This window comes from Cognatundibacterium griseum (assembly GCF_014284195.1).
GTDB classification, from domain to species: domain Bacteria; phylum Pseudomonadota; class Gammaproteobacteria; order Burkholderiales; family Burkholderiaceae_D; genus Undibacterium; species Undibacterium griseum.
Window position 1 is genome coordinate 115,344 of record NZ_JACOGC010000003.1, and the last position, 57,671, is coordinate 173,014.

The 57,671-nt window shown below is 55.8% G+C and carries 49 protein-coding genes (1 of these 49 only partly in view); 27 read left to right on the plus strand and 22 right to left on the minus strand.

Annotated elements, in window-relative coordinates:
• The 4 genes from H8K27_RS08805 to dacB form a co-directional block, all read left to right on the plus strand.
• Window positions 1-703, plus strand: partial view of a type III PLP-dependent enzyme gene (locus tag H8K27_RS08805; protein ID WP_186862819.1) — the 3' portion only. Its footprint begins 524 nt before the window's first position; the window shows 703 of its 1,227 coding nt (coding positions 525-1,227); its start codon lies off the left edge, out of view; its stop codon occupies window positions 701-703.
• The gene (locus tag H8K27_RS08810) at window positions 687-1,460 is read left to right on the plus strand and encodes an HpcH/HpaI aldolase family protein (protein WP_186862820.1); all 774 of its coding nucleotides are present in this window, start codon (window positions 687-689) and stop codon (window positions 1,458-1,460) included. The genes H8K27_RS08805 and H8K27_RS08810 overlap by 17 nt, the downstream gene beginning before the upstream one ends.
• Entirely contained in the window at window positions 1,444-2,598 is a 1,155-nt protein-coding gene (locus tag H8K27_RS08815; RefSeq protein ID WP_230419101.1) for a PepSY-associated TM helix domain-containing protein, read from the plus strand. Before H8K27_RS08810 ends, H8K27_RS08815 begins: the two co-directional genes overlap by 17 nt.
• Window positions 2,599-2,863: 265 nt before the next feature.
• Window positions 2,864-4,297: a D-alanyl-D-alanine carboxypeptidase/D-alanyl-D-alanine endopeptidase gene (gene dacB, locus H8K27_RS08820; RefSeq protein ID WP_186862821.1), complete on the plus strand. Its 1,434-nt coding sequence runs from the start codon at window positions 2,864-2,866 to the stop codon at window positions 4,295-4,297.
• A gap of 65 nt (window positions 4,298-4,362) precedes the next feature.
• On the opposite strand, the gene H8K27_RS08825 is transcribed toward dacB, so the two are convergent.
• The 4 genes from H8K27_RS08825 to H8K27_RS08840 all read right to left on the minus strand — a co-directional run bounded on the left by H8K27_RS08825 (window position 4,363) and on the right by H8K27_RS08840 (window position 7,164).
• Entirely contained in the window at window positions 4,363-5,223 is an 861-nt protein-coding gene (locus H8K27_RS08825; protein ID WP_222610638.1) for an acyl-CoA thioesterase, read from the minus strand.
• A 226-nt stretch (window positions 5,224-5,449) separates the two neighbouring features.
• Window positions 5,450-5,821, minus strand: coding sequence for a hypothetical protein (locus tag H8K27_RS08830; protein ID WP_186862822.1), 372 nt, complete (start codon window positions 5,819-5,821; stop codon window positions 5,450-5,452).
• Between the two features lie 89 nt (window positions 5,822-5,910).
• A complete protein-coding gene (locus H8K27_RS08835; RefSeq protein ID WP_186862823.1) occupies window positions 5,911-6,750 on the minus strand; it encodes a phytanoyl-CoA dioxygenase family protein in 840 nt (279 codons plus the stop codon).
• A 162-nt stretch (window positions 6,751-6,912) separates the two neighbouring features.
• Window positions 6,913-7,164 (minus strand): hypothetical protein, encoded by a 252-nt coding sequence (locus tag H8K27_RS08840; RefSeq protein WP_186862824.1) that lies wholly within the window; start codon window positions 7,162-7,164, stop codon window positions 6,913-6,915.
• Here H8K27_RS08840 and H8K27_RS08845 point away from each other — a divergent pair.
• The 4 genes from H8K27_RS08845 (at window position 7,163) to pal (ending at window position 13,408) form a co-directional block, all read left to right on the plus strand.
• Window positions 7,163-8,773 carry a glycoside hydrolase family 10-like protein gene (locus tag H8K27_RS08845; protein WP_230419110.1) on the plus strand — a complete coding sequence of 537 codons (1,611 nt, stop codon included), beginning with the start codon at window positions 7,163-7,165 and terminating at the stop codon, window positions 8,771-8,773. The two genes, H8K27_RS08840 and H8K27_RS08845, sit on opposite strands and share 2 nt — an antisense overlap.
• A 350-nt stretch (window positions 8,774-9,123) precedes the next feature.
• A complete protein-coding gene (locus H8K27_RS08850) occupies window positions 9,124-11,964 on the plus strand; it encodes a TonB-dependent receptor domain-containing protein (protein ID WP_186862825.1) in 2,841 nt (946 codons plus the stop codon).
• 244 nt (window positions 11,965-12,208) lie between these two features.
• A complete protein-coding gene (locus H8K27_RS08855; RefSeq protein ID WP_186862826.1) occupies window positions 12,209-12,751 on the plus strand; it encodes a MarR family winged helix-turn-helix transcriptional regulator in 543 nt (180 codons plus the stop codon).
• Window positions 12,752-12,880: 129 nt separating this feature from the next.
• Window positions 12,881-13,408 (plus strand): peptidoglycan-associated lipoprotein Pal, encoded by a 528-nt coding sequence (gene pal, locus H8K27_RS08860; RefSeq protein WP_176802626.1) that lies wholly within the window; start codon window positions 12,881-12,883, stop codon window positions 13,406-13,408.
• 117 nt (window positions 13,409-13,525) lie between these two features.
• On the opposite strand, the gene H8K27_RS08865 is transcribed toward pal, so the two are convergent.
• Together H8K27_RS08865 and H8K27_RS08870 are read right to left on the minus strand one after the other, a co-directional pair.
• Window positions 13,526-14,041, minus strand: coding sequence for an arsenate reductase ArsC (locus H8K27_RS08865; RefSeq protein ID WP_186862827.1), 516 nt, complete (start codon window positions 14,039-14,041; stop codon window positions 13,526-13,528).
• Between the two features lie 219 nt (window positions 14,042-14,260).
• Entirely contained in the window at window positions 14,261-14,839 is a 579-nt protein-coding gene (locus H8K27_RS08870; protein WP_230419112.1) for a L,D-transpeptidase, read from the minus strand.
• A 176-nt stretch (window positions 14,840-15,015) separates the two neighbouring features.
• On the opposite strand from H8K27_RS08870, the gene murQ reads away from it, so the two are divergent.
• Entirely contained in the window at window positions 15,016-15,951 is a 936-nt protein-coding gene (gene murQ, locus H8K27_RS08875) for an N-acetylmuramic acid 6-phosphate etherase (protein ID WP_186862828.1), read from the plus strand.
• A 74-nt stretch (window positions 15,952-16,025) separates the two neighbouring features.
• Entirely contained in the window at window positions 16,026-16,934 is a 909-nt protein-coding gene (locus H8K27_RS08880; RefSeq protein WP_186862829.1) for a LysR family transcriptional regulator, read from the plus strand.
• Between the two features lie 45 nt (window positions 16,935-16,979).
• On the opposite strand, the gene H8K27_RS08885 is transcribed toward H8K27_RS08880, so the two are convergent.
• From H8K27_RS08885 to H8K27_RS08905, 5 genes are all read right to left on the minus strand, one after another.
• On the minus strand, window positions 16,980-18,299 hold the full coding sequence (locus H8K27_RS08885) for a serine hydrolase domain-containing protein (protein WP_186862830.1): 1,320 nt from the start codon (window positions 18,297-18,299) through the stop codon (window positions 16,980-16,982).
• A 44-nt stretch (window positions 18,300-18,343) separates the two neighbouring features.
• Window positions 18,344-18,943 (minus strand): M15 family metallopeptidase, encoded by a 600-nt coding sequence (locus tag H8K27_RS08890; protein WP_186862831.1) that lies wholly within the window; start codon window positions 18,941-18,943, stop codon window positions 18,344-18,346.
• Between the two features lie 180 nt (window positions 18,944-19,123).
• Window positions 19,124-20,926, minus strand: coding sequence for an ABC transporter substrate-binding protein (locus tag H8K27_RS08895; protein WP_186862832.1), 1,803 nt, complete (start codon window positions 20,924-20,926; stop codon window positions 19,124-19,126).
• Complete coding sequence (locus tag H8K27_RS08900; RefSeq protein WP_186862833.1) at window positions 20,923-21,918, minus strand: M14 family metallopeptidase; 996 nt, start codon at window positions 21,916-21,918, stop codon at window positions 20,923-20,925. Before H8K27_RS08900 ends, H8K27_RS08895 begins: the two co-directional genes overlap by 4 nt.
• Before the next feature lie 45 nt (window positions 21,919-21,963).
• Window positions 21,964-23,283: an AmpG family muropeptide MFS transporter gene (locus H8K27_RS08905; protein ID WP_186862834.1), complete on the minus strand. Its 1,320-nt coding sequence runs from the start codon at window positions 23,281-23,283 to the stop codon at window positions 21,964-21,966.
• A gap of 291 nt (window positions 23,284-23,574) precedes the next feature.
• Between H8K27_RS08905 and H8K27_RS08910 the strand changes: the two genes are divergently transcribed.
• The 3 genes from H8K27_RS08910 to H8K27_RS08920 all read left to right on the plus strand — a co-directional run bounded on the left by H8K27_RS08910 (window position 23,575) and on the right by H8K27_RS08920 (window position 25,847).
• A complete protein-coding gene (locus H8K27_RS08910) occupies window positions 23,575-24,525 on the plus strand; it encodes an N-acetylglucosamine kinase (RefSeq protein WP_230419114.1) in 951 nt (316 codons plus the stop codon).
• The gene (locus H8K27_RS08915; RefSeq protein ID WP_329604375.1) at window positions 24,522-25,325 is read left to right on the plus strand and encodes an N-acetylmuramoyl-L-alanine amidase; all 804 of its coding nucleotides are present in this window, start codon (window positions 24,522-24,524) and stop codon (window positions 25,323-25,325) included. The genes H8K27_RS08910 and H8K27_RS08915 overlap by 4 nt, the downstream gene beginning before the upstream one ends.
• Window positions 25,326-25,649: 324 nt before the next feature.
• Window positions 25,650-25,847 carry a hypothetical protein gene (locus H8K27_RS08920; RefSeq protein WP_329604376.1) on the plus strand — a complete coding sequence of 66 codons (198 nt, stop codon included), beginning with the start codon at window positions 25,650-25,652 and terminating at the stop codon, window positions 25,845-25,847.
• Between the two features lie 160 nt (window positions 25,848-26,007).
• Here H8K27_RS08920 and H8K27_RS08925 read toward each other — a convergent pair whose 3' ends face one another.
• The 3 genes from H8K27_RS08925 to H8K27_RS08935 form a co-directional block, all read right to left on the minus strand.
• Window positions 26,008-26,847 carry an HDOD domain-containing protein gene (locus H8K27_RS08925; RefSeq protein ID WP_329604377.1) on the minus strand — a complete coding sequence of 280 codons (840 nt, stop codon included), beginning with the start codon at window positions 26,845-26,847 and terminating at the stop codon, window positions 26,008-26,010.
• A 153-nt stretch (window positions 26,848-27,000) separates the two neighbouring features.
• Window positions 27,001-27,489 carry a CreA family protein gene (locus H8K27_RS08930; RefSeq protein WP_186862836.1) on the minus strand — a complete coding sequence of 163 codons (489 nt, stop codon included), beginning with the start codon at window positions 27,487-27,489 and terminating at the stop codon, window positions 27,001-27,003.
• Between the two features lie 112 nt (window positions 27,490-27,601).
• Window positions 27,602-29,065, minus strand: a complete 1,464-nt coding sequence (locus H8K27_RS08935) for an APC family permease (RefSeq protein ID WP_186862837.1) — start codon at window positions 29,063-29,065, stop codon at window positions 27,602-27,604.
• A 261-nt stretch (window positions 29,066-29,326) separates the two neighbouring features.
• Here H8K27_RS08935 and H8K27_RS08940 point away from each other — a divergent pair, with 261 nt between their 5' ends.
• The 3 genes from H8K27_RS08940 to H8K27_RS08950 all read left to right on the plus strand — a co-directional run bounded on the left by H8K27_RS08940 (window position 29,327) and on the right by H8K27_RS08950 (window position 34,459).
• The gene (locus tag H8K27_RS08940; RefSeq protein ID WP_186862838.1) at window positions 29,327-29,710 is read left to right on the plus strand and encodes a DUF2946 family protein; all 384 of its coding nucleotides are present in this window, start codon (window positions 29,327-29,329) and stop codon (window positions 29,708-29,710) included.
• A gap of 101 nt (window positions 29,711-29,811) precedes the next feature.
• Window positions 29,812-32,130 (plus strand): TonB-dependent receptor, encoded by a 2,319-nt coding sequence (locus H8K27_RS08945; protein WP_186862839.1) that lies wholly within the window; start codon window positions 29,812-29,814, stop codon window positions 32,128-32,130.
• A 115-nt stretch (window positions 32,131-32,245) separates the two neighbouring features.
• On the plus strand, window positions 32,246-34,459 hold the full coding sequence (locus H8K27_RS08950; RefSeq protein WP_186862840.1) for a TonB-dependent receptor: 2,214 nt from the start codon (window positions 32,246-32,248) through the stop codon (window positions 34,457-34,459).
• A gap of 79 nt (window positions 34,460-34,538) precedes the next feature.
• Here H8K27_RS08950 and H8K27_RS08955 read toward each other — a convergent pair whose 3' ends face one another.
• The 4 genes from H8K27_RS08955 to H8K27_RS08970 all read right to left on the minus strand — a co-directional run bounded on the left by H8K27_RS08955 (window position 34,539) and on the right by H8K27_RS08970 (window position 37,296).
• A complete protein-coding gene (locus H8K27_RS08955) occupies window positions 34,539-34,883 on the minus strand; it encodes a hypothetical protein (protein ID WP_186862841.1) in 345 nt (114 codons plus the stop codon).
• Window positions 34,884-34,904: 21 nt separating this feature from the next.
• The gene (locus H8K27_RS08960) at window positions 34,905-35,531 is read right to left on the minus strand and encodes a hypothetical protein (RefSeq protein WP_186862842.1); all 627 of its coding nucleotides are present in this window, start codon (window positions 35,529-35,531) and stop codon (window positions 34,905-34,907) included.
• Between the two features lie 19 nt (window positions 35,532-35,550).
• Entirely contained in the window at window positions 35,551-36,633 is a 1,083-nt protein-coding gene (locus H8K27_RS08965; RefSeq protein ID WP_186862843.1) for a calcium:cation antiporter, read from the minus strand.
• Window positions 36,634-36,726: 93 nt separating this feature from the next.
• Window positions 36,727-37,296 carry a GNAT family N-acetyltransferase gene (locus H8K27_RS08970; RefSeq protein WP_186862844.1) on the minus strand — a complete coding sequence of 190 codons (570 nt, stop codon included), beginning with the start codon at window positions 37,294-37,296 and terminating at the stop codon, window positions 36,727-36,729.
• A gap of 78 nt (window positions 37,297-37,374) precedes the next feature.
• Between H8K27_RS08970 and H8K27_RS08975 the strand changes: the two genes are divergently transcribed.
• Window positions 37,375-37,572, plus strand: a complete 198-nt coding sequence (locus H8K27_RS08975; RefSeq protein ID WP_186862845.1) for a hypothetical protein — start codon at window positions 37,375-37,377, stop codon at window positions 37,570-37,572.
• A 32-nt stretch (window positions 37,573-37,604) separates the two neighbouring features.
• Window positions 37,605-38,288, plus strand: a complete 684-nt coding sequence (locus tag H8K27_RS08980) for a MarC family protein (protein WP_230419115.1) — start codon at window positions 37,605-37,607, stop codon at window positions 38,286-38,288.
• On the opposite strand, the gene cadR is transcribed toward H8K27_RS08980, so the two are convergent.
• The gene (gene cadR / locus H8K27_RS08985; protein WP_186862846.1) at window positions 38,285-38,725 is read right to left on the minus strand and encodes a Cd(II)/Pb(II)-responsive transcriptional regulator; all 441 of its coding nucleotides are present in this window, start codon (window positions 38,723-38,725) and stop codon (window positions 38,285-38,287) included. The two genes, H8K27_RS08980 and cadR, sit on opposite strands and share 4 nt — an antisense overlap.
• 264 nt (window positions 38,726-38,989) lie before the next feature.
• Between cadR and H8K27_RS08990 the strand changes: the two genes are divergently transcribed.
• Window positions 38,990-41,344: a heavy metal translocating P-type ATPase gene (locus tag H8K27_RS08990; RefSeq protein ID WP_186862847.1), complete on the plus strand. Its 2,355-nt coding sequence runs from the start codon at window positions 38,990-38,992 to the stop codon at window positions 41,342-41,344.
• Here the strand turns inward: H8K27_RS08990 and H8K27_RS08995 are convergent.
• Together H8K27_RS08995 and H8K27_RS09000 are read right to left on the minus strand one after the other, a co-directional pair.
• Window positions 41,323-41,643 carry a hypothetical protein gene (locus H8K27_RS08995; RefSeq protein ID WP_186862848.1) on the minus strand — a complete coding sequence of 107 codons (321 nt, stop codon included), beginning with the start codon at window positions 41,641-41,643 and terminating at the stop codon, window positions 41,323-41,325. The genes H8K27_RS08990 and H8K27_RS08995 overlap by 22 nt on opposite strands.
• Window positions 41,644-41,749: 106 nt before the next feature.
• The gene (locus H8K27_RS09000; RefSeq protein ID WP_186862849.1) at window positions 41,750-44,032 is read right to left on the minus strand and encodes a putative bifunctional diguanylate cyclase/phosphodiesterase; all 2,283 of its coding nucleotides are present in this window, start codon (window positions 44,030-44,032) and stop codon (window positions 41,750-41,752) included.
• 202 nt (window positions 44,033-44,234) lie between these two features.
• On the opposite strand from H8K27_RS09000, the gene H8K27_RS09005 reads away from it, so the two are divergent.
• Window positions 44,235-44,858 (plus strand): TetR/AcrR family transcriptional regulator, encoded by a 624-nt coding sequence (locus tag H8K27_RS09005; RefSeq protein WP_186862850.1) that lies wholly within the window; start codon window positions 44,235-44,237, stop codon window positions 44,856-44,858.
• A 224-nt stretch (window positions 44,859-45,082) separates the two neighbouring features.
• Complete coding sequence (locus H8K27_RS09010; protein WP_186862851.1) at window positions 45,083-46,177, plus strand: alkene reductase; 1,095 nt, start codon at window positions 45,083-45,085, stop codon at window positions 46,175-46,177.
• Window positions 46,178-46,255: 78 nt separating this feature from the next.
• Here the strand turns inward: H8K27_RS09010 and H8K27_RS09015 are convergent, their stop codons facing one another.
• Entirely contained in the window at window positions 46,256-46,714 is a 459-nt protein-coding gene (locus H8K27_RS09015) for a MerR family transcriptional regulator (RefSeq protein WP_222610639.1), read from the minus strand.
• 81 nt (window positions 46,715-46,795) lie between these two features.
• On the opposite strand from H8K27_RS09015, the gene H8K27_RS09020 reads away from it, so the two are divergent.
• The 6 genes from H8K27_RS09020 (at window position 46,796) to H8K27_RS09045 (ending at window position 57,655) form a co-directional block, all read left to right on the plus strand.
• On the plus strand, window positions 46,796-49,480 hold the full coding sequence (locus H8K27_RS09020) for a heavy metal translocating P-type ATPase (RefSeq protein ID WP_186862852.1): 2,685 nt from the start codon (window positions 46,796-46,798) through the stop codon (window positions 49,478-49,480).
• Between the two features lie 320 nt (window positions 49,481-49,800).
• Window positions 49,801-51,519, plus strand: a complete 1,719-nt coding sequence (locus H8K27_RS09025; RefSeq protein WP_230419116.1) for an alkaline phosphatase family protein — start codon at window positions 49,801-49,803, stop codon at window positions 51,517-51,519.
• Window positions 51,520-51,927: 408 nt separating this feature from the next.
• On the plus strand, window positions 51,928-54,129 hold the full coding sequence (locus H8K27_RS09030) for a TonB-dependent receptor (protein ID WP_186862853.1): 2,202 nt from the start codon (window positions 51,928-51,930) through the stop codon (window positions 54,127-54,129).
• A 193-nt stretch (window positions 54,130-54,322) separates the two neighbouring features.
• Window positions 54,323-55,249 carry a metallophosphoesterase family protein gene (locus H8K27_RS09035; RefSeq protein WP_186862854.1) on the plus strand — a complete coding sequence of 309 codons (927 nt, stop codon included), beginning with the start codon at window positions 54,323-54,325 and terminating at the stop codon, window positions 55,247-55,249.
• A 209-nt stretch (window positions 55,250-55,458) separates the two neighbouring features.
• A complete protein-coding gene (locus tag H8K27_RS09040) occupies window positions 55,459-56,499 on the plus strand; it encodes a GMP reductase (RefSeq protein ID WP_186862855.1) in 1,041 nt (346 codons plus the stop codon).
• 385 nt (window positions 56,500-56,884) lie between these two features.
• A complete protein-coding gene (locus tag H8K27_RS09045; RefSeq protein WP_186862856.1) occupies window positions 56,885-57,655 on the plus strand; it encodes an energy transducer TonB in 771 nt (256 codons plus the stop codon).
• Window positions 57,656-57,671 lie beyond the last annotated feature (16 nt).

Consider the following 57,671-nt stretch of genomic DNA (forward strand, 5'->3'; position numbering starts at 1 on the left):
CATTGATCGCCTGCAATCCACACCGGGCCTGCGTTTGCGGGGCTTTCACTTCCACCTGCTGTCGCACCAGCTGGATGCCGGCGCCCACGTCGAGCTGATCGCTGCCTACCTGGACCAGGTCGCACGCTGGTGTGACACTTATGGTCTTGCCATCGACCATGTCAATGTCGGCGGCGGTATCGGCGTCAACTACCGCCAACCGCAGCAGCAATTCGACCTCGCGGCGTTCGGTGCTGCGCTGCGTCAGTTGCGCCAAAGCCGGCAAAATTTGCCGCGCCTGCGCTTCGAGTGCGGCCGCTACATCACGGCTGCCTGCGGCTACTACGCCATGCAGGTACTCGACTTGAAACATGCGTTCGGTGGCGACTATGTGGTCGCGCGCGGCGGCACCCACCATTTCCGCACGCCCTACGCACAAGGTCACAGCCACCCCTTCCACATCCTGCCGGTCGAACGCTGGCACTATCCCTGGCCCCGGCCCGAACTGCGTGACGCCACCGTCAACGTGGTCGGACAGCTGTGCACCCCCAAGGACGTGCTGGCGTTTGATGCGCAGGTATATCGGGTGCGGGTGGGAGACCTGCTGGTGTTCCCGTATGCTGGCGCCTATGCCTGGCATATCTCACACCACGACTTCCTGCGCCACCCGCATCCGCAACACAGTTACCTGCCGATGGAGTGCGCCAATGCTGCAAACGAATAAGCTCAAGGCGCGGCTGGCGGCAGGGCAGCGGGTGTACGGCCTGCTCAGTTCCATTCCCGCACCGCTGCTGGTTGAAATGATCGGCTACGCCGGCTACGACTTTGTCATCCTCGACCTGGAACACGCGAGTGTCAATCCGCAGACGCTGGAAGACATGATTCGTGCTGCCGAAGGCTGCGGGCTCACGCCGCTGGTGCGGGTGCCAAGCGCCGAACCCAAGACCATTCTGCGCGTACTCGACGCCGGCGCCCAGGGCATCGTGGTTCCCTGCGTGCAGGATGGCGAGCAGGCCCGGCAAGCGGTGCGGGCCTCCCGCTACCACCCGCTGGGGGAGCGCGGCATCAGCGGCGGGCGCACCACCGGCTTCGGCACGCTCGATCTGCCGGCCTACATGGCACTGGCCAATCGAGAGGTCATGGTGATCGCGATGATCGAGGACGCTGCCGGGGTCGAGAACATCGACGCCATCGCCAGCGTACCCGGCATTGATATGGTTCTGGAAGGGGCGATTGACCTTTCACAGTCCCTGGGTGTTCCGGGCCAGGCACAGCACCCTACCGTGCAGGCGGCAATCCGGCGTGTCGCGGCGACGTGCGCAGAACACGGTGTGCCTTTTTGCGCGATTCCACGCGCCGATGGTCAGCATGCGACGTGGTGCGAAGCGGGCGTCAGGGCTTTTCTGCTCGGTGACGACCGTGGCGTGAGCTTTCGCGCATTGAAAGCAAATCTGGGAAATTTTCATGGGAATGTTGTTTAAGGCAGTAAAACCGCGGTATTGGTGGAAACTGTTGCATCGCTGGATAGGTTTAACGCTAGGTACGATTCTGATTTTGGTAGCCATCACCGGAACCCTGCTGACGGTGCTGAGACCGCTGGATGAATGGATACATGCTGATCTTTTTAAAGTGATGCCTGAAACCGGTTTCGCCTCCCGTCCAAGTGGCGCTGGAACTAGCGCAATTGACACAGACGTCCTGGAGCAAGTACGCCAACGGCTGAGATCCGAATTCGGATCCCAAACCAGTTTGCGCCTGCGCCCGGCACAACAAGCCGACGACAGTATCCGCGCGGCGGTGCACGGCTCCTGGAACGGAGTCATTTTCTACGATCCACACACGGCAACCGAACTGGGGCGGCGCAACGACCATTGGACTCTGGTGAATTTTTTGTTTGAACTGCATAGCACCTTGTTGTTGGGAGAAGCGGGCAAAACCATTCTCGCGATTGCCTCACTCGCTTATTTATTACTTCTGATATCAGGCTTAGTGCTATGGTGGCCAATACGTTGGCATCATGCCTGGTCCGTCAAGCTGCGAGCCGGAACCACACGCGCCCTGTTTGACCTACATCGTGTTGGCGGTTCACTGTTTGGTATCCTGATCGCCATCAGTGTCGTGAGTGGCATTTACATGGCTTGGCGCCCCTTGTCTGCCACGGTAACAGCGCTCAGCGGAGCGTCGGTGATGACTGCCCCGCGTCTCTCGATTGCAGCAACGATTCAGCATGCCACAATGCATCCGGCATCCTTAGATTTGCAAGTCAGTAACGCGCATACTGCTTTACCTGCCGGACAGGTTACCCTTGTGCAGCTCCCTGCTTCGCCAAATCAGCCAATACGTGTTCGTGTCAAACTGACCGATGACCCACATCCCATCGGTCTGAGCTCGGTCTGGTTGCATCCAGTGACGGCAAAAGTGCTGGCGGTTCAGCGTTGGGATCAGCTCGATCCCGGTATCCGTGCCTTCGCTGTCATGTACCCGCTGCATATCGGAGACTTAGGGGGTGTATTGCACACTTATCTGGTCGCTATTCTGGGAATTGCGCTCGCTACCTTTGGAGGCAGCGGTATTTGGCTCTGGTGGCGCCGCAGAGTTAAATCCAAAACAGCGTCGTGACGATCATCGTGATGGAGTGAGTGTTACTGCGCTTTAACAATAACGTTTTCTTTGTCAGGTAGAACCATTCCCATTATTCCTGTTATCAAACATTTCTTGATAGCGATCACAAAACCAGCCTGAATGTCTATGATCTGAGTAGAATTAGCGTTATCCAGCGTTTTATCGGCAGATACCTCTGTGTTTCAGGCAAGTACCTGCATACCTATGCAGAAAATCGAATGGGTGCGCTGCAGGTTAGTTTTTTTTACTGAAAGATCTGTTTATGCTAAAAACTGCTCTGCATCTCCTCTGTCTGGCGGTGTCCTCTGTTGCGCTGGCACAGACTTCCGACACAAACCTGCCTGCTTCAGCTCAACGTATTTTCGAACAACTCAACATCTCACACCGTGCGATCAGCATAGTCGTGTTGCCCGTCGGTGCGGATAAAACTGTGCTGTCGCTTAATCCCGAAGCCGGCTTCAGTCCTGCCTCCACCATGAAGCTGCTGACCAGCCTGGTGGCGCTGGAAGAACTGGGGCCAGCCTTCCGCTGGAAAACGCAGCTGCTCACTGACAGCCCGGTCAGAAAAGATGTGCTGAATGGTGATCTCTATCTGCGTGGCGGCGGCGACCCTGATCTGAGCTGGGAAAAATTCGGCGTCATGCTGCGGGCATTGCGCAATCAGGGAATACGGAAAATCCGCGGCAACCTGATCCTGGACCGCAGCTATTTCCAGCCGTCCCGCCCCGACCTCGGTGCACCGGCATTCGATGAATTTCCCGATGCCTATTACAATGTGATTCCGGATCCGCTGCTGATCAACAGCAATCTCAGCAGCATCGGCATCGAATCCACCGGAGAGAAAATCGAGACCCACCTGCTGACGCCGCTCGATAAAATTTCTTTTTCCAATCATCTGCGTTTTAACGACAAGTCTTGCGCAGAATGGGAAAGCGAGTGGAAAATCCCGCAAATCAGTATGCAGCGGCGGGATCAGATTGATATCCTGCTGCGCGGCGGTTTTCCGCGTTACTGCAAAATCACCGCGCACCTGAATCTGCTTGACCGCAATCAGTATATTGCCCATCTGTTCCGCCGCCTGTGGCAGGAAATGGGCGGCAGCTGGCAAGGACAGGTGCAGGACGGTACGGCACCGGAAGATGCGATTGTCCTGCATGAGCACCCGTCTGCCACGCTGGCGGAAACCCTGCGCACCGTCAATAAGCAATCGGACAACAGCATGGCGCGTATGCTGTATCTGACACTGGGTGCGGAATCGCCTCAAAAAACAGAAGATCATCTGCAGGCTGCAAGTTTGCGGATACACCGCTGGCTGCAGCAGCATCAGATCAATGACAGCGGGCTGGTGCTGGAGAACGGGTCCGGTCTGTCCCGTACGGAAAAAATCAGCGCCAGCCAGATGGCAGCCGTGTTACAGGCTGGAATGCGCAGTAACTGGAATGCCGAATTTCTGAGCAGCCTGCCGATTGCCGCACTTGATGGCACCATGCGCAAGCGCCTGAAGGGAAGCGCCGCAGAGCAACGCGCGCGCATCAAAACCGGTTCGCTGCGCGACACCACAGCCATCGCCGGTTATGTCAGGGACAATCAGGATCAATCCTGGGTGATCGTCGCCATGATCAACAGCGAGTTTGCCTCCAAAGCCAGACCGGCGCTGGATGAAATCCTGAACTGGATTGCCGCAGGCCGCCCCTGACCGCACTTCTGCACGCCTGCGGCAATCCAACGCCAAACCCGGGTTGCCGGCAGAAGTAAAACGGATTACTGCTTGAAATAGACCACCTGCGTGGTCGTCGCCAGCAGATTGCCGGATGGTGTCCAGATTTCTGCTGACTGGTCAAAATAATTATTGTAAAACCGGCTGGCGCGGGCATACCCCAGCAATTCCTGCGCACCGTGCGCTGCCAGCATTGCGCTATCGGCATGAAAATAAATCGTCATCGATACCGTTCCGGCTGGCACCTGCTCCTGACGCCGGACAAACACGCGCGGGAAAAATGCATCGCAGATCGCCGTCAATGCGCAAAAATCCAGCGCACGGCGCGGTTCATCCCGTATCCATTGCATACTGACCGAATCGCCGGACGGCGGTTGTTCGGGCGCCATGAATCCCGGCATGCCGCGTATCACCTGAATGTCGTAACGCTGTACCCACGCCGGTAGCCGGTGCACCGGCATGGCTGCGGTCTGGTTCGCTGGCTGGTCTGGCAGCAGAGGAAAACTGGCATCCGTGGCAGACCATGTTTCACGCCGGGTAGCAAATAGGGCTGTCGCCAGCGTCACGGTCTCGCCCTGCTGTTTCATTTCTATCGACCAGTGCTGCGTGGACCGGTTGGTCCGGACAGCCCCGGCAATAATCTGAAATTCACCATCGGCAACCGGCGCGGCAAAATTCACGGTCAGCGACAAAGGCTCGCCGATCCGCTGCGGATGCTGCATAACAGCCTGCAACAACACCGCTGCAGTAATCCCGCCAAATGGTCCGACCATATTGCCGTAAGCTGCCGAAGTACCACCATGAAACAGGTCGGGCTGTGCGTCGTCGCGGCGCAGCTGTACCGCTTCGTCAAACGGGTGCGCAGCTGCAGACAAGGGGGCTTCCGATAAATTCATCGCTGTCATAAGTCAGAGTCAGGTTGTCAGTTCAATGTATCAGCCAGGTGTGTCGATTCAGCGCCGGCGCAGTATGTCTGTGTTTTGCCAGCTGTTTCAGCAAGCTGCGGCAAACAAACTGAGTGTATCTGCATCGGCCAATATTTGCAGAAAGCCGCCACATATCCCGCCAACACCATAGCGGGATATGTGACGCACTATACGTTCAGCACGCAAACAGCAGGAGCCGGCTGGCTCAGGCTATTTTGCAATGAATCAGCGCATCCTCGTCCACACTGTAAATGGCGCACAGGCGATGATAGCCATCAGCGATGACCACTTTGCCATTGGCCGTATCACGGCACAGCAGCAGCGGTGACAAAGGCGTCTGATTCTTGATTTTTTTGCGGTCTTTTTCCACATGCGAATTACTGACGCCGAGCAAAGATAACTGCGAGGCGCGGAAAATATCTTTTGCCTTGAACTGGCTCAGGCCGGTTGTCCGCAGCTGGCTGACCAGTCTGGCCGTGGTCGCATCATCGTAAATCAGGTTCAGGTAGGAGGCCGCTGCAGGATAATCATGTTCCTCGACGTCAGTCAGCCATTTGATGTCTGTTTTGTTTTCCATATCGATACACCTTTCAAATTGACGCATGCCGGTACCATACCGGCACTGCGATTACGCAACTCTCTCAAAAAAATCTGTCCGTTGCGGATTCAGAGAAATCCGCGCACCGGAAAATCCGGCGTGCGCTGTATCCAGTTCAGCGACGAATATGCGCTGCAGCCATCCGTCACATGCAGCGTATAAGCATGGCGCGACACCGGCGAACGGTTAGGTGCACTATAATGCGGCAACAAACCGTGGAAGCACACCAGACTGCCCGCCTGCACTTCCAGCGGAATGGCGCTGCGGTCATCCGACCAGGGCAAATCAGATAGTTTTTCCACTCTGACCTGATCGCCCTCGCGGACAAAGCGCTCCCGCATCGGCGTGCGGTGCCCGCCGGGTTCCGCCCACAGACAGCCATTGTCCAGTGTCGCGTCTTCCAGCGCAAACCAGAAAGTGGTGACGCTGACCGGGGTGGTATCAAAATAGGTGGCATCCTGATGCCAGCGCACTTCACCACCGATACCTGGCTGCTTGAAGATATACATCGACTGCCAGATCTGCGGCTGTTTCAGCCCGATATCCGCCGCAACCTGCGCCAGTGCGGGGCCGCGTGAAAATTCGCTGAATACCGGGTCCAGATCATGCATTGCATGGCCGATCTTGTTGATGGAAAGCGCCTTTTCCTGTCGCAGCACTCCGTCAGCACCGAATGCTTCTTCCTCGAAAAAACAGCTGATCCGAGTGGCAGAGTCGAGAAAATAATGATCGACCTGTTTTTCCTGTTCCCTGGTAGTGAAAATGGTGCGCGATGCCTCGGGATCAAATGCATCGACAATCTGCGCCGCACGTGTGCGCAGTGCGGTGATTTCTGCGGCGGTTTTAAAATTGGGCAGAATCAGGTAACCCGCTTCCTGAAACTGCTGCAGCTGTTGGTCGGTCAGCATACAGACTCCGGTAATCGTCAGAGGTAACCGGCACGCAGACAACAGGCGCATCCGGGGTGCATAAATGGAAAGTATGCCATGTAATTCCTACCTGTACCGGTTTGTCTGCCGGATATCATTCACGATGATGTTCATCAGCAATAACCCTAACTTATATCCTTCCTATAAAAAATCAATCGCCCCGCACTGGTATTCTTCCGTAAGATGAAGCTGACTTGTTGGTGTCATCAGGTCATCCTCAAACATCCCCAAGATGAATGGGATTTTTGACAGGGCGCGCAAGCGCCCTTTTTTTTCGCCACTCAGTGTCACCGCATTTATGGCTAAAGACCCTGACAGCGGAAATACTGGCTCACCACGCCCGAATACAGTAGCATCTGGACTCTTTTGTTTTAAAGATGACGCCAGCCGCATGTTTCCGTTTTTCCGCCTGACTGCTCTTTTCCAGCGCCTGCCACGCAATCTCTGTACCGGCGGCACGCTTGCCATCCTCTGTGCCATGTTGCTCGCAGCCTGCGCGGTAACGCCGGAACCCGCGCAACGCCAGACTGCACCGGTTACCAGTCATACGCCACAAACACCGCCCCGCCCCGGCCAGCAGCTGCCGCCGGTGCCACGCGAATTCCGCGCGGTCTGGGTATCCACGGTCGCCAATATCGACTGGCCAAGCCGGCGCGACCTCAGCAGCGAACAGCAAAAGGCCGAGATCATCAGCATCCTCAATCATGCCGCACAGATGAATCTGAATGCCATCGTACTGCAGGTGCGGCCTGCTGCCGATGCGATCTATCCATCAGCTATTGAACCGTGGTCGGAATTTCTAACCGGTGAACAGGGCAAACCTCCGTCGCCTTATTATGATCCGCTGCAATTCTGGGTCGAACAGGCGCATGAGCGCGGCCTGGAACTGCACGCCTGGTTCAACCCTTACCGGGCCCGCACGCCGCAGGCTAAAACAGCGGCCGCCAAAAATCACATCAGCCGAACCTGGCCGGAAGCCGTAAAACAATATGGTGACCTGCAATGGATGGATCCCGGTGAACCGGCTGCGATACAGCAAACGCTGGACGTGATCCGCGATGTGGTGAAACGTTACGACATCGACGGCGTACACATTGACGATTACTTTTATCCTTATCCCATCAAGGCTGCGAATGGTACGGATCTGGATTTTCCTGACGATGCGGCCTGGCTGCGCTATCTGCAAAGCGGCGGTAATCTGAACCGGGCAGACTGGCGGCGCGAGAATGTGAACCGGCTGGTCAGCGCCATCGATCAGCAGGTGCATCAGGAAAAAAGCTGGATCAAATTCGGTATCAGTCCGTTTGGCATCGGCCGCCCGGATCGCCTGCCCGCCGGCATCAGCGGCTTCAGCCAGTATGACAAACTGTATGCCGATGTGGAGCTGTGGCTGAGTCAGGGCTGGCTTGATTATCTGGCGCCGCAACTGTACTGGCCGATCCAGCAGAGCGCGCAGGCATTCAAAGTACTGCACAGCTACTGGATTGCGCAAAATACACAGCAGCGCTATGTCTGGCCCGGTCTGTACACCAGCCGTATCGACCACAGTGACAAATCCTGGCCTGTCGAGGAAATCCTGAACCAGGTTGATGCAGTGCGCGAACAAAGCGGCAGCGGACATCTGCATTTCAGCATGATCAGCCTGCAGCAAAACCGCAAAGACATCCGCCAGCGGCTGGCCGCCGAAAAGTACACCACGCCCGCAGTCATTCCGGCGATGCCCTGGCTGGATGGCGGCACCCTGCCCGCCACGCCGCAACTGGAACTAAGCAGCGATCAGCAATCCGTCACGATAAAACCCGGCGGCGATGCCGCAGCGGTGCGTCTGCTGGCAATCTGGAAACGCACTGACCAGCAGTGGCTGTTCTCCGTACAGTCCGCCTCAAAAACAGGCATCTCCCTGACCAGCTCGCCCCAGACCGGTGCGATTCGTGAAATTGCCGTCATCGCCATCGGCCGCAATGGCATGGAAAGTCAGGCAACAAGACTCTCCCTTCCCTGACCCGGTGCGGCATGATACGCCGCACTATGTGGTTTTTTTGATTGCCGGGACGCCTGTTCCTGCAATCAAAACAGCATGCCTCTCTTCTGCTCCGGCCACGGACAACACCGTCACCACTGCAGCTGGCGACGATGTGTAACAAACCATATCTTTAAGTTATCATCTGAGTAAAAATTTTCATTTGTCACCTGACAAGTGAAAACTCTAGTCTCAATCTGGAAGTGCATATTGTTATAACCATTTAATGCGATTGCAGCCTGTCCAGACTGGTGCAAAAAAAAATCCTGATAACAAATCCCGCCAGCACAGCCGCGCCCGCGGGAAACAACATATGACATGAGGAGAACACAGTGAAATTGAAAACGATTGCCCATTGCATTGCCATCATCGGTCTGGCCAACGGAGTTGCAGCCTGGGCACAGGAAAAAAACAATGACAGCACAGCTCCACAGCGGGTAGAAATCACCGGCAGCAGCATCAAACGCATCGCTGCCGAAGGCGCCCTGCCGGTCGAGGTGATTACCCGCAAACAGCTCGAAGCTGCCGGCATCGTGACCGCGGAACAACTGATCTCCACACTCAATATCAATGGCAACGGTTCGGACAATCTCGCCAGTAATGCAGACGTCACGTCTGGTGCGCAACGCGGCAATAACGGTGCCACCTCAGCCAATCTGCGCGGTCAGGGTTCGGACAGCACACTGGTATTGCTGAATGGCCGCCGCATTGCCACTCATGGTATGAAAGGTTCGGCAGTCGATCTGAACTCGATCCCGATGGCAGCAGTCGAGCGCGTCGAAGTGCTGAAAGACGGCGCATCCGCGATCTACGGTACGGATGCGATTGGCGGTGTGATCAATTTCATCCTGCGTAAAAATTACACCGGACTGGAAGCCCAGGCATTCACCGATCTGACACAGCAAAGCGGTGGTGATATTCACCGCGTGTCCGTCGTTGGCGGCTTCGGCAATCTGGACAGCGATGGCTACAATGTGCTGCTGACCGGCACCCACAGCGAAAACCAGGCGCTGCGCGGCAATCAGCGCTCGTTTGTAAATACCTTCCAGCCAGACCGCGGCCTGTCGGTCGATACGCGCGGCACACCGTTTGCAACGGTATTTGCCACTTCGCTGGCCAACACCATCATGAGCAGCAAGAGCAATACCGGCCCGGTTTATCCCGGCACCACGCAAGCCATGAATGCCATCAACGTGCTGAACCTGCCGGGCGGCGCGGGCTGCGGATCAGTGGACGGCATGGCCGCTTATGACTATAAAATCTGGGATGTCGCCTCTTCCAAATATGCCTGCGCCTGGGACACCGGCCGGGCTGCCGTTTTGCAGCAACCTGTCACGAACGATAATTTTGTTTCACGGGCGACCTTCAAAATCGGCGAACACCAGCTGTTTGCCGAACTGGTCGGCTCCCGTGTGGAAGTCGCCAAGAGCTTCTCACCAAATCAGGTTTCCCCCGGCTCGAACTTCCCGGCTTCGTCCTTCTATCCGAAAACCGGTGCCGCCTATGACTCAGTGTTCAATGCCATTGCCGCCGTATTCCCCAGCATCAAATCCAACTATGGATTACCGATTGCCTACCGCTGGCGCTGCATGGAATGCGGTAACCGGGAAATTTCCACCAAAACCGATGCGGCACGCCTGCAACTCGGCGCGGACGGCCAGATCGGCAAATGGGATTACCGTGTCGGCCTGTCGCGCGCCTACAGTGAATCGCAATCCACGCTGGGCAATGGTTATAACTACACCGTCGCACTGGCCAACGCACTCGGCAGCGGCATCATCAATCCTTTCCTGATGCCGGGGCAAAAACAAAGTCAGGCAGCAATGGATCTGATCGCCAGCACATCTGCCAAAGGCGTTGTGCTGTATGGCGGAAAAACCACGCTGACCCAGGCGGATGCCGCGGTATCCGGTGAGATTTTTAAATTGCCGGCAGGTGCCGTGATGGCTGCGATCGGCACCGATCTGCGCAAAGAAGAATATGCATTTAACGGTGATGCCCGTGCCGCCAGTGCGCGTCCGGCTATCCTGAACGCACCGTTCGACGATGCCAATGCACTACCGTCGGTCAGCCGCGATATTCGCGCCCTATATGCCGAGTTCCTGGTGCCGGTCACCAAGTCACTGGAAGTCACGCTTGCCGGCAGACAGGATCATTACAGCGGCTTCGGCAACACCTTCAATCCGAAAGTGGCTTTCCGTTTCACGCCGGCAGAACAACTGCTGTTCCGCGGCTCTTACAATACCGGCTTTCGCGCGCCATCGTTCAATCAGCTGTTTAACGGCGTCACCGAGTCGCCTTATTCCGGCAAGGATCTGGTTGATCCCGCGACCTGCCCGAGCCTGAAAGCAGACAGCACCAAACCCGGCTGCGGCGTCATCACACCCAATACCCTGACCGGCGGCAAACCGAATCTGGGACCGGAAACGGCCAAGCAGGGCAGCATCGGCGTGGTCTGGGCACCCAGCCGCAGCTTCAGCGCCAATATGGACTTGTGGGAAATCCGCAAAGAAAACACCATCACCTCGCTTGACCTGACGACCCTGCTGCAAAACTACAACCTGTTCCAAGCACAGTTTATCCGTGATGCCAGCGGCGCCATCGTGCAGATTGACCAGCGCTGGGTGAATGCAGGCTCCAGCATCACGCGGGGCATTGAGTTGGGTGCCAACGCCAATGGCGCTATCTGGAACGGAAAATGGACCGCAGCGATAGACGGCTCTTATCTGCTGGAGAAAAAATCACGCCCGAACGCCAATGCCCCTTATGGCGCCAGCGAAGTCGGCCGTTTCATTTTCACCGGCGATCTCGGCCTGCGCTGGAAACACACTGCTTACGTCACGTACTCAGAAGGCAGCTGGACGACGATGTTCTCGCAGATTTACCGGTCCGGCTACAAGGATCAGGTATTGCCGGGCGTGGCAAATGGTCTGGTCACGCCATCCAATTACAATCCGGATGTCAAACCGTATTCGGTCTTCAATCTGAGCGTGTCCTACAGCGGCATTAAAAACATGACGCTGACCGGTGGCATCAAAAACCTGCTCAATACCGATCCGCCGTTTGCCATCACTTACGACAGCAATACCGGGGCCGGCAGCTCATGGGAACCTCGGGTCGCCGACCCGCGTGGCCGCTCATTCACGCTGATGGCGAATTACAAGTTCATGTAACTCTTTCAGCGCCATCCGGCATATGTTGAAAGCAGCGCGGCAAGGAGAAATCCTTGCCGTTTTTTTTATAATTTCTGAACCCACATCGCGTCACCACCGCACAGGCAAGGTGGAAGTCCGCTGCCAACATAGCGAAAAGACATGATCCCGTCATGATCGCTTGCTAAACTCACGATGTTGTCTGTTTGCACCAATTATATTTGTCCAAATAGATATGCTACACTAGCAGGATAGGAGGATTTGCATGCCAAGAAAAGCTGTCACGCAAAAAAACCCGTCGGCCAATCTGTTATCAGAGCAGGAAAATGCGCAGGGCACAGCGCCGGATTTACGTCTGGAAACGCTGAAAAAAATCCGGATCATGATCCGTGCAGCGCAACAGCATTCGCTCTGGATAGAAAAGCAGTGCGGCATCAATGGTGCCCAGTTGTGGATTATCCAGGAATTGCAAGAAGCAGCCGGTTTGCGGGTGGGTGAAATTGCGAAGCGTTTGTCCATTCACCAGACGACCACCAGCAATCTGCTCGATGGGCTGGTGAAAAAAGGATATGTGAATAAAGAGCGCGATCCGGAAGATCAGCGGGTGGTGAAAGTGCATCTGACCAGCCAGGGAAAATCTCTGCTGAAACGTGCACCGCAACCCGCCAGAGGTCTGCTGCCGGAAGCCATGCGGAAAATGAGTGATGACAGCATCGCCAGCCTGCATGCGGGATTGCAGGAAATACTCGACAGCATGGATGCGCTGGATGAAGGATTCGCCCTGTTGCCACTACCCTTCACGATGTAGGCAACAGCAAGGTATCAAGGTTTGCAGTAAAAAGTCACGACTGACTTGAGGGAATTCAGCCGTGACCTGTTCTGATAACGGTCAGAAATTGTTATTCCCCAAAACCAGATCCCAAAAGAGGAAATTTCCATGCGCTCTATTTATCAGGTATCCACCATCAGCCTCGCCGCATTATTCATGGCAGCTTGCAGCTCGCCAGTGAAAGTCGCTGAACAGCCGGCAGCTCCTGTTGCCACCGTGGCAAAACCAGCACCGGACACACGTGCCGTTGCTCCGGTCACTGCACCAGTTGTCGACCCGCTGGATGATCCGAAAAACATCCTGTCCAAGCGCAGCGTTTATTTCGACTTCGACAAATACAATGTGAAGCCTGAATTCAATGCGCTGGTCGAAGCACACGGCAAATACGTCAGCAGCAGCAAAACTAAAAAAGTCATGATTCAGGGTAATACTGACGAACGCGGCGGCAGCGAATACAACCTGGCGCTCGGCCAGAAGCGCGCTGAAGCAGTGCGTAAGGCAATGGTAATCTCCGGTGCGGCAGATGCCCAGCTGGAATCCGTCTCTTACGGTAAAGAAAAGCCAAAAGCAGCGGGTCACGATGAAGCAGCATGGGCAGAAAACCGCCGTGCAGACATCGTCTACGTCGCTAAGTAATTCAGGAAACACCATCGCGGCGCACGTCGCCGCGATCGGCAACATTGCCCCATCACCGGCCAACCGGCCAACCGGCCATCAGCCCATTTTCAATGCGCAAATGGCGCATGAAAATACTCATTCCACAGACACAGACTGCGCTTCCGGATTAAACGCCGTGATCGCATGGTGAATCGCGTTTTTCTCCAGCATTGGCAAAGGTAATGCCACGAAATTGCTGACACAGCCCATGATTTGCCGGAACACGTGGTGAAAGGCGGCGCGCTGTGCTTCATCGCTGCCATCTGCCAACGCCGGATCAGCAAATTCCCAGTGCGCCGTCAATGGATGGCCTGGCCAGACCGGACAAACCTCTCCCGCAGCATCGTCACAGACCGTGATAATAAAATCCATCTGCGGTGCATCAGCTGCGCTAAATTCATTCCAGCTTTTACTGCGCAGATTCTGCAAGGGATAAGTCGTCTCCCGAATTTGCTCAAGCGCCAGCGGATGCACCACACCAGTTGGAAAACTGCCGGCTGAAAATCCCCGGAACCGGCCATGTCCCATCGTATTCATCAGCGCCTCTGCCATAATGCTGCGCGCTGAATTGCCGGTGCACAAAAACAATACGTTATAGACTCTGTCGCTCATTGCGTTCTCTTTTTTTTAATTGATTTTTTTACTCTGATCGGCATCTGGCCTCTGCACATCAGGTGCAAACGGATTTTGCAGAATCAGATTCTGTCCAGCGTGATCAGGCTGGCTATTTCTGATATTAGAAATAATTTACGTACTTGTCACGTAATGATTGCGTGAAGCAGCACGGCTATTCTCTACAGCGATGGTGATCGCAACCGCCGCAGCCGGTTTTCAATCAGCGTTTTCAGCCAGCATCTGTTCCAGCCCGGCCTCCCCGATCAAGACAGCGGTTCCGGGGCCGATCCGTTCGAACAGGGTAATAATATCTGTCGAACGCATACGGATACAGCCGTAGCTGGCCGGAGTGCCAAGCAGGCTTTCCTGCGGTGTGCCGTGGATACAGATGAAGCGTGTATACGCATTCCGGTTACGCTCTTCGGTGCCGCGCAACCACAAAATCCGGGTCACCACCGGATCACGGCCCGGTGCATCAATCCCCACGATTTCACCGGTCGGGATACGGTCTTTGAATACGGTTCCGGCTGGCATGCCGCCGCCGATTTTTTCCGCCACTTCCATCCTGCCAGCGGGTGTCATATAACTATCCGGCATATCACCGATCCCCCGCTGCGCCGTCGAAACAGGATAACGTGCGACAATCTTCCCTGCTTCCAATAACACCATCTGCTGTTCCGGTACGGAAATCAGTATCCGGTGACGCTGATCGCGCAACATCTCACCAGTATTCAACTGGCATGCAGAAAGGAAAACCGCCATCAGCAGCAACAGGAAGCAACGGGGACACCGCATGGAATATTCTCCGGATCAGAAGATGGTGACGATACAGCATAACGAAGCGCCATCGCGCTGGCTAATGCTGATTTTCCGGCGTTGCATTACCTGCGGTTATGACTGCGTGATCAGCTTTCATTGGTTGACTGCCAGTCGCAACGTTAAGGTAAAAGGGTTTGACGGAGAAAAAGACCATGCTGAATACGGAAACTCCCAGCAGCCTGCATACGGCACTGGACACCTACCCGACAGCGACGCTGACGGCGGTGCTGATCGATGATCAGTATCATGCGGTACAGGCAGTCCGTGCGGTAGCTGCCCGGATTGCCCAGGCCGTCGACGCTGCATTGCCACGGATACAGGCCGGTGGACGGCTGATTTATGCCGGTGCCGGCACATCGGGCAGGCTCGGTGTGCTCGATAGTGTGGAACTGCTGCCGACCTTTTCCTGGCCGAATGAACGCGCCATCGGCCTGCTGGCCGGCGGGCAGCAGGCGATGTTTATCGCCGTCGAAGGAGCCGAAGACAATACGGAACAGGGTGCCGCAGATATCGCTCATCTGCACCCGCAAGCGGACGATGTGGTGCTGCTGATTGCTGCTTCCGGCACGACGCCATACGTTCTCGGTGCGCTGCATGCTGCACGCGCCGCCGGTGCGCTGACCATCGGGCTGGCAAACAATCCCGCCACACCACTGCTGCTGACGGCGGATATCGGCATCGGACTCGATACCGGCAATGAACTGATTTCCGGCAGTACCCGATTAAAGGCCGGCACCGCCCAGAAAATAGCGCTGAACACGTTTTCCACCGCACTGATGGTGAAGCTGCACAAGGTTTATGGCAACCTGATGGTGGATGTGAAACCGACCAATGTAAAGCTGCTGCGCCGCACTGTCAGCCTCGCCATGCATGCGACAGGGCATGATGAGAAAACCTGCCGCCGGATTCTGGAAGAATGCGATTTCCACGTCAAGACGGCCATCGTAGCGCTGCAGCGTCACATCAGCGTCAGCGCTGCCGGACAATTACTGGAACAGCATCAGGGGGATGTGCGCAGTGCGCTGGAATCAGCCATTCCAGATGCGCCGCACATGCAACGTCGTGCGGATGAAAAGCTTTCACCGTAACGTTCACGGCAACAATCCGCGCTGCAGGTACAATCGCGGAACGGGCACACCTCATTTCAGCCATTCATGTCACCATGCGATTACGCCACATTGAAGTTTTTCATGCAATCATGCAGGCGGGCACCATCAGCGGTGCCGCACAGTTACTGAATATTTCCCAGCCTGCCGCCACCAAGGTATTACAGCATTGCGAACTGCAACTCGGCCTGAAACTGTTTGAGCGCATCAAAGGTAAACTGCATCCGACACCGGAAGCACATCAGCTGTTTATCGAAGTCGATAAGCTCAACCGCGATCTGCAGTCGGTGCGCCGCCTTGCCAATAATCTCAAGAACCATCCGGATGAAGCGGTAAGGCTGGCATCGACACCCACCTTGTCGGTAACGGTGATTCCGGCTGCCCTGGCCGCATGGCGCGCCAGATTTCCGCAAATTCACTGCACGCTCGCAACTCATCACACCAGCGATATGGTCAATGCCTTGCTGCTTGGCGATGTGGATTTTGCGTTTTCCCTCTACGATCCGTGCCATCCGAATCTGGCTTCTGAGCCGCTGGTACGCGGCAGCATGACGGCGATCGCACCGATGGGCAGCTGGTCGCGCATGCTGGACAATCAGCCGCTGCCAGTCGCCGACTTGCCGAAAAACCTGATTACGCTTGATCTGGACGATCATCTGGTCAGCCGCGTCATGGATACCTGCGAAGAACAAGGCATCCGCTTTAATTCCTATACCGAGGTGCAGACTTATGTACTGGCGCGCACACTGGTCGAGCTGGGCGCTGGCGCAGCGGTGATCGATCCGTTTACTGCCGCCACTGCCAATCACGACAAAGTACAATGCCGCCCGATGTCGCCACAGGTGCCTGTCGATTTATTTTTGCTGACTAAAAAATCGACTCCTCTGTCCCGTTCAGCCCGCGCATTTGTCGACTGCGTGCAGATGGCAGGCAGCGACTGCATCGCCAGAACAGGCGGAGAATAATCCATCCAGCCCGTACTGCCGGTACCGCAGTAAACCTGCCCGTCTTCAGTACAAAGTCTCTGCCAGGGCCCCCAGAATCTGCTCTTCCCAGCGGTTCATACTGGAATACAGGCCAGAATTCTGTTCCGGATCGGCACCAGTGCCGCCAGTTATATAAATGATGCCATTACGCTGCACCGGATCAAAGATAAAACCGGACTGCAAACCATAAGCAAAACCCAGATGACCGACGCCGGTCAGTCCTTGCGGTTGACCCGGCAACGGCGGCGTCATACGGTCGCCGCGCGCATCGTCACGGGTGCCGGTGAATACCTGCATACCCAGCGCCCATGACTGAAACAAACCGCGGTAATGGTCACCATTCGTCTGGACACCTGCCTGATAACGCCATTGTGGTGCGATCAGCGTCCGGACCGAAGCCGGCTGCAGCAGACGGATGCCATCCAGCTCCCCCTGCTGCATCAGCATCAGCATAATGCGGCTCAATCCACGTGCACTGATGCGCAGCCCGCCGTGCGGACTGAACAGCGTCGCGTTGCTGCCCGGCTGATAATGCAGCAGATAGGGCATGGCCGCAGGTGCCTGCTGATGGTAGTCATCGACTTGTGCAACCCAGGGGCCTGTACTATCCCAGCGCTCCTGCACCTGTTTGCGGTACAGCGTCGCTAACTGCGCGAGCTGCGCCGGAGCCAGATTCGCCGGATGAAAACTGCCGCTGATCTTCAGCGGGTCCAGCACCAGTTGCTGCATCAGCAGATCAAAACGCTGACCGGAAACCGCCTCCATGACAGAACCGATGACACCCCAGTTCAGATTGACATAGCTGAAGAAGCTGCCGGGCCGGAAATCGCGTCCGCTGGCATCCGGTGCTGCCCACGGCGAAGCATCGCTGCCAGCCTCACCCTGCAGAACCTGTCGCAAGGTCATGTCTGGCGGAAAGTTATAACCGGCATCATCTCTCAGCGAAGAAGTATGGCTCAGCAACATGCGCAGCGTGATCGCTGAATCGGGATAATGCGGATTACGCACGCGGTATCCCAGATAATGGCTGACATCTTCGTCCAGATCGAGACTGTGCTGCTCCACCAGGCGCATCACACCTATTGCCGTTACCATTTTAGAGACAGAGGCAACCCGGTACAGGGTTGAAGCATCCGCAGGCAGATGATGGGCAGACTGTGCCGGATCGATATAACGCTCGCCAAACTGTTGTTCATACACGATCCGTCCATTGCGTATTGTCAGCACCGACAGGCTTGCCAGCGGCCGTTGCGGATCACGCTGGATGGCGTGCAGTTTTTCAGTCACAGCCGGAAAGGATGTGCGGAGTGCCTCGTCGCCCGTCATCTCAGCCGCTGAAATCATCGTCGTCACCAACATGACAAGTGTAGCGCATGCTGTCAGCATGATTAGTCAATGCGCAGGTAAGTCTGGCGAACCAGCGCCGGATCGCCGCAATTGAAATGCCACCACTCGCTGTTGATGCCGCGAAACCCGCCGTGAAACATGGCGGCCCGCAACATATTGCGGTTGGCCTGCTGTGCATGACTGATCTGCCCTTCAGCCAGCATCCTTTCTTCCAGCGCAGGATGCGATTTTTCCGCCAGCTCATCGAAACGGCTGCCCATATCCAGCTCCTGCCCTGCTGCATTCAGCAGAGTCACATCAACCGCCATGCCGAAAGAATGGATAGACCCGCGGGCCGGATCTGCCACATACATTTGCAGACGGGTGCCGTCCAGATGCTGCCAAAGCATTTCCTGAACTCGGTGCGGACGCAATGCATCCAGCACCAGAATGCGCATTCCCGGCGCATGCTGGGCCAGATAGCGCACTGCCCGCTGCAAGGCATCAGCCGCTTCATGATGCAGCCAGGCGCAATCGAGATCGCCATACAGGTCGCGCCCGACAAAATTGTCTGCGCCGATATAACGCAAATCAACGGTCACACCATCTATCGTATTGAGGCGACGAAAATCGGGATGACCGGCAATCAGTTCACAACGCATGTACAGCTTCTCCAGATAAAACGGACAGAAACCATCCGCGGAAAATATCAGAATTTTTCATCGCACAGCATAAAATCAGACCGCAAGGTATACCAATGAAACTTTACCCGGTGCATATAACCGGAACTCATTTCCTGTTGCGCCGGACAGCATTTCTGCAGCGTCCGGCACAGCATGTCTTCAATGCAGATTCTGCTGTGCATCCGGCGCAATATCGAGATAACGCCAGTTGGTGAATTCCACCGGATGGTGCTGATAATTGCGTACCCAGGGTTGCACCACATCGGCAGACAAGGGATGAATCCGCGGAATCCAAGGGTTATACGCATGCATCAGCAACGCCATCTGCTGATACAGCCGTCTGCGTTCCGGCGAGTCTGCCATGCTCCGTGACTGCTCATACAACTGGTTAAATGCGGGCAGATTAAAGCGGGCATAATTAGCCCGTCCGGTATTCGGCCCATACAGCAGCTGATAAAAATTTTCACCATCAGGAAAATCCGCGATCCAGTTTGCTTCCGTCATCTGCACCTTGCCGAGACGGGATGCACGGATGATCTCTGAATGTTTATCGGTCTTAAAACTGATGCGGATTCCCAGCGCATCCAGATTTTTGCGCCAGATTTCATCCCGCAGGCGTCCTGTGGTATTCGCCTGAGAATACATTTCCAGCCGCAGCGGCTGGCCGCCGGGCAGCGTACGGTAACCATCTGCTGCGCGCCGGTATCCGAAGCGGTCCAGCAAGGCATTGGCCAGCGGCAGGTCATGCGGAACCGGGCTTTTCAGGTTCGCGTCATAGCCCAGCACATTCGGCGGCAGCGGCGACTGCGCCGGAATCGCCAGCCCTTTTTCCATCAGGCGGATATCTTCTGCACTGTCATAACTCATGGCAATCGCCCGGCGCAAGGCAATCTTGTCCGGCGTGTAACCACCGATTACCGGATCTTCCATATTCATCCAGACATAGTAAGTCTGCAAAGGTGAAAACAAGGATAAGCGCACGCCCTGCTGCTGCAATTCCGGTTTCAATTGACCGTCGCGCAGCACCATTTCTGCCAGCGGCGGTGGCACCTGCTCCAGCACATCGAGTTCACGGTTCAGAAAAGCCAGTACACGCGCCTGCTGTTCTTCCATGATGTGAATCACCACCTGGCTGACCAGCGGCAGGCGCTGCCCCCGCAACGCCGCTGCCAGTGCCTGGGCAGCAGGGTCATTCCCCGGCTGATCCTGAAAAATCACCTGACGGTATTGCGGATTGGCCTTCAGCACCAGTCGGAAACTGCGCTGCCATTCGCTCAGCACAAATGGTCCGGTACCAGCCGGATGATTCCCCGCCTGATTGCCGTACGTTTCCATCACTTCCCGCGCCACCGCCGCCGTTGCGCCGGTCGCCAGAATAAACGGAAAATTCCTGTCGGGCGCAGTCAGCCGAATCTGCAGGGTGTAAGTATCGAGCACCTGCAAACCCGCGATTGCAAGCCGGGGATCAGTGACCGCCATCCCTTGCGGCGGCTGGCGCAATTGTTCATCGCCCAGCAGTTTTCCTTCAAACATAAACAGCCACGGTGACTTCAGGACGGGGTCGTACAGGCGGCGGATGCTGTAAGCATAATCTGCCGCTGTCAGCTCACGCGCGCGTCCCTTGAAAGCCGGGTCGGGAGAGAAAAAGATTCCCGGTTGCAGATGCAGGATGTAGGTCTTGCCGCCATCCCGCACTTCCGGCATCGATTTCAGGGTATTTGGCCGCAGCTGCAATGGCCGCGCCAGATAGTCATAGCGCAGCATGGGCTCGAAAATGTTTTCATTGATGCTGAGCGTGGCAATATCCGATGCCACTGCCGGGTCCAGCGCACTTTCCGGCGTCGTCAGCAACACGCTCAGCGTCTTGCCTGCCGCCTGAGCCGGAAACGCCGGCAACCAGGCCGCCAGGCTCAACAGGGCGCTGAACAGCCAGCATCCGGCAGCCAGGGAAAATAACTTCATGGCTGCGACTCCATTACGCGATCAATCCGGTCACTGTGACGGGTTACATAAAACCATTCCTCGCCAGCCTGGGCGGCGCTGTCGGGGAAGATCATGCGTCCGCCGAATTCGGCACGCACTTCGCTGCCGTCATGGCGGATACCGATCAGCTCTCCGGGTTGCAACTCATCGAAACTGCGCCACGGGCGCACAAAACGGTCATCAGCATGGAACTTGTCGATGACGTCGTAAATGCGCAATGCCTCCATCTCATGCATGACTTCCGGACTATCGCCTTCAATCATACCGAGATGGATCAGCGTATTGAGAATAGCGCGGTACGCGACTTCCGGCGCCTCCGGAGCCTGATGCTGGCCGCATTCCAGAGTCACGGCATAACCACCGGTGGAGCGCATATATTCCGTCGTTCCGACACCAAACCGGGCATCGGCATTCGCCACAGCCACCGGGTCTGCGCCCGGCCCCAGACTTTGCTGGCGACGGGCAACGCCGCGCGCGTAGGTGCTGAGCCAGCCATCCACCATGCGGCGTACGCCAAGCCGCATTGCCATCGCGAGTTCGGCACCGGCATGGGTAAATGGTTCGATCGCGCCCTGATTATTTTCCGGCCCGACCAGCACGAATGCTTCTCCCTCACCACGGAACGAGTGCAGATCAAGCAATACCTCATGCTCTGCCAGCAAGGGGCAGAGCCAGTTTGCGACATGGTCTTCGAATTCGACTGGTGTTGCCGCCGGAATCAGTCGCCGGTTCAGGTTGCGGTCACCCTGCCGCTGTCCGCGCTGATACGCCAGCGGATTAGCAACCGGCACCAGCGTCAGAAAACCGCTGCTTAACACAATGCGGCCGGCAGCCATCTCCGCCATCAGTCTCCGGATTGCCACCGTGCCGCAGGTTTCATTGCCGTGTACGGCGCCAGTCACAATCAGGCGAGGCCCGGCCTGCAATGATGTGTAGCGGTGCGACTCAAAAAAAAGGGGGGCGGCATTCATCGGTATTCCTGTTTATCTTCAGAGCGTTTTTTTAATCCGGGTTGATTACTTGATTTTTTCATCGGTCTTTTTACCAAATGCGGGATCGACCTTAATCAGCGCCGTTACAATTAGCGTCGGTACAGCGGCGACGCAAATCCAGATGAAGAAATGACTGTATCCCAGCCAGGTCTGCAGCCAGCCGCTGAACATACCGGGCAGCATCATGCTGGCCGCCATGAATCCGGTGCAGATCGCATAGTGCGCCGTCTTGTGTTCGCCATCTGCGACCATGATCATGTACAGCACGTAGGCAGTGAAGCCGAAGCCATAACCCATCTGCTCCAGTGCAACCGCCGTGCCGACCAGATACAGATTCTGCGGTTGTACCAGCGCCAGATACACGTACACCAGATGCGGCACATTGATTGCCAGCGCCATCGGCCACAGGCACTTTTTCAGGCCATAACGGGCTATCAGTGCCCCGCCTGCCAACCCGCCAGCCGTCAGCGCGATCATTCCCATGGTGCCGTAGACAATGCCGACTGCCTGGGTTGACAGCCCCAGTCCACCTTTATCCAGTCCATCCAGCAAAAACGGCGGCGCCATTTTGACCAGCTGCGCTTCGCCAAAGCGGTACAGCAGCAAAAACGCCAGTGTGATCAGGATATTTTTCTTGCGGATAAACTGGCCGAAAATGGTGAAGAAAGTGGCCATCACCTGATTCGGATCGCCATGCGCGCAGTCACTCTCCGGTACCGGCAAAGCCCAGCGGTGATAGAGCGACAGGCTGATGAACATCAAAGCCAGCACGCCAAAAACCACGATCCAGCCCAGCGCAACATTGCCCGTGACGTCGCGCAGGGTGCCGGCCAGATACACCAGTGCGCCCTGTCCGGTCAGCATGGAAATCCGGAAAAACATGCTGCGCACCCCGACTAATGCCGCCTGCTGATGTTGTTCCAGCGCCAGCATATAAAAGCCGTCGGTGCTGATATCGTGCGTCGCAGCGGCAAACGCCAGCAGCCAGAATACTGCCAGCGTCGCCTGAAAATAAGCAGCCACCGGAATCGTCAGCGCCACCAGACCGAACAGGCCGCCGATCAGCAGTTCCAGCGTAATAATCCAGAACCGTTTGGTGCGGAACATATCGACAAACGGCGACCACAAAGGTTTGATCACAAAAGGCAGGTACAGCCAGCTGGTGTACAAAGCGATATCCGCATTGGATATCCCCATATTTTTGTACATGATCACTGACAGCGTCATGACCGCGACATACGGTATGCCCTGGCCAAAATACAGCGTCGGAATCCAGCGCCAGCCATGACTGGCGTCGCTCTCAGAATGGGCATCGGTATCGTGAATGGCAGTGTCTCTGGTCATTATGATGTTTTCTTAATCGGTATTACCTTATACTGCTTTCTGTACGCTGGGATTTTCCCCGTTGAGCGCACGGAAAACGATTGAATTTTTGCCTTCTGCTCATAGAGAAAAGTTATACGCTGTGCTGATCTTTTCATTTCTGCAAGCGGAGCAAAGCGAACTATGATAAACGATCAATACCCTGTGCGATACCGCCGGAAACAGGCAGGCACCTCTTTCACCTGAAGTGATGATACCGTTCGCAGTCGCACCTGCTTGTTGCCGGTCTGCGCTGCCGGACAAATTAGCCGCATGATGAATCCAATACCGTCCCCGTCTCATTCCGCTGCCCTGCCCCGGCTGGGTCTGGGCATCGACACCGGTGGAACACAGACACGCTGGGCAATTGCCACCATTGATGAAAAAATCGTCGCCAGCGGCACGACCGCCGGACTGACGGCGCTGCAACTCAATACGCTGCATGGACAGACTGAATTTGGCCAGGTATTTGCCGGGCTGGCCGCCACCGCACATGCACACGGCAGCCTGCAAAGCGTCCGGGCTGGCATCACCGGCTTTGGCGATCAGGCGCATCATGCTCTGCTGCAACGGATGCTGACCGATATCCTGCATCTTCCGCCGCAGGCAATTCATCTGAGTAATGATATTGAGATTGCCTATCTGGATAATTTCCAGCCCGGCACAGGCTATCTGATTTATGCCGGCACCGGTTCGATTGCCGCATTGATCGATGAGACAGGTCAGTTTCACCGTGCCGGCGGGCGCGGCTATCTGCTGGATGACGGCGGCAGCGGCTTCTGGATTGCACGCGAGGCGCTGCGCCATATCTGGCGCAGCGAAGATGAAGAGCCGGGATGGAGTCAGCATTCACGGCTGGCACAGGAAATGTTTAAGGCGCTGGGCGGCGACAGCTGGGACGTTTCTAAAAATTTCATTTATCATCGCAGCCGTGGTGAAATCGGAACGCTGGCGCTGGCAGTCGCCGCAGCAGCCGGTCATGACGAAACCGCGGCGCGGATTCTGAAGCAGGCGGGTGCGGAACTGGCACGGCTGGGTTTGGCAATGTGCCGCCGTTTCGGTGACAAACCGATGGTATTGAGCGGGCGGGTACAGGAATTGCACCCGCTGATCGCAGATTCGCTGCGCCAGCATTTACCGCCACATATCAGCCTGCGGCGCAGCGTCTGTCAGGCACACTTTTCGGCAGCCAGACTGGCTGCCAGACAACTCAGGACTTTATGATGAAAAACTGGTTACTGATCGGCATTCTCGCCATCCTGCTGAGCGCCTGTTCCACCGTTCCCCGGCGTGATATTGATGCCAGCATTTCCGCCAAAAGCCAGGAAGACCGCGTGCAATTCCTGGTTCTGCATTACACCGCGATTGACCAGCCGACCTCGCTGCGCGTGCTCAGTCAGCAAGGCGTCAGTAGCCATTATCTGGTAGGGAATGAGTCACCCGTCAAAGTATGGCAGCTGGTGGACGAAAACCGTATGTCCTATCACGCCGGGCTCAGCGACTGGAAAGGCTACAGCCGCTTGAATGCCAGCTCAATCGGTATTGAAATCGTGAATCTCGGCTTTAAAGATACGCCGGAAGGTCGCGTCTATTTCCCGTTTCCCCAGGAACAGATTGACCGGGTGATTGCCCTGGTCAGGGAGATTGCGGCCAGGCATCAGATTCGTCCGGAATACATTCTCGGTCACTCGGACATCGCCCCACAGCGCAAATCTGATCCCGGCCCCCTGTTTCCGTGGAAGCAGCTGGCCGATGCCGGCCTGATTCCCTGGCCGGATGCCGCCGAGGTGGCGCAGCGCACGCCATTATATGAAGCGCAATTACCGGACGTTTCCTGGTTTCAGCAAAAACTGGCACGGCACGGCTATGCGGTACCGCAGACCGGCGTGCTGGATGAAGCCACCAAAAATGTGCTGATTGCCTTTCAGACCAAGTACCGGCCTGCAAAGTTTGACGGCATTCCGGATGCAGAGACCGCAGCCATGCTCGATGTGCTGGTGACCAATACCAATAAAGTGCATTGACTGCAGCAAACACCGATGCCAGGTCTGAATCAGCAATATCACCGAACTACCAATCCTGACACAATCGTTTCCATCCCGAGGATGGAAACATTGCCTGCCTGACCGGCGCTTCATCCCGCCTGCAAGCATTCTGTTCCGCACAAACTGCGCTTGGTCGCCCACACCTATCATTCTGACTGCGGAATGATTACAGTGCACCGACCGGAACACGACAAGAAAGGGGCTGTATCATGAAACTCGCTGCAAATATGGAAGGCATACTGCTGGCAGCAATCGGGCTGGTCATGCTAAGCAATCTGCTGCGTCCGTTATTTATCTGAGGTGATGATGCTGACACTGATGCTGTGGCTGATTCTGCTGGTCTTTTGCTGGCCGCTGGCCTTGCTGGTGCTGATGATGTATCCGCTGGTCTGGCTGTTGTTGCTGCCATTCCGGATCATCGGCCTTGCCGTGGATGGCGTTCTGGAGTTATTGCGGGCAATCATCATGCTGCCGGTCCGGCTGTTACGTGCCGGCAGCTGACTCAGCCGGCTGAACTTATCTGACTGAATTGATCTGAATACGCTCCTCTGGATTGAGCAATATCAGCGGACATATGATTGACGGAAACGCGGTACAGGCATCCCGTATGACGGTGAACGCAGCTTCAGGACGGCGTTCAAGCATATCTGCAATCCGGCTCTCAGTGCACGTGGTTGAATAATTCGTGCAACTCTTCCAGACGGTCTTCCAGCTCATCGCTTGCCAGACCGAGAAAATCAAGCGCCTGCTGGCCGCCTTTCTCCCATTCGGCGAGCGTTTCCTGCCCGTGATATTTGTGAATGGCGTACTCAGCCACCAGTGACAGCGCCACCAGTGCCCGTACCCGTTCGCTGGTAGCAGTATCCTGCAGCACGGCATAATCATGGTGCAGCAAAATCGCATTGCAGACTTCTTCCGGCAAGCCCCAGGTGCGGGCCATCAGCGCACCGATTGAAGTATGGCTGGTGTTGTGCTTTTCCTGCTCGATGAAGGTGAATTTATGTTCAAGCTGCTGATATGCCAGTTCCAGCGTCTGCTGGTAATCGGGAAAACGCTCCATCAGGATCGGAATGCCGATATCGCAGAACAGGCCAAACGTATGCGCCAGATCAACCGGGCAGACACGCATATAGCCGGCCAGATATGACATGGCTTGCGCGCGCTTGGAGGAAAAATCCCAGAATTTGATCAGGGATACATTTTCTATCTGTATGGATTGCCGGGCGATGATGCCTGTCATCAGCAGACCGCATTGCTGCATGCCGAGCAACTGCACCGCATGATCGACTGAAGATGCCTTCAGTCTCAGGCCAAAAAAAGACGAATTGGTGAGCTTCAGCAAAGAAGCCGACAAAGACACATCGTGGGAAATCGTGGCTGCCAGACGGCGCGGATCAGGTTCGCGGCTGCTCAGTTCGGCCTGGACATCAGCCAGCATGCTGGGGCGCGGGGGAATGCGGATGGTCTTGACCAGTGCATCAACGGACTGGTCATTCGCCACAGATGTCTTGCTTGCAGGTGTCATATCAAAGCGATAAGGGATATCTTGCAGCTGTGTATTTTAACGTAAATTACAGCGAAGAAACCCTGTACCGGCGCAGTTTTTCACATCCTGCTGCGCCGGAGCGGCAAGCACATCCTCAGCCGGAAGTGTTTATTTGAGCGGAATCGGCGTACTGTGATCGACCGCAACAGCAGTGACGCTGTTTTTCGGTGAGCCGTCAATCAGTTTGTCCGAATAAGTCAGGTACACCAGCGCATTCCGCTTCTGATCGACCATACGCACGATGCGCAATTTTTTGAACAGGATAGACAAGCTCTGATTAAACACCTCTTCCTGTTGCTTCAACGGCCCCGGAAAACTGATCGCCCCGACCTGGCGGCAAGCGATCGATGCTTCCGATTTATCCTCTGCCAGACCGAGCCCGCCGGAGATGCCACCCGTTTTGGCCCGTGAGACATAGCAGGTCACGCCATTAACTTTGGGATCATCATAAGCCTCCACCACGACTTTATGGTCCGGCCCGATCAGCTTAAATGCCGTATCCACACTGCCGATATGTTCGGCCTGCGCCGCCGTTGTACATAAACCCCAAACCAGCGCAGCGAATATGGCCTGTTTTACCTGTTTTGCCTGTTTCATGTTCATCCTTTGTCGGTATCTTTGCCGGTATATGAATCAGCATGCGTCTCTTGGCGCGACCTGTGGCTGCCGGAAACCCGGAAGCCCGAAGCCGATATGGTGCAACCGGGATTTAATTCAAGCGGGAATGACGTTTGCTGTACAAAAAATAAATACCAATCGCTATAAACATCCAGATAAAGAAAACTTTATAGGTTGTATCCGACAAATCCTTCAGGATATATAGGCAAGCCAGGATGCTGAGTCCCGGAATCAGGTAAGGCCCAAACGGTACCCTGAAACCATGATTGCCATGACCGGTTCCCTGACGGCGGATCACAGGCACAGCGCTCGACACCACGATGAACGCGACCAGCGTCCCCATGCTGACCATATCCCACAGGAACGTGGCATCCACCAGACCGGCAACAAGACCGACCACCATGCACACCAGAACCGTGTTGATGACCGGTGCGCGGGTGCGGCTGTGCACCTTCTGGAATGCGGAAGGAATCAGTCCGTCTTTGCTGATGGCATACAAAATCCGGCTCTGACCGTAAATGGTCACCAGAGTCACGCTGAAAACAGAAATCACCGCACCGGCAGATAAAATCAGCGCCGGCCAGGCTTTGCCGGTGACATTTTGCAAAATCACCGCGAGACCGGCCTCCTGCCCGTCAAACATGGCGGCAGGCTGTGCGCCGATGGCGGCAACGGCAACCAGCATGTAAAACACCGTCACGACCAGCAGCGCCGCCATGATGCCCAGAGGAACGTTTCTGCGCGGATCTTTGACTTCCGCGCCAGCCGTTGCAACCGTGTCGAGTCCGATGAAGGAGAAAAAAACTGTGCCAGCCGCCGCAGTCACGCCTGCCATGCCCGCCAGTCCCTTGCTGTTGTCAGTATTAAAAAAAGGCGTGAAGTGCTCGGCATGAAAGCCGGTGAATGCAATCACCGCGAAGAACGTCAGGATCACTAGTTTGATCATGACCATGATGGCGTTGACCGTGGCGGATTCCTTGGCGCCACGCAGCAGCAGCACACAGCAGATCATCACCAGAATCACTGGCGGCAGATTAAACTGGGACAGATGAATTTCCATGCCTTTCGGACCGGAAACGATCATCGGCGAGCGCAGCATCTCCGGAATCTGCCAGCCAATCGCATTTTCCAGAAAATTATTCAGGTAAGCCGACCAGCCGATGGCGGTTGCACTGGCGGCCAGCCCGTATTCCAGCAACAGGCAGGCTGCCACCACGAAGGCAGCAAACTCGCCGACTGTTGCATAGGCAAAGGAATAAGATGAACCGGATGCCGGAATTCTGGCAGACAGCTCGGAATAGCACAGCGCCGTCAGCCCGGCCGTCAGGGCGGCGATTAAGAATGACAGGATCACGGAAGGCCCGGCCTTGGGCACGGCTTCGACCATGGTGAAAAAAATCCCGGTACCGATGGTGGCACCGACGCCGATCATGGTCAGCGCAAATAAACCCAGTGAGCGATGCAGGCCCTGGTGCTGTTCATCCTCCGCAATGATGTCGTGCGAACTCGCCGGTTTGGTACGCAGCAATTGCTGCAGTAATGAAGTCTGGCTCAAGATCATTCCTTCTGCTTGGAAACGCCGTCTTGTGGATCGCGCTTCCCTGTTTAATCGGCTCATGCCACCGTTGCGTCACCGCACACTGCCAACTGCCGTACCGGACTCTGGGAAGCCGGTCGCCAGAGGAATATGTCATTCCGGTGACATGAAAACCGCCATCATAGCGGTAAACGGCAGGCAGATTCGCGCCGCCCGCAGGAATTTAGAAGTTTGTTGTATATCATGTTCACCGGACTTGCCGGTGTTACAATTCGCTACATGATTTTATTCACCCCGTCCCGCCGCATGGTGCATCGCCTGGTGCGCGCAGTACTGCTGATGTATGTACTGACGCTGGGCGTTGCCATGGCATCCCCCATGATCCGCTCCGATGCCATGAGCCTGATCTGTACCAGCACAGGTTACAAGCTGATCGGTCAGACAAGCGGGGATTCCACTCCGGGAAAAATCCAGCCCGGCCAGCATCTGCTGGATTGTCCGCTGTGCACAGCGACCGGCATCCCGCCGGCGTTTTCCTGTGAGCCGGTCTGCGAACCGCCTCACACCCTGTCGTATGCGACGCGCTCCATCCCGGCTGCCCGTCTCGCCTCCATCGTGTCGGCACCGTTGCCGGCCCGCGGACCTCCCTTAATCAGTCAGTAAATCTCCACACTGGTCGGACAACTTGCTGTCATTGCCTGAATGCGGCAGACCGCCGTTCGTCCGCACCTCTTTCTGTGCACATTTTTGATTGATTCCACACTATGCTGACTATCTCAGTCCCAGCGGGCCTGCGCGTCCGGAAAACCATTCTGGCCGCGGCACTTGCCTCTGCATTTTCCTGCTTTCCTGCCATGGCAATGGCGGATATCGTTCTGGCCGATGCCAGCGCATCTCTGCAATCGGTCATCATTAACGGTGACCGCCCGTCTTCCCTGCCGACAGAAATTCCAACCACGATCGAAGGCATACAAGCGCAAGAAATCGAACGCACCATCAATGCGGTGGACGCAGAAGACGCGCTCAAATACCTGCCAAGCCTGCTGGTTCGCAAACGCTACACCGGCGACTACAACCATGCCGTGCTGGCAACGCGTGCTTCCGGCACCGGGAACAGCGCACGCTCGCTGGTGTATGCCGATGGCATTCTGCTTTCCAATTTACTCGGCAATGGCGCAATTTTCACCCCGCGCTGGGGTCTGGTGACGCCGGAAGAAATCGAACGGGTCGACGTGCTGTACGGTCCGTTTTCCGCCGCTTATGCAGGTAACTCCGCCGGTGCCGTGGTGGATTACATCACCCGCATGCCCAGACAGTTTGAAGCACATGCCAAAATCACAGGCCTCAGCGAAAGCTTTCAGCTCTACGGCACCAGCCAGACCTATACCGGCAAACAACTGAGCGCCAGCCTGGGCAACCATCAGGGCGATTTTTCCTGGTGGCTGAATCTGAACCAGCTCGACAGCGATGGACATCCGATTGCCTTCACCACAAAATTAGTTTCTTCCGGTATCAGCAGCAATGTGGGTCAGGCCGTGACTGGTGCGATTGCGGGGAAAAATCCGCAGAATCAGGATTGGTGGATTCTTGGTGCCAGCGGGCAGTATCACACCGTACAGGACCATGCGAAAATCAAGCTTGCCTATGACCTGAGTCCGGTTTTGCGTGCCAGCTACACTTTCGGCTACTGGCGCAATAACATGGACAGCGGATTACAAAGCTATTTGCGCGATGCCGCCGGCAATCCCGTCTACAGCGGCGACATTAATCTGAATGGCAAAAAATATACTTTGTCTCCTGCCGATATGGCGAACAGTCAGAACCGGCTGGAACATCTGGCGCACGGCCTGAATCTGAAAAGCCGCACCAAAGGTGTATTTGACTGGGAAATATCCGCCAGCCTGTATGACTACCGCAAAGATACCGGACGCAGCCCGCTGACGGCAATGCCGGCAGCAGACAGTGGCGGCCCGGGCCGCATCACCGACCAGAGCGGAACAGGCTGGAACACATTTGCCATGAAAGGCATCTGGCGGCCCAATGCGGCACACACTGCGGAATTCGGCTATCAGCGCGAGGATTACCGGTTGCGAACCAAAATCTCCGATACCACCGACTGGCTGCACGGAGAAACGCAAAAACTGTTTTCTGCATTTCAGGGCGATACCCGGCTGCAGAGCCTGTACCTGCAGGATGCCTGGCGAATGGCTCCGCAATGGAAAAGCATTATCGGCGGCAGGCTGGAACAATGGCAGGCTGATCATGGCGTGCTATCAAATGCCGGTTCTGTTCTGAATTTCGGCAGCCGCAATGAACAGGCTTTCTCACCCAAAGCAGCGCTGGCGTTCAGTGCCGCTGATAACTGGACTTACAAGGCATCCGTCGGGCGTGCTGTCCGTATGCCAACCGTATCCGAACTGTATCAGGGCAGTATTTCCAACAACGTGATTGTGAACAATGATCCAAACCTGAAACCGGAAAAGTCCTGGACCACGGAATGGACCGCCGAACGCAGTCTCGATGAAGGAAAAGGCGTACTGCGCGCAACGCTGTTCCATGAGCGCACCAGGGACGCCCTGTATTCGCAGGTGAATACACTGGTCACGCCGAATATCACCAACATCCAGAACATCGGGGTCATCAGGACGACCGGTCTGGAACTGGTGTATCAGGCCAGCGATGTGTTCTGGCGCGGCCTGGATGTGATGTCGAGTGTTACTTATACCGATTCGGTGATCCTCCGGAATGCCGCCAATCCGGTCAGCGTCGGTAAAGCGCAGCCACGCATCCCGGACTGGCGCGCCAATCTGGTACTCAGTTACCGCCCCAATGACAAGCTCAGCACCTCGCTCGGCATCCGCTACAGCGGCCGTCAGTATGGGGCGCTGGATAACAGCGATGTCAATGCCTTCACGTACTTCGGCTTCTCCAGCTTCCTGGTTGCTGATATGCGTGTCCGTTACCAGCTCGCCAGACAATGGAGCGCCGCTATCGGTATTGACAATCTGAACAACAAAAAATACTGGGCATTCCATCCTTACACCCAGCGCAGCGTCAGTGCGGAAATCAAGTTCGATTACTGACCTGCCATGACAACCCGTAAATCGCAGAGCCCGGCGCGCCGCTCACTATACGCGATAACGTTGTCCGCTGCGGTTACCGGGAAATTTTTACTCAAAATAAATTACAAATAACATCATGAACACTTCACTGAAAACCATATTGACCGCTTCTGTTGCCTCTTTATTTCCGCTGGGTGCAGCACAGGCCAGTGAGCCAGCCACATCCGGTCAGCCTGACACCGTACTGATTCAGGCAAAAAAAATTTCCGCCCCGAATGTCGATGGCACCAGTCAGGCTGCTGCACTCAGCGCCAGCAGCGATAGCGCCGCACTGTTGCGCGATGTGCCCGGGGTCAGTCTGTATGGAGCAGGTGGCGTATCGAGTCTGCCTGCCATTCACGGACTGGCAGATGACAGGTTGCGGACACAGGTCGATGGCATGAACCTGATCTCCGCCTGCGCCAATCACATGAACCCACCGTTGTCGTATATTGATCCCAGCCACATCGGCAGCATACAGGTACTTAATGGCATTGGACCTGTCAGCAATGGTGGCGACAGCATTGGCGGCACGATACGGGTTAATTCACCTGACCCGGAATTTGCAATGGCCGGGGAAATGCTGCGCAAAGGCCAGGCCGGTGCGTTTTACCGCAGCAATGGCCATGCACATGGTGTCAATCTGAACGCCACACACGCCAGCGACGCCTGGAGCATCAACTATGCGGGATCACTTTCGGAAGCAGGCAATATCGTTGCAGCCAGCCCATTTAAAGTCGTCAGTCAGGGTAACGGTGGCAAGCCGGGACTGGCTGGCGATGTAATCGGCTCATCGGCTTACAAGTCGGAAAACCAGTCGCTGCAAATGGCCATCCGCAATGCATCTCAGCTGCTGGAATTGAAACTGGGGCTACAGAATATTCCATACCAAGGCTTTCCTAATCAGCGCATGGATATGACAGGTAACCGCAGCGAACAGCTCAACCTGCGCTACAAAGGAGACTATGCATGGGGCCAGCTGGAAGCGCGGCTATATCATGAGCATACCCGCCACAGTATGAATTTTGGCGACGACAAACAATTCTGGTATGGCAATGCACCCGGTATGCCGATGGATACCGAAGGTAAAAACAGCGGCACCCTGCTGCGTGCCGGATTACCCTTATCGGAACGTGATCAACTTAATCTGGGTATCGAATATCAGCGTTACCGCATGAATGACTGGTGGTCTGCCTCCGGCACCGGCATGATGATGGCACCGGGCACATTCGTGAACATCGCGGACGGGCAGCGCGACCGGTTTGGCATGTTTGTCGAATGGGAAGCCAACTGGAACCCAAACTGGTTTTCGCAGATTGGTCTGCGTGCAGAGCGCGTCAGTATGAACAGCGGCCCGGTCGCTGGTTATAACGCCATGGCATACGGTAACCCGGCATCACCTTTATCCGTGCCCGGTGCATTTAACGCCGCCAACCGGCAACGCGCAGATCACAATCTGGATTTTACGGCAGTGGCACGTTACACACCGGACAGCAGCTTTAGTATTGATGGTGGTTATGCGATGAAAACCCGTTCACCGAATCTGTATGAACGCTATACCTGGGCGACAAGCAATACCATGGTGATGAACATGAATAACTGGTATGGCGATGGCAACGGTTATGCCGGCAACCTGAATCTGAAACCGGAAATTGCGCATACACTGAGCGCCACGTTTGACTGGCACAGTGCCAACCCGGATCAGTGGCAATTCAAAATTGCTCCCTACTATACCGATGTGCATGACTACATTGACGCCGTTCCCTGCAGCGCAGCCAGTAAAATTTGTCCTGGCCGCAAGGACGGTTTCCTGAACCTGAGTCTCAGCAATCAGAATGCACGTTTATACGGTATGGATGTCTCTGCCAGCGCACTGCTGCTGAGCACAGAAAAATATGGCCAATTTTTAGGCAATGCCGTGCTAAATTTCCTGCATGCCAGAAATAAAGATACCGGCAGCGGTTTGTATAACATCATGCCGCTGAATGCCAAACTGTCGCTGACGCAACATCTGGGACACTGGAATACCACGGCCGAAATTCAGATGGCAGCAGCGAAAACAGATATCTCCGCTGTACGCAGAGAAATGACGACCCCGGGTTATACGCTGCTGAATCTGCGCAGCAGTTATACCTGGAAACAATGGCGCTTTGATGCAGGCATCGATAATCTGTTCAACCGCTTCTATCGCAATCCGCTGGGTGGCGCTTATCTCGGCCAAGGTGCTACCATGGGGCAAGGCGTACCCAGCGGCATCGTGGTGCCGGGCATGGGACGTTCACTGTATGCGGGTATGCAACTGAAGTTCTGAAAATTCCGGTATGCCGCCGCCATCGTCGCAACGCAGTCATGAAAACGGCGCGACTCCGGAAAGGGGTTTCGCTGTTTCGTTACAGGATCATTGAAAGTGCCGCGCCGAATACCTGGCTAAGCACGGTCATCAATCCATTCAATGCATTCTGGACTGCGATCAGTGTCAGCTGGGACACCGCCGTCAGCACCGACTCGCAGGCAGTGCGCTGCATGCGGAACAGGATTTTTCCGGTTTCGGCTGAATATCCCTGTTCCGGGTCCAGCTGGTACAGCGCTACATTGTCCGCAATACTGGCCAGCTGCACTGCCATCTTTTTAAACTCTGCAGGGGCATACACCTTGACGGCATCCCAGCCTTCGCGGAATGCACCCGCTGCGGCATTACTCATCTGTTGTTCAATCTGTTCTGCGGTCAATGTCATGCGCGATCTCCTTGTGTGGCATCAGGGGGCAACTGACGCTTTCTTTTTCGCTGTTTCCACCACCATCACTGCCATGATGGACTGATTTGCTGCTGCCAACGCGTCTCTGGCACTGACTGGCCTAAGGCAGGAAATACCGCGACAGGTATCAGCTGAGCGGTGAATGGTACGGATCGCAGACAACTGTTGCGCTACCAGTGTCAGCAGGCGAACATTACAAGCACTGGCGGCAGCACTGTCAGCAGGTGAATCTGCCGTTCCGGCTTCGGGTTGCAGCACCGGTGACGGGGTTGTCTGCAACACATGGGATAACTGGCTGTACAACTGATTTTGCAGGCGACAGGATTTCCCTCCAGAAGCAATCGTGGCGCGGGTAATCAGCAGTTCCAGTTTCGCTTCGAGCGCATTATAAGTACGCAGATTGGCTTCGTAACTGCCTTCGGGCTGACCGCCGAGTTCTGCCATGTTCTTGACATGCATGTTGAGCTGCTCGGAAAAATCACTGATACCCTGGTCGATGACCAGATCGTAATCGCTGACCAGCCGTACACCGGCGCAGCCTGCCAGCGCCAGGGCTGCCAGCCATACTGCCAGCATGGCGCAGCACCCTCGCTTCATCCGGCTGGCTGCAGTATTGCTGTGATTCATTGCGGCTCCTTTGCCGGTTTCAGGGGACAATCGTAGTCAACAGATACACGGCAAAAATCACCAGATGAATCGTCCCCTGCATAATGGTAGTGCGGCCCGTCCCCAGCGAGAGCGTGGTAATCATCAGCGACAGCAGTAACAGCACAGTGGATTTGGCGTCGATGCCCAGCGTCAGTTGCCATCCGGTCAGTAAAGAAATCACCGCCACCACCGGAATGGTCAGGCCGATACTGGCAAGTGCCGAACCGAGCGCCAGATTAATGCTGGTCTGCAGCCGGTTGGCACGCGCCGCACTGAGCGCCGCCAGCCCTTCCGGCAGCAACACGATCATCGCGATAATGATGCCGACCAGCGCTTTCGGCGCACCCGCGGCTGCCACGGCCGACTCCAGTGCAGGGGCCAGCGATTTTGCCAGCAACACCACCGCCACCAGACAGACCAGCAGCAGCCCGGCGCTGATCCAGGCCATGTTTGCCGATGGCTGCGGTGCATGCACTTCTTCATCGCTGGCTGCCACGGCGGGCAGAAAATAATCCCGGTGCCGCACTGTCTGCACCAGCACAAACGTACCGTACAGCACCAGCGACACCACGGCAATAAATGCCAGCTGACCCGGACTGTAATAAGGGCCGGCAATGGTGGAAGTAAAATTCGGCAGCACCAGCGTCAGCACCGAGAGGGCAGCCAGCGTCGCGAGCGAAGTGCTGGCCCCCTGCAGGCCGAAACTCTGTTCGTTGTGCCGGATGCCGCCCACCAGCAGGCACAGGCCGATAATGCCGGTCAGGATCACCATGACTGCCGCAAACACCGTGTCACGCGCCAGCCCGGCAGTCACTTCGCCGCCGGCCAGCATCAGCGAGACAATCAGCGCCACCTCAATCAGCGTCACCGCGAGAGCCAGCAACAAGGTGCCGAAGGGTTCGCCGATTTTATGTGCCACCACTTCGGCATGGAATACGGCGGTCAGCACTCCGCCAAACAATGCGGCAGTCAGCAGAATGGCATACCAGCCGGCGGTCAGCAGCAGGCTGCCGCCAAGTATCAGGCAGACCAGGGCAGGCAGGATAAGTGACCAGCGGGGAAGAGCCGGTGTGATGGTCATACGCAATCTCCTAATCAGATCAGCAGGTGAATTCAGGCCATGTTGCGCTGCTACAGTCCTGACTGCGGATGGTAACCGAAGTTCCGCCGGAATTTACAAAAATGCAGCAGAATACGGCCATTCGGACGCCAGCAGCGAATAGCATTTCAGGTCGGCATAATGATCCTGCTTCCGTTCGCATTCGCGCAAAACGCCTTCGAGCTGAAAACCGAGGCGCTCCGCCAGTTTCCAGCTGCTCAGGTTGGCAGGCTCAATCAGCATTTGCATCCGGTGTATTCCCAGCGTTTTAAAACAATAGGCGAGCATTGCCTGCAGGCTTTCGTGCATGATGCCCTGCCCCCAGTATTCCGGAAAAATCCAGAACCCGGCTTCTGCGCAATGATGTTCCTGCTCCCATTCATTGATGCCGCAGGTGCCGATCAGCACATGCGGTGCATGACTGAAACAGAGACCCCACCAGATACCGGTACCGGATGCCCAGATCAGTTCAAACCAGTCGAGCTGGGCCTGAGTCAGCGTCTGCGTTTCATAGCTGATGCCGTAGTATTCGGTGACGCGCGGATCGGACATGCCGCGAAACAGCAAGGGCAGATCGTCGGCGCTCATGCGGCGCAAGATCAGGCGCGGTGTGTGCAGGACAGGAAAGTCGGCAGGAGTAGGCATACAGGATCAGCAGGGACAATGATATCGGTGGTCTCAGCGGTTTTCAGAGCAGGCGGCCGCCATCAGAGCGCAGCATACATGGATAAAGACAGATCGGAAATGCCGCAGCAGACGATCTTCCACGCTATTGCTGTTGTACGGATTTCTGGCAGATGCGGTTTTATTGAATGCGGTTTTATTGAATGCATTTCTGTTGGACGAATTTTTGTGAGCCGCATTTTTGCCGGGCGCATTTTTGTTAGGTGCATTTTTGTTGCACGCATTTTTGTTGCATAATCAGGCAGATGTTTTTATGAGGAGTTTTTTCCATGAGTCTTGCGATGATCGTTTTCTTTAAGGCGCTGGTTCTGGTACCGGTGACCTTATTGCCTATTTTAAATCCCATCGCGATCGCTCCGATTTTTTTATCCATGACCGGCCCGATTGAACCTGCGATTGCCAACCGGCTCGCAAAACGGATTGCCGTCAATTGTTTTCTGCTGCTGATGGGCGCTATTTTCATCGGCTCTTATGTGCTGGATTTTTTCGGCATTTCCCTGCCGATCGTGCGGGTTGCCGGCGGGATTGTGGTCAGTATGGCCGGCTGGAAACTGCTGAATGACCAGAGTCAGGACAAGCTGCTGAACTCGGTCGCTGCCACGCATGGCGGCCAGTGGAATCATGAAGAATTACGCCGCCGCAGCTTTTATCCGTTCAGTTTTCCGCTGACGGTCGGCCCCGGCACGATTGCCGCATCGGTCACGATCGGCACACAAATGCCGCATAAGCCGATTGACTGGCTGCTGACCAGCTTCGCTTCCGCGCTCGGCGTGCTGCTCACCACGCTGGTGATCTATCTGTGCTATCGCTTTGCACGCAATATGGAACGTTTCCTCGGCGATGTCGGCGCCACCGTGCTGCTGCGGCTGTCAGCATTTATCCTGCTGTGCATCGGGATTGAAATCGGCTGGGCCGGTGTGTCGGATTTGCTGGCTGAACTGAGCCAGCATTAAACCGGCCTGGCGTCCGGCGAGTGACAGGCGCAGGCTTCGCCATGCGCGGCAGCCACCAGTTCCTGCAAGATCCCGCACTCACGACCATGATGCCGTTCGTCGCAGCGCGCGCGCAGCTGGCTCAGTTGTTTTTCCAGCGCTTTCATACTTTTCAGTCTGGCTTTGACGCGGGTAATCTGCTGGTCGATGAGCAGGTTAATATCGCCGCAATCATCCGCCGGATCGTTGATGAAAGTGGTCAGGCGGCGAATGTCTGCCAGCGGGATATCCAGCGCCCGGCAATGCCGGATGAAAGACAAGCGCTCCAGATGTTCAGCGCTATAACTGCGGTAACCATTGTCCTGCCGCGCGGGTGCCGGCAGCAATCCCTGTTTTTCGTAAAAGCGGATGGTTTCCAGTTCAACGCCGGTGGCGCCGGAGAGTTCACTGATGCGCATGCTGTTTTCCTTTTATATATACTCCCTCCCAGTATATAAAAACGCCCTTTATTTACATTGATATCAGAGCATTTTATTCATAAATAGGGGGGAGTATCCCGAATAACGGGGCAGTACAAGTGACAATCACCGGGGCAGCTCTTATTTTAACCTGGCATAAAAAAGAAGCTTGACCCTGTAGTCACTCCAGAGTCTACAGTAGAATTCATTTCATCAACAGGACGGTAAGACGTTCTGGCAATCAATGATTTCACAGGATAGACCATGAGCGAGAAAATCACCTGCTGCGGAGATCCGCAACCGCCTGTCAGCACCTGCAACCGCACTCATGATCAGAACGGTGAGCACAGCCACGATCACCATAATCACGGCAGCCATCATCGTCACGGCCACTCCTGCAAGCAGGATCATGCTCATGATGCCGGCCATGCGCATGAACATCATGCCGGACAGTCTGCCTCCAAACAGTCCGGCAGCATGCCGCCCGGTACGCAGCAATTCCGGCTGCACATTGCCGCGATGGACTGTCCGACCGAAGAAGCGCTGATCCGGCGCGTGCTGACACCGCTGCCGCAGGTGCTGGGACTCGATTTCGACTTACTGAACCGGATACTGACAGTGCATCACAAGGAACAGGAAGTGGCAGAAATCCAGCAAAAGCTGGCTGCCATCGGCATGCAGGGTCAGTTGCTGGCCGGAACAGCAACCGCCGCCAACGCTAAACAACAGGGCTGGTGGCGGCTGCTGGCGGGCGGCAGCGCAGCACTGGCAGCAGAGGCGCTGGTCTGGGCGGGCTCACCAGAAAAAGCGCTGCCTGTTCTGATACTGTCGCTGGCTGCCGTTCTGATCTGCGGCCTCCCGACGCTGAAAAAGGGCTGGATCGCCTTGCGTCATCTGACCCTGAATATCCATCTGCTGATGACGGCTGCTGTCAGCGGCGCACTGCTGATTGGTCAATGGCCGGAAGCCGCCATGGTGATCTGCCTGTTTGCGCTGGCGGAAATGCTGGAGGCTGCCAGCCTGATCCGGGCGCGGGATGCCATTGGCAGCCTGCTTGATCAGGCGCCCGAAACGGTGCAATGCCAGCAGCTCGACGGCAGCTGGCAGGCGCAGAATACAGCTGAGATCGCCGTTGGCGCGCTGATCCTGTGCCGCCCCGGCGACCGTATCGCCCTTGATGGTGTGATTGAATCGGGGCAGTCTGAAGTCAATCAGGCAGCCATCACCGGTGAAAGCATGCCGCAGGAAAAAATCCCTGGCGATCCGGTGTATGCCGGCACACTGAATCAGACCGGGGCGCTGCAGATTCGCGTGTCAGCACTGGCGGGCGCCAGCATGCTGGCGCGCATCGCCCATTCCGTGCAGGACGCGCAAAGCCAGCGCGCTCCGACCCAGCGCTTTGTTGACCGCTTCGCCGCGCTGTATACGCCCATCGTATTTGCGATTGCTGTGCTGGCCGCGATACTGCCACCGCTGTTGTGGCAACATGGCTGGCACGACAGTCTGTACCGGGCGCTGGTGCTGCTGGTCATCGCCTGCCCCTGCGCGCTGGTGATTTCCACGCCGGTCACGGTCGTCAGCGGTCTGGCACTGGCGGCGCGGCGCGGCATCGTGGTCAAGGGCGGATTGTTTCTGGAACAAGGAAAACTGCTGCAACAACTGGCGTTCGACAAAACCGGCACCCTGACCGAGGGCAAACCCGCGCTGCAGCACACACAAAGCTTCAGCGCACTGACTCCGGCTGAAATTCTGCGCATCGCCGCCAGCCTGGATGCACATTCCAGCCACCCGCTGGCGCAGGCATTACTGCAGGCGTGCCGGGAACCCTTGCTGCCGGTAACGGAGGTCAGCCTGTTTACCGAGGGTCGGGGGCGCGGTATTCGCGGCCGTATCGGTGATCAGCCATATCTGCTGGGCAATCGCGCAATGCTCGCAGCACTGGGGCTGGAACAGATGCCGGATAACGGAGAATCAGCCAAGTCAACCAATCCGCCTGCGGCGCAGTTTCTGGAGCAGGACGGCAGCACCCTGATTTTCCTGTGCCAGCCGGGACAACTGCTCGGCGTGCTCGGAGTGGCAGATCAGGTTCGCGCGAGCAGCAGGGAAGCGGTGCAGGAGCTGCATGCTCTCGGTATCCGCACGCTGATGCTGACCGGGGACAATGCATCCGCAGCACAGGCGATTGCGAAGCAAACCGGGATTGAGGAGGTGCGCAGCGAACTGCTGCCGGAAGATAAACTGCAGGTAATCAGCACACTGGCGCAGCAAGGCATGACCGGCATGGCTGGCGACGGCATCAACGATGCGCCGGCGCTGGCACGCGCTCAGATTGGTTTCGCGATGGCAGCAGGTAGTGACATTGCGCTGGAAACCGCCGATGTGGCGCTGATGCAGAACGATCTGCGCAAGCTGCCTGAATTCATCCGTATTTCCCGCAAAACCAATGCAGTGCTGTGGCAAAACATCGGCTTTGCGCTTGCTATCAAACTATTGTTTCTGCTGCTGGCGCTGACTGGTCATGCCAGTCTGTGGATGGCCGTATTTGCCGACACCGGCACCAGCCTGCTGGTGGTGCTGAACGGGTTGCGTCTGCTGCGTTACTCCAGCTCTGGCGTCTGATCTCCGGACTCTGGTTCATTGAGCATCAAGGCATGTTCGACCTGGCTGGATTCGTCGCCGATACGGCTTTGCCAGGCGCGCGCAAAATAACTTTTCTCTTCCGCTGTCGGCGCAGAAAACCAGATCACCATCAGCGTGCCTTTGTGATCGTGAATTTTTGCCAGCTTGGTGATGCATTCCCGGTTACCGGCGACATCTGCCAGTCCGATCGCATAGCCATATACACGGCTCAGACGTTCAATCCGGTCTGGTTCGGTTTCGCTGTTGGTGGCAGAAATTTTCGGGTGATCCAGATACATGATGCAGTCTCCGTCGTGAATGTGGTCTGTCTAGCCGCACTGATTTTAGCCCAAGCAGCCCGGCACGGCTACGCTTTTCCCATGCTGCGCACACCGCACCGGCGATTCAGAATACCCGGTAAGCGCGTTGCAGCAGCTGGTTGATGGTTGGCACGTCCAGCGGCCGGTAATAATAGTATCCCTGGAAATAGCGGCAGCCGACTTCCTTCAGGAAATTTTCCTGCTGCTGATTTTCGACGCCTTCGGCCACCGTATCACAGGAAAGGATTTCTGCCAGCGACACAATCGCCTTGATGATCATTTCACTCTTGCGGTTATAGCCGATCTGGGACACAAAAGAACGGTCAATCTTGACGGTATGCGCCGGGAAATGGCTGAGCTTGGACAAGGAGGAATAGCCTGTGCCAAAGTCATCAATTGCAATGCTGAACCCTCGGTTTTTCAGTGCATTCAGATGATGAATAGACAGGGACTCATTCGCGATCAGGCCAGTTTCAGTAATTTCCAGTTCGAGATAACGGGTTTCCACCGCATAGTGCTGGCAGCGCTCCTCGATCAGCTGGATCAGGTCGGCCCGAGCAATATCAGATACCGACAGGTTCAGCGCCACGACCGGACTCTGGCCGAACAGGTCCAGCCAGCTGCGGATCTGGGCGCAAACCTGATCCAGCACAAAATCGCTGATGTAGCGGATCAGGCCGGAACGCTCCGCAATCGGAATGAATTCTGACGGCGCCACTTTCCCCAGCGTAGCGGAATTCCAGCGCAACAGCGCCTCCACCCCGGCCAGCGAACCATCGTGTGCCACCTTCGGCTGGTACAGCAGGTGAAACTCATTTTGCCGCAGACCATTGACCACCCCGACTTCAATTTCGACATTGCGCCGGATCTGTAATGCATCTTCTTCATCAAACAAGGTCACGCTCTGATCGCTCGACCGGCGCGCCGTATCAAGGGCGACTTCACTGCGCCGGATCAGGTCATCCGGTTCGGCATCTTCCGGCCGCACCAGCGCAATCCCGGCAGAAAATTGCACCAGCAATACTTCGCCATTGATTTCCAGCTCTTTAGGTAAAGCCTGGCGGATCTGGTCCACCAGCTGAATCACGTCGCCGGGCGTGCGCAATTGTTCAATCACAAACGAAAAGACGATGCTGCGCAACCGGGCGCAAAAACAGTTTTTCGGCAATACCTGTGACAGTTCGTCAGCAAAGCGGCGCAGCAACACGTCACCGGTGTGGGCGCCGAACTGCTGATTGGCATGCCGGATACTGTTGAGCCGGAACGACACCAGTGCCGTCACCTGGCCCGCATCCTTGCTGGTCAGCAGGGTAAACAAATACTGGCGCAGCATTTCGCGGTTCGGCAGATTGGTCAGTGCATCGTGGCTGCTGAGGTAATCTTCGCGCTCCAGACTGAGCTGCAATTCATTCTGCATGTGATGCAGGTGCGACACATCGCGCAAGGCAACGATGTAATGCTCGCTGGAAGTCTGCGAGATATTGTCCAGCGCCACCATTTTGCCGTCACGCGTCCGGTAGGCGGACATCCGCAGATTGCCCGAATCTTCGCTTTGCGTGGTTTTCAGACGCACGCTGTTTTCTATCGACAGCCAGTTAAACAGCGCCTGCTCCTGGTCTGTCGCAGGATTCCGTCCGAGCAGTGCATTGGCCTGATTATTCGCCTGCAGGATCAGCCCTGCCGCATCAGTCAGCAGTAATGCAGTTCCGGCATTTTCAAAAACCTCCTGATACTGGGTATAGCTGATCTGCAAGGCATTACTGGCACTGCGAAAACGCAGCAACATCGCGTCGAGCGCATGCAACACCCGGAACACCGTCAGCGGCAAGCTGAAATTGAAAAATAAGAACAGCAGCAGATGCAGATAAATCCGGGTCACCGGAACCGGCCCGGGCGGCTCAGCCAGATAGTTATTGAAAAAATGGTAGGGCTCGCCAAACAGCAGGAACAAAAACGGAATCACGTTCAGAAACATCAGGCCCAACGCCAGCCGGGTGCTGAAAAACAGGCGGGCAATCATCGGCACGGCATACATCAGGATATAGCCCAGCCGCGCCAGCTCCGGGTTGGAAACCATTGTGATAATAATCAGTGCCGTCGCATAAATATTTGCCACCAGCAGCGCCGCGCCAAGCCGGACGGAACGTGAGGAATAATAAATCGCCAGCGATTTGATGCAGTACACCATCAGAATCGCCCACAGCACCGGGTAGGTTCCCTGCGCATAGGCATGCAATGAGCTGTGAATGGCAATCCCGCCTTCCAGGAGAAACCCGGACAGCAGGAAGATACGAAGCGCACTTAATTTCCAGGAGGTATATTCAACCGGCGTCAGCGTGTTCTCATCCAGAAAAAGCCAGCGAAACATAGTGATAAGAAATAAGAACCGGGTTGAATAAAATGAAAATTTCTTTTCAAAGTGAAAATAGATTTTCGCATAGTCTGAAATACTCCTGTAGTAATTGTTACATTTTTTTCTATGCACGTACATGAATTACACATCTTGATACAAGCTCTGTTGTTACATTTTCAGCTTGACACTAGACGACCGGTCTAATAAAATTCGCTCCATGGATAAATATGATCACCGCCCCACGCATCAGGACACCCGTGAACGCATTCTCGCGACAGGTGAAGGACTGATTCTGGGCAGCGGTTTCAGCGCACTGGGGCTCAGTGAGATACTGGCTGCGGCGGCGGTTCCCAAAGGATCGTTCTATCACTACTTCCAGTCGAAGGAAGGTTTTGGGGTCGCGATGCTGGAGCGTTATTTTGCTGATTATCTGCAACGCACCCATGTGTTGTTTTCCGACCCGCAACTGACAGTCAGGGAACGGCTCTTAAGCTACTTCCGGCAATGGCAGTTGCAGGCAGAAAGCAGCGGTTGCCATAAATTGTGCCTGGCGGTCAAACTGGCCGCTGAAGTGTCCGATCTGTCTGAGCCGATGCGTGAAGCCTTGTCTGTCGGAATGCGGAATATCATGTCGCAGATTGCCGATGCGATCCGTACCGGACAGGCAGACGGCAGTCTGAGCAATCAGGCCGAAGCCCAGGATCTGGCCGAGTCTTTATATGGCCTCTGGGTTGGCGCTTCCCTGCTGACGAAGGTGAAACTGGATTTGCGCCCTCTGACGCTGGCTTACCGGCAGACAGAAGCCCTGCTGGAAGGCCCACCAGCCAGCGTACAGACATAAACGATGTATGAAATCACCTGCGCTGCCGGGCAGAACAAAGGCAGCATATGCAGCACAGTATCCGCAGTATCCAGAGTGTCAGGCAGCAAGCAGTATGTAAAACCATTGATGAAGTGCAATGTGGGCTGAACGTCATGCCCATTTTTTTGAAACACAAATTAGACGACCGGTCTAATTTATTATCCGTCTTACCCCCTGTTATTGGAAAAACCAAAGGAAACCCGATGCTGAATCATTTACTCTCCCCCGTCAAAGCAGGCAGTGTTGCCCTGAATAACCGCGTTGTGATGGCGCCGCTGACACGCTCCAGAGCCGGTCAGCCCGGCGATGTGCCGCGCGCACTGAATGCCGAATATTATGCGCAGCGCGCCAGCGCCGGCCTGATCGTGACAGAAGCCAGCCAGATTTCCCGTCAGGGCCAGGGCTATGCCTGGACTCCCGGTATCTATACCGATGCCCAGCAAGCCGGATGGAAGAATGTGGTCGATGCAGTGCACGCGAAAGGCGGAAAAATCGCGCTGCAACTCTGGCACGTAGGCCGGATTTCTCACAATCTGTTGCAGGAAAATGGTCAGGCACCGGTTTCCGCATCCGCGATTCAGGCGGCCAACAGCCAGTGTTTCGTGGTGCAGCCGGACGGCACACCGGCCAATATCCAGACCGCCGAGCCGCGTGCGCTGACATTGGAAGAAATGCCTGGCATCGTCGAGCAATACCGTCATGCCAGCATCCGCGCCAAAGATGCAGGTTTTGATCTGGTCGAAGTCCATGCCGCAAACGGCTACCTGCTGCAGCAATTCATGTCCACCAACAGCAACCTGCGTACCGATGCCTATGGCGGCAGCCTGGAAAACCGTGCCCGTCTGACGCTGGAAGCCGTGGATGCTGCGATTTCCGTACTCGGCGCAGCACGCGTTGGCGTCAGGATTTCGCCCAACTTCGTGGCGCATGGGATTGCGGATACCGAAGCTGAAGCAATGGCGTTGTATCTGGCAAAAGCCTTTACCCAGCGCGGAATTGCTTATCTGCATATTGCAGAGCCTGACTGGGCTGGCGGTGCTGAGCTGACAGCAGCCTTCCGTACCGAATTACGCGCAGCCTTTCCCGGCACACTGATCTGCTGCGGCGGCTACACGGCAGCAGAGGCTGACTCCCTGATCGCCAGCGGACTGGCAGACGCGGTTGCATTTGGCCGCCCTTACATTGCCAACCCGGATCTGGTGGAACGCTTCGCCGCCGGTGCCGCATTGAACACCCCGGACCGCAGCACCTTCTACGGCGGTGAAGAAAAAGGCTACACCGATTATCCGTTCATGTAATACGCAGTTGCCGGAAATGCTGGCCTGAAGCGTCTGCGCCCTGCACCGCATTCATGTCCGGCTTTCCGGCACGCTGATTCACGGCTGGCCAGCCAGCCGGTGTGTCGGATGGCATGCCGGCAGCGGTGCCGGCTCCTCCTGCCCCAATGCCTGAATGATCGGGCACTGCACCTGCGCCGACGCCGATTCGCAGGCATGAATCAGATGCGACAACATACTCTCCATACGATGCAAATCTGCCAGTTTGGAGCGCACCTGCGTTAATCGCTCCTGCGCCACATGCCGTATCGCCTTGCGGTCATCACTGTCTTCCAGCAACAGCAGGTTGCCAATCTCTTCCAGTGAAAATCCCAGTTCCTGCGCTCGCTTGATAAAGCGTATCCGTTCCGTCAGCGCTGCCGAATAAGTGCGAAAACCGCTGCTGACCTGCGGTACCGGCAATAACGCACGACGCTGGTAGTAGCGTATAGTTTCAATGCCGACACCTGCCGCTTTTGCCAGTTGCCCGATCGTGTATAGCCTGTTTTCAGCCATCATAAAAAATCCTTGACTCCGTTCCTGAGTACAGGGTCTATGATACAAAAAAATTCCTGTCATCCGTCATTCCGGGAGATTTCCATGACACATGAACACACGGACAATTGCTGCCCTCAGGCACAACCTGCCGCGTCGTCCGGCAATAGCGAAAAAACCTATACCGATCCGGTCTGCGGCATGCAGGTCGCCAAGAGCGCTGACAAAACCGCACGTTTCCAGGGTATTGCCTATTATTTCTGCAGCCAGTCCTGCGTGACCAAATTCAATCTTGCGCCGGAAAATTATGTCCGCGCCAAACCGGTTATCGGTGCCGGAAGCATTGCCACCGCTTCTGCTGCCCCTGCAGCACCTGCAAGCGCGGCAGACCCGGCCCCGATGAAGACCAAAGAAGTCAGCCGCCCGGCCGCCCCGCCTGCGGCGGCCTCTTGCTGTGGCGGACATGCCGAAGGCAGTGCGATGCTGCACGATCCGGCAGGCCAGCATCTGGACCCGGTCTGTGGCATGACCGTCAACGAGACCACACCGCACCAGCATTTGCACAACGGTATCCATTATTACTTCTGCTCGGCGCACTGCGTCAAAAAATTCAGCGCCGATCCGGCGGCTTATCTGGAACCCGGCAAGCGCCCTGCCCCGCCGCCAGCCGCCAAGGATGCAATCTACACCTGTCCGATGGACCCGGAAATCGAACAGATCGGCCCCGGCATCTGTCCGATCTGCGGCATGGCGCTGGAACCGAAAGAAGCGTCGATGCATGAAGACAGCAGCGAATTCGACGATATGCTGCGGCGCTTCAAAATCAGCATCGTGCTGAGTCTGCCTTTATTACTGATGACCATGGGCGATATGCTGCCCGGGGTATCGTTTCACGATATGCTGGGCATGACAACGTTTAACTGGTTGCAGTTCGTGCTGGCGACGCCGGTAGTGCTGTGGCTGGGGCGGCCGTTTTTCGACCGTGCGCTGGCATCCTTTAAAAGCGGCAATCTGAATATGTTCAGCCTGATCGGGGTCGGCACGGCTGCCGCCTATCTGTTCAGCCTGATCGCGTTGCTGATACCGGACAGCTTGCCCGATGCGTTCAAGATGCACGGCATGGCGCCGCTGTATTTTGAAGCGGCGGCTGTCATCATCAGTCTGGTGCTGCTGGGGCAAGTGCTGGAATTACGCGCCCGCTCTCAAACCAATACCGCGATCAAGGCGCTGCTGTCGCTGACGCCGGCAACAGCCATACGTATAAGCAAAGATGGCACCGAGCAGGAAGTCGCACTGGCAAGCGTGCACACAGGCGACATCCTGCGGGTGAAGCCGGGTGCGCATGTCCCGGTCGATGGCGTGTTGCAGGATGGCAGCTCGTATGTCGATGAGTCGATGATTACCGGCGAGCCGGTACCGGTTGCCAAACAACAGGGCGACCAGCTCAGTGCCGGCACCATGAATCAGAAAGGCAGCTTCACCATGCGTGCTGAGCGGATCGGCAGCGACACGCTGCTAGCCAGAATCATCGCGCTGGTGAATCAGGCCAGCCGTTCACGGGCACCGATTCAGAAACTGGCCGATAAAGTCTCGGGCTGGTTTGTGCCTGCCGTGATCGGTATCGCCGTACTCGCCTTTGCAGTCTGGGCGCTGTGGGGACCCGCACCGGGACTGGCGAACGGCCTGATGGCAGCAGTATCCGTACTCATCATCGCCTGCCCCTGCGCACTCGGACTGGCGACGCCGATTTCTGTCACTGTCGGCATTGGCCGTGGCGCCCACGAAGGTGTGCTGATTAAAGACGCCGAAGCATTGGAGCGTCTGGAAAAAATCGACACGCTGGTCATTGATAAAACCGGCACCCTGACCGAAGGCAAGCCGTCGCTGCAGGAAATGATGCCCGCCAGCGGTGAGGAGCGCATGGCATTACTCGGGCTGGCACTGGCGCTGGAACAAAGCAGCGAGCATCCTCTGGCACAGGCGATCGTGAATTATGCACGCCAGCAGCAGGCCGTGGCGGCGAGCATCAGCAACTTTATCGCCGTCACCGGGAAGGGTGTCTCGGCGCTGAGCCAGCAGGGAGAAATCCTGCTGCTCGGCAAACCCGGCTTCCTCATTGAACAAGGCATTGCACTGACCGAATTCCAGTCTCAGATTAAAACCCTGCAACAGCGCGGTCATACTGTCATGTTGATGGCGGCCGGACGCAAGGCAGTTGCCTTGTTCAGCGTTGCCGACAGCATCAAGACCGGCACTCAGCAAGCCATACAGCAATTGCAGCAGCAAGGCATACGGGTCATCGTCATGACCGGCGACAACGCGCAAACTGCCCAGGCCGTCGCCAGCCAGCTGGGTGTGGACGAGGTGCATGCCGACGTCATGCCGGAAGATAAATTCCGCTTTGTGCAGCAATTGCAGGAACAGGGTCATCAGGTAGCAATGGCGGGCGACGGCATCAACGATGCTCCGGCGCTGGCACAGGCGAGCGTCGGTATCGCGATGGGTACCGGCACCGATGTCGCCATGAACAGTGCGCACGTGGTACTGGTCAAAGGCGATTTGCGCGGCATCGCCAAAGCCCGCAGCCTGAGCCGGAACACGATGAAAAATATCCGCCAGAACCTGTTTTTTGCATTTGTCTATAACTTCATCGGCGTACCCATCGCCGCTGGTATTCTGTTCCCCTGGTTCGGCATTTTGCTGAGCCCGATGATCGCCAGCGCCGCGATGAGTTTCAGCTCAGTGTCCGTCATCAGCAATGCACTGCGGCTGCGTCACACCCAGCTGTAAATTCGTCATCCCGGAAAATCGGAACGACAAACGGGAAACCGAGCGGAGAGCGTGCAACGCGCTTTCTGCTCACCGGGAGCGGCGGAATGGCGGAATCAGTAATACGTGTAATACGTCTAGTAGCCTTCTTCAGAATATCCGGGCATGTCACATGAATGTCATCTGACACTGCTAGCATCACCGCTCAGCATTCGTCCACTCCGGATGGCTGTCTGCGTCGATAACGTGTCATGAACACGGCAGACAAGCCTGGGAACAATATCTGCCACGGGTCGGGCGACCGCAATCCTTTCTCCACCTCATTCCAATTTGCTGACTCCATGATGAAAAATATTCCCCTGTCAGCGCTTTTACTCAGCGCTTTGTACGCCCACGGCAGCTATGCCCAGACTGTCACCACCACACCGATTGAGCACGTGATTGTGCTGGTGGGTGAGAACCGGACATTTGATAATCTATACGGCGTGTATCAGCCCAAAAAGAAGCAGACCATTTCTAATCTTTGGTCTAAAGGCATCGTCAAAGCCGATGGTTCGCCGGGGCCGAACTACCATCTGGCAGCGCAAAAGACAGCGGAAAATGTCACGACCTATCTTCCGGCGCCAACCGTCAAAGCCCCTTATGCCAGCCTGCCGCAGCCGTATGCTGCCGGTGCTTTCGGCCAGCGTCATGATGTGCCGGATGCGCGTTTCCCGTCAGATATGCCGAACGGACCGTTTCAAATCACCAAGCACGTCAGCTATGGTGCACATACAGGCGATCCGGTACACCGTTTTTTCCAGATGTGGCAACAGATTAACGGCGGAAACAATGACCTGTTTGTCTGGGTCGCTGAAATGACTGGTGTTGGCCCTAGCAACGCCCCCATTCCTTTCGCCCCCGGCCGCACCTACCAGGGCGGCATTGCGATGGGCTTTTACAATATGTCCACCGGCGATGCGCCGACCTTCAAGAGACTGGCGGACAACTACGCGATTGCCGATAACTATCACCAGCCGATCATGGGCGGCACCACCGTCAACTATCTGGCGCTGGCAACCGGCGACGTGACTTTTTATACCGATCAGGGTAAACCTGCGGTTCCTCCGGCCAACATGATCGAAAACCCGAATCCGCAGCCCAATACCAATAACTGGTACACCGAAGACGGCTACCGTGGCGGCACCTACATTCAGTGCGCCGACCTGTCGCAGCCGGGTGCTACCGGTATACATGCCTTCCTGAAAAAACTGCCGTATCAGGCATTCAACCAGGGCAATTGCGCACCGGACACCTACTACATGGTGAATAATATGGATCCAGCCTACTCGCCACTGGGCGAACCGCTGGCACTGGGTGCGGATAAATTCCTGCTGCCGCCGCAAACCATTCCCCATATCGGTGATGCGCTGACTGCTGCCGGTGTTTCCTGGAAATGGTATAGCGGTGGTCGTAATGACGGTAAGAATGTGGACAAAGAGTATTGCGCCATGTGCGACACGCCATCGTTCTTCGCTTCAACCATGACCGGTCCGGATAAAAACAAATTACAAGACCTGCACCAGTTCTATGTCGATGTAAAAAAAGACGAGAAATCCTTTCCCGCGGTCTCTTACATTGCGCCGTATGACAGCCTGTCCGGCCATCCGGGTTATGCTTCGGAGTCGAGCTTTGACGAGCTGGCTGCCGACGTGATCGCCCGCGTTAAAGCAAATCCGGAACTGTGGAAAAAAACAGCGATCCTGATCACCTTCGATGAAGGCGGTGGCTATTATGACTCCGGTTATGTGCAGTTCATCGATTTCTTCGGCGACGGCACACGCATTCCGCTGGTTGCCGTGTCACCGTATGCGAAAAAAGGACATGTCGATCATACCTATTACGATCACGCATCGATCCTGAAATTCATTCAGCGCAACTGGAAACTGGCACCATTGTCCAAACGCAGCCGCGACAATCTGCCAAATCCGGTGACCGATAAAAAGAATCCATACGTACCGCTGAACCGACCTGCGCTGGGTGACCTGATGGGCATGTTTGATTTCAAACAAAAGCCCTGAACCGGCACATCCACCAGCACCCCAGACTCCCGTCTGCCATAAAACAGACGCACTGCAATTGCCGTGCGTCTGTTTTTTTATGTATCGCCAACACTGTTCCCGGATAAAAACCGGGGATGCACCAACCGCATTTAATGCAAAAAAATATTTCACCCTGATGACTATATCAGTGATTTTGTTGCAGAAATGTAGCGAGGATTTCATCCAATCCAAATTCACTTTCTTGTCACATTGCCTGATTAGACTTCGCGTCGTTGATGTCCGGACATTGCTGCTTTTCTTTGCATTCAAAAGCAAATGACTTCCTCGCTTCAGATGAACGGTCAGGCTTGCTGATACTTCTGATTCGTTCACAGACACGCAACATATTCCAACAATTATTTATAAACCACACTCAGGAACTTACTCATGGCAATCCAATTCCGTCGTTCCCCGCTTTATCTGATTTTGCTGCAGGCATTTGCTGCACCTGCATTTGCAGAAGACGCACCAGCAGAAGTTGTCAGCGTCGTTATCTTCGGCCAGGGTAATACACGTCAGGTACAGGACGTATCCAAAAAAGATCTGGCACTGGCATTGCCAGGCACCAGCCCGCTGAAAACACTGGACAAGCTGCCAGGTGTGAGCTTCCAGTCTGCTGATCCGTTCGGTGCCTATGAGTGGTCTACCCGCTTCAGCGCACGCGGCTTCAACCAGAGCCAGATGGGCTTTACGCTGGATAACGTACCGCTGGGTGACATGAGCTACGGTAACAACAACGGCCTGCATATCAGCCGTGCGATTTCCTCTGAAAATATTGGCCGCGTTACCCTGTCTCAGGGTGCAGGTGCTGTCGGCACAGCATCGACCAGCAATCTGGGTGGCACAGTACAGTTTTTCTCTTCCGCTCCGACCGATGAATTCGGCGTGACCGGCGCACAGACTTTCGGCAGTAACAAGACCTACCGCACGTTCGCACGTGTTGACACCGGCTTGCTGTCTTCCGGCACCAAAGCCTACCTGAGCGCGACCCGCCAGCGTGCAGAAAAATGGAAGGGCACTGGCTCCCAGAATCAGGATATGTTCAATTCGAAAGTAGTTCAGAAGCTGGGCAACAGCAAACTGACTGCATTCTTTAACTACTCTGACCGTACTGAAGTCGACTATCAGGATTTGTCGATCGAAATGGCAAATCGCCTCGGTTACGACTGGGATAACTACGCACCGGACTGGCAGCGTGCAGTAAATGCCGCCAAAGGCATCTACACTGGCAAAGTCAACAGCCTGGATGATGCTTACTATCAGGGCAGCGGCCTGCGTAAAGACAGCCTGCTCGGCGCCACGCTGGACAACCGTTTCGGCGAAGACGTTTCTCTGAAAACGACAGCTTATCACCACAGCAATCAAGGTCAGGGCCACTGGTACACACCATACAGCAGCTCCTCCAATGGTTTGCCGATCGCGATCCGCACCACAGAATATTCGATCAGCCGTAACGGCGTGATTGCTGACCTGACAGCAGAACTCGGTCAGCACACACTCAATGCCGGTTTCTGGGCAGAAAGCAGCCTGCACACACTGACCCGGAATTTTTATGATGCCACGCCGCTGGATACCAACTATTTCCTGAGCAATCCAAACAAGACTGGCTTCAAGCAAAACTTCACGACTACCACCACTCAGTTCTACGCACAGGATACGATTTCCCTGCTGGCTGACAAGCTGAAACTGAATGTTGGCTTCAAATCCCCGAATGTCAAAATCAACGCTGTCACGATCGTTGGTACCCGTGCTGCCGGTGATCTGACTGCATCTAAAAATTTCCTGCCACAACTCGGCCTGAATTATGCACTGAGCAAATCGGACGAACTGTTCCTGAGTTTCTCGCAAAATATGCGTGCTTATCAGCCGGGCGTGAATGGTCCGTTCTCTCAGACACAGACTGCGTTTAGCCTGAGCTCTGCTTCCATCAAGCCGGAAACTTCCAAAACGGTTGATGTCGGTTATCGCTTCAAAACCGATAATCTGGTTGGCTCTGTTGCCGCTTATTTCACACGCTTTGATGACCGTCTGATGGCAGTCGCCACTTGTGCCGGTATTGTTGGCTGCCCAAGCACATTCGTGAACGTCGGTCAGGTGGAAACCAAGGGTATCGAGACAGCAGCAATGTGGACACTGGCAAAAGACTGGTCTCTGTTCAATTCCCTGACGTATAACGACTCCAAGTACAAGTCAAACTACATGGACGGCACGACACTGGTCGCCATCGCTGGCAAGCAGGTTGTGGATTCGCCAAAGCTGATGTTCAAGACAGAGCTGTCATATGAAACACCGCAATGGTTTGGCCGTGTCGGTGCGAAATACACAGACAAGCGTTTCTACACTTACACCAACGACGCCAGCGTTCCGGCTTACTGGGTCATGAATCTGTCGACTGGATACAAGCAGAAAAATCTGGCAGGCATCAAAGATTTCTCCGTACAGTTCAACGTAGAAAATCTGTTCAACAAACAGTATTTCAGCACGATCGGCTCCAACGGTTTCCAGACATCTGATCCGACTGGCACTGCACAGACTCTGCTGACAGGCGCACCACGCCAGTTCTTCGTGACATTCAGCGGCAAAATCTGATTGCTGCAGCCCGGCTTCTCCGCACCGCAAGGCGCGGAGGCTTGAGCAAAACACCTCTTATCCGGCCAGCCGGGCAAGAGGTGTTTTTTTATCCGCGCGGCATCCTCAGTTACCACAACCCCGCTGCTGCCTGAACAGGTAAAATACGCGCTTTGCGCCGCATTGCGGCCGCCCTTGCCCTCTGAAATACCTTATGCGCCTTCCCTTTTACCTGTCACTACCGCTTGCACTGTTCACCCTTCTGACCCAGGCTGCAGACCTGGCGCCGGCTGCAAAAAAGAACCACCAGAAAAACACTGTCCCGGCAACCATCACGCTCTACGCCGCCGGTGACATTGCCGATTGCCAGAAAAAAACTGCTGCCGACAGCATGGCCGCCCGCACATCCGATCTGATCCTGAGCCACCTGAACAACGACCCCGATGCGCTGGTGCTCACGCTGGGGGACAATACTTATCCGGTCGGCCGGCCGGAAGAATTCAGCCGTTGCTACGAACCGACCTGGGGCCGCTTTAAAAACAGAACCCTGCCAGCGCCCGGCAACCACGAATACGGCATGCCGAAAGCATTGGGTTACTTTAATTATTTTGGCGACCTCGCCGGACCGGAACGGCGCGGCTATTATGCGGTGCAGGCTGGTCACTGGAAAATCATTTCGCTTAACAGCAACCTGGATCCGCAAGCCATGCAAAAGCAGCTGGAATGGCTGCAGCAGGAGCTGGCACAAAAGAAATCCCGTTGCACACTGGCTTTCTGGCATCACCCCTTATTCAGCTCCGGCGGTCATGGCCGTAATGAACGCATGCAGCCAGCCTGGAAAATACTGGCCGACGCGCAGGCCGATCTGGTGCTGGCTGCGCACGATCATGATTATGAGCGCTTTGTACCGCTGGATAGCAATGGCGAGCGCGACGACAAAAATGGCATACGCAGTTTCGTCGTCGGCACCGGCGGTGCGCAGCTGACACCGATGTTCCTGCCGCGCCTGTCAACGGAAATCCGGGATAACTCGACCCACGGTGTCCTGAAGCTGCGCCTGCACGAACAATCCTACGACTGGGAGTTTCTGCCCGTTCCCGGCCAGCGCTTCACCGACAAAGGCAGCGGCAACTGCCACTGATCCATGCCAGCGGCGCTGGCATTGTCCACGCTGATGCAGTCTCACGCACCCGAACCGGATATATCGCTGAAGTGATAAGCAGTATTCCGGAACGCATCGGCACGTAAAATTTTTTTTGCACTATACTGAATTACGGCTCAACGGTCTTGTCCGCCCCGGCGGATCAGGCTGCCCTTTCCCGCGTCCGCCAGACGCATTCCGGAGTCGTTATGCATATCGAAGAAACCCTGCGGCTGGATTTTAAGGATGTTCTGATCCGCCCCAAACGTTCCACGCTGACTTCCCGTTCCCAGGTTGATCTGGAGCGCGAATTCGTTTTTCATCACTCGCGCAAAACCTATCGCGGCATTCCCATCATTGCAGCCAATATGGACAGCACCGGTACCCTGGAAATGGCAGCGGTGCTGGAAACGCATCAGCTGTCCGTGGCGCTGCACAAACATTATGACGAAGAAACGCTGGTGAGTTATTTCTCCGGACTAAACAGAAAGTCTTCGGCGTTTTACTCGATGGGAATCACGCAGGCCGATTTTGACAAATTCTGCGCAGTGATGACGCGCGCGCAAAATGCCATCGAATATGTCTGCATTGATGTGGCCAATGGCTACACCGAAGGATTCATCCATTTCGTCAAGAAAGTACGCACGACCTACCCGCACCTGACCATCATGGCAGGCAATGTGGTGACCGGTGACATGACGGAAGAGCTGATTCTGGCCGGTGCCGATATCGTGAAAGTCGGCATCGGCCCCGGTTCGGTCTGCACAACTCGCAAAATGACCGGTGTCGGTTATCCGCAGCTGTCGGCCATCATCGAATGCGCCGATGCCGCGCACGGACTCGGCGGTCAGATCTGCGCCGATGGCGGTTGTGTGGTGCCGGGCGATCTGGCTAAGGCTTTTGGCGGCGGCGCCGATTTCATCATGCTGGGCGGCATGCTGGCGGGTCATGATGAATGCGCCGGTGATCTGATCGAACGCGATGGCCGCCAGTTCAAGCGCTTCTATGGCATGAGCAGTAAGGCGGCCATGGATAAATACGCCGGCGGCGTCGCCAGATACCGCGCCTCGGAAGGTAAGGAAGTGCTGATTCCCTATCGCGGTCCGGTGGCCGACAGCCTGCAGGATATTCTGGGCGGCGTGCGTTCCGCCTGCACTTATGTGGGCGCACACAAGCTCAAGGAGCTGACCAAACGCACCACATTCATCCGCGTCACACAGCAACTTAACGAGGTATTCGGCAAATCCTGAACTTGCTGCCTTCCTGCTATCGGCGTCTGAGTAAAACGGTGGCTGCGTCACAAGCTGCCACCGCCTGTTGCGCTACCTGATTTTCACATTCCCCGGTCTTCCTGCCAGGCACTGGCACATTTCCTGCTATTTATTTTTCGACAGCACATGGAAACTCCCTGATTGCAGGGATTTCCGGTGTTGCGGCACAGCATTGCCATAGTATTCATTCCATGGCAGCATAGCCGCTTATTTTTTATACCATTTTTGGTAAAAAATCCGGAACGCCGGGTGCGCACAAAAAAAAATATCAGACATGTCCAGTCTGTGAAAATAACGCGGCTTGACCGCTCTCAGTACCGTACCCGGGATATGCATGTTGTAACCGATTTATATGTGGAGAGATATGAATAAGGTAGTTCAGAACAGCAGCAAAAGACATTTATTGCCGGCAGGCAGCCTGCTGGCAGTCAGCCTGATATTGGCGGCATGTTCCAAAACCCCGGCACCGGAAGAAAACAGCAGCACCCCGCCGTCCTCTGCGCCGTCTTCCCCGCCCAGCGCACAACCAACCGGTCTGGTGAAAAATCCGGTCAGCCACGACCATGTCGCGGACGTCACCAAATGGATGGATCAGGCTTCAACCAAGACCGCAGCACAAATTGCACAGGAAGAAAAACTGCTGAGGGAAGCCAGAGAGAAACAGGCGCAGGAAGCAAAACGCGCTCAGGAAAGCAAAGCTGTTCCGGCTAAAAATAGCGCACCGGCAAAAGAATCCCTGCCTGCAGCGTCTGTTCCGGCGCCCGTCACCACCCCCACCGTCGCGCCCAAACCTGCAGAGACGGCACCGCCTGCGGCAACTACGGCTGCACCTGCAACGCCTCCCACAGCAGCACAAAACAAAGCGGCAGAACCAGAGCGCATCGTCTTAAAACTGATCAGTAACATCCAGCCCAAATATCCTGCCACGGCTGTACGTGCCGGGGTGACAGAAGGCTCGGTCAGCGCGCTGATTCATGTGGAAACAGACGGCAAGGTGTCCAAAGTCGATATTATCAAAGCGCGCCCGGCAAAGCATTTCGATAAAGAAGTTATCGCGACCGTCATGCAGTGGCGCTATGCGCCGATTTCACGGCCGCAAACCACGGTGGTGGAATTTAATTTCAAGATTGACTGATCACATCCGCTCCTGC

Bases quoted from the DNA above. Each gene is read 5' to 3' on its own strand.
- H8K27_RS08810 (WP_186862820.1), top strand. From the start codon at position 687: ATGCTGCAAACGAATAAGCTCAAGGCGCGGCTGGCGGCAGGGCAGCGG.
- H8K27_RS08815 (WP_230419101.1), top strand. From the start codon at position 1,444: ATGGGAATGTTGTTTAAGGCAGTAAAACCGCGGTATTGGTGGAAACTG.
- dacB (WP_186862821.1), top strand. From the start codon at position 2,864: ATGCTAAAAACTGCTCTGCATCTCCTCTGTCTGGCGGTGTCCTCTGTT.
- H8K27_RS08825 (WP_222610638.1), bottom strand. From the start codon at position 5,223: ATGACAGCGATGAATTTATCGGAAGCCCCCTTGTCTGCAGCTGCGCAC.
- H8K27_RS08830 (WP_186862822.1), bottom strand. From the start codon at position 5,821: ATGGAAAACAAAACAGACATCAAATGGCTGACTGACGTCGAGGAACAT.
- H8K27_RS08835 (WP_186862823.1), bottom strand. From the start codon at position 6,750: ATGCTGACCGACCAACAGCTGCAGCAGTTTCAGGAAGCGGGTTACCTG.
- H8K27_RS08845 (WP_230419110.1), top strand. From the start codon at position 7,163: ATGTTTCCGTTTTTCCGCCTGACTGCTCTTTTCCAGCGCCTGCCACGC.
- H8K27_RS08840 (WP_186862824.1), bottom strand. From the start codon at position 7,164: ATGCGGCTGGCGTCATCTTTAAAACAAAAGAGTCCAGATGCTACTGTA.
- H8K27_RS08855 (WP_186862826.1), top strand. From the start codon at position 12,209: ATGCCAAGAAAAGCTGTCACGCAAAAAAACCCGTCGGCCAATCTGTTA.
- pal (WP_176802626.1), top strand. From the start codon at position 12,881: ATGCGCTCTATTTATCAGGTATCCACCATCAGCCTCGCCGCATTATTC.
- H8K27_RS08865 (WP_186862827.1), bottom strand. From the start codon at position 14,041: ATGAGCGACAGAGTCTATAACGTATTGTTTTTGTGCACCGGCAATTCA.
- H8K27_RS08870 (WP_230419112.1), bottom strand. From the start codon at position 14,839: ATGCGGTGTCCCCGTTGCTTCCTGTTGCTGCTGATGGCGGTTTTCCTT.
- murQ (WP_186862828.1), top strand. From the start codon at position 15,016: ATGCTGAATACGGAAACTCCCAGCAGCCTGCATACGGCACTGGACACC.
- H8K27_RS08880 (WP_186862829.1), top strand. From the start codon at position 16,026: ATGCGATTACGCCACATTGAAGTTTTTCATGCAATCATGCAGGCGGGC.
- H8K27_RS08885 (WP_186862830.1), bottom strand. From the start codon at position 18,299: ATGATTTCAGCGGCTGAGATGACGGGCGACGAGGCACTCCGCACATCC.
- H8K27_RS08890 (WP_186862831.1), bottom strand. From the start codon at position 18,943: ATGCGTTGTGAACTGATTGCCGGTCATCCCGATTTTCGTCGCCTCAAT.
- H8K27_RS08895 (WP_186862832.1), bottom strand. From the start codon at position 20,926: ATGAAGTTATTTTCCCTGGCTGCCGGATGCTGGCTGTTCAGCGCCCTG.
- H8K27_RS08900 (WP_186862833.1), bottom strand. From the start codon at position 21,918: ATGAATGCCGCCCCCCTTTTTTTTGAGTCGCACCGCTACACATCATTG.
- H8K27_RS08905 (WP_186862834.1), bottom strand. From the start codon at position 23,283: ATGACCAGAGACACTGCCATTCACGATACCGATGCCCATTCTGAGAGC.
- H8K27_RS08910 (WP_230419114.1), top strand. From the start codon at position 23,575: ATGATGAATCCAATACCGTCCCCGTCTCATTCCGCTGCCCTGCCCCGG.
- H8K27_RS08915 (WP_329604375.1), top strand. From the start codon at position 24,522: ATGATGAAAAACTGGTTACTGATCGGCATTCTCGCCATCCTGCTGAGC.
- H8K27_RS08920 (WP_329604376.1), top strand. From the start codon at position 25,650: ATGATGCTGACACTGATGCTGTGGCTGATTCTGCTGGTCTTTTGCTGG.
- H8K27_RS08930 (WP_186862836.1), bottom strand. From the start codon at position 27,489: ATGAAACAGGCAAAACAGGTAAAACAGGCCATATTCGCTGCGCTGGTT.
- H8K27_RS08940 (WP_186862838.1), top strand. From the start codon at position 29,327: ATGATTTTATTCACCCCGTCCCGCCGCATGGTGCATCGCCTGGTGCGC.
- H8K27_RS08945 (WP_186862839.1), top strand. From the start codon at position 29,812: ATGCTGACTATCTCAGTCCCAGCGGGCCTGCGCGTCCGGAAAACCATT.
- H8K27_RS08950 (WP_186862840.1), top strand. From the start codon at position 32,246: ATGAACACTTCACTGAAAACCATATTGACCGCTTCTGTTGCCTCTTTA.
- H8K27_RS08955 (WP_186862841.1), bottom strand. From the start codon at position 34,883: ATGACATTGACCGCAGAACAGATTGAACAACAGATGAGTAATGCCGCA.
- H8K27_RS08960 (WP_186862842.1), bottom strand. From the start codon at position 35,531: ATGAATCACAGCAATACTGCAGCCAGCCGGATGAAGCGAGGGTGCTGC.
- H8K27_RS08965 (WP_186862843.1), bottom strand. From the start codon at position 36,633: ATGACCATCACACCGGCTCTTCCCCGCTGGTCACTTATCCTGCCTGCC.
- H8K27_RS08970 (WP_186862844.1), bottom strand. From the start codon at position 37,296: ATGCCTACTCCTGCCGACTTTCCTGTCCTGCACACACCGCGCCTGATC.
- H8K27_RS08975 (WP_186862845.1), top strand. From the start codon at position 37,375: ATGGATAAAGACAGATCGGAAATGCCGCAGCAGACGATCTTCCACGCT.
- H8K27_RS08980 (WP_230419115.1), top strand. From the start codon at position 37,605: ATGAGTCTTGCGATGATCGTTTTCTTTAAGGCGCTGGTTCTGGTACCG.
- cadR (WP_186862846.1), bottom strand. From the start codon at position 38,725: ATGCGCATCAGTGAACTCTCCGGCGCCACCGGCGTTGAACTGGAAACC.
- H8K27_RS08990 (WP_186862847.1), top strand. From the start codon at position 38,990: ATGAGCGAGAAAATCACCTGCTGCGGAGATCCGCAACCGCCTGTCAGC.
- H8K27_RS08995 (WP_186862848.1), bottom strand. From the start codon at position 41,643: ATGTATCTGGATCACCCGAAAATTTCTGCCACCAACAGCGAAACCGAA.
- H8K27_RS09000 (WP_186862849.1), bottom strand. From the start codon at position 44,032: ATGTTTCGCTGGCTTTTTCTGGATGAGAACACGCTGACGCCGGTTGAA.
- H8K27_RS09005 (WP_186862850.1), top strand. From the start codon at position 44,235: ATGGATAAATATGATCACCGCCCCACGCATCAGGACACCCGTGAACGC.
- H8K27_RS09010 (WP_186862851.1), top strand. From the start codon at position 45,083: ATGCTGAATCATTTACTCTCCCCCGTCAAAGCAGGCAGTGTTGCCCTG.
- H8K27_RS09015 (WP_222610639.1), bottom strand. From the start codon at position 46,714: ATGATGGCTGAAAACAGGCTATACACGATCGGGCAACTGGCAAAAGCG.
- H8K27_RS09020 (WP_186862852.1), top strand. From the start codon at position 46,796: ATGACACATGAACACACGGACAATTGCTGCCCTCAGGCACAACCTGCC.
- H8K27_RS09025 (WP_230419116.1), top strand. From the start codon at position 49,801: ATGATGAAAAATATTCCCCTGTCAGCGCTTTTACTCAGCGCTTTGTAC.
- H8K27_RS09030 (WP_186862853.1), top strand. From the start codon at position 51,928: ATGGCAATCCAATTCCGTCGTTCCCCGCTTTATCTGATTTTGCTGCAG.
- H8K27_RS09035 (WP_186862854.1), top strand. From the start codon at position 54,323: ATGCGCCTTCCCTTTTACCTGTCACTACCGCTTGCACTGTTCACCCTT.
- H8K27_RS09040 (WP_186862855.1), top strand. From the start codon at position 55,459: ATGCATATCGAAGAAACCCTGCGGCTGGATTTTAAGGATGTTCTGATC.
- H8K27_RS09045 (WP_186862856.1), top strand. From the start codon at position 56,885: ATGAATAAGGTAGTTCAGAACAGCAGCAAAAGACATTTATTGCCGGCA.